This is a genomic window from Pantanalinema rosaneae CENA516 (genome assembly GCF_050753385.1).
Taxonomy (GTDB): domain Bacteria; phylum Cyanobacteriota; class Cyanobacteriia; order Leptolyngbyales; family Leptolyngbyaceae; genus Pantanalinema; species Pantanalinema rosaneae.
In genome coordinates, this window is sequence record NZ_JBLZFZ010000011.1 from 1 (window position 1) to 57671 (window position 57671).

The following is a 57671-nucleotide window of genomic DNA, read 5'->3' on the forward strand; positions in this document are numbered from 1 at the left end:
AGATGTGTATAAGAGACAGCTCCTGCCCCCCGATCGCTGACTGCCTCCGTCTCCCCTAACGCCACCCAATCTGCGAGCACATCATCACTACTGAGGAATGTCGTGGGACTGGGAGGTAAGCCGCTGCGTCCGGTAATCGTAAACTGGCTGGTATTGGCTTGAGTGCCCGGAGTACACCGTTGGGCAATCAGATTACTGACATCTTGCAGACCTCCAGGTAAGGAAATCACCGATCGCGAGGGATCAAAATCCAAAGCGTTGACCGTGACGACACCATTCAAACCAAACCGAGAACTGGCATCAATATCGTTTGTACTGGGTTTTTCAGGGCGTTGGGCAATATCGTTCAACTGAAAGGCGCTGATCAGAATACTGCCTCCTCGACCGGAATAGGCATTGGCAATAATATTATTGTCATTGGTAGGTTTTCCGGCAATTAGTAAGGTTCTGCCACCGTTAATCCGCAAGTTGCCGCTATTAATGAAGATGTTGCCACCATCGCCACCGGCTGGGGCTAATCCTGCCTGGGTAGAGATTAGTCCACCGCGACTGAGAATGATCGCTCCAGGCGTTCTCAAGGAAATATTGCCACCCTGCCCCGATCGAGTAATGGCTGCGATATATCCCCCATTCGTCACCCAAACCGCGTTAGCTCGGGTAGGGGTAGAAATGATGATGTCTCCAGCAGAACCATCTCCAATGTTGGAGACGCTGACTCTCGCCCCATCCCGCACAATCAACTTCGGCGAACTGAGCAAAATCGCTCCGGCAGCCTGCGAGGTTCCCTGCCCAGCCGCACTAAAAATGCCAGCATTTCCAGATACTTCCACCCGATCCTTGACCAGGGCAAGAATGAGTCCGGCATCTCCCTGCCCAAAGGTTCCCGTGTTGATTTCGGAATTGTCAACCAGCAGCGAATTAGCAGCAATTACTACGCCCCCCGCGTTGCCGACCCCCGTTGAGCCAACCTGACTATACATGGCGCTACCATTCTTCAGCGATATGGTACCTTTAGCATCCACAATCACGGCTCCGGCATTGCCAGTGCCAAAAGTGCTGGCAGTCAGAAGGGCACGATCGTCCAGGGAGAGTGATCCGGTAGCAATGAAGACGGAGCCAGTAATCGGTTGGCTACTGTTGCCCAGCAAGACATCAAATACGCCACCTGCAAACTCATTGCTGCCCGTACCAGTGACCGTTGCACCTTCGTTGATTCTGCTAAACATGGCTGTGCCGTTGCCTGTGAGGGACACTGAGCCACCATTGGTTTGGACAAAGATTACCCCAGGAGTGCCATTTCCCCCCGGTTGTCCAGTTTCGGCATTGGGGCCATTCACTGATGTCTGGAGCTGGGCACCGTTACTCATGCTCAGCGATGGAGTGACGATCGCAATATTGCCGCCTTTGCCAGAACCACCGGCTTCCACAATGCTGAACAACGCGGTTTGAAATAAACCGGGTGGCACCGGACTGCCAACACCACGTAAGGTCACGGATTCGGTGGCGACCAGGCGAATATTGCCCGCATCTCCGGTTCCTAGCGTTGCCGCTTGCAGTTGGGAGCCGCGATCGATGGTAATCTCGCCTGCCTGAAGCACCACATCTCCACCGCCATCGGTGGAATTAGTACGAACAATCGCGCCATTGGTAATGTCAATGTCTCCCCGCGTCAGGGTATCAGGAAACTTGAGGCTAAATCCGGTGCTGTTCAGGTCTAATCCGATGGTGCCCTCGCCTGCCACGGCACCAATTTCCACCCGTCCACCTCGGGCTTGCAGCAGTCCACCATTGACTGTGACATCACCGCCGAGTAGCAGTAAACGTTGATCGCGATACACCAATAATTCGCTACCTTGGGACACGATCGGGCGGGGAGTACGTTGGGAGTACAGAAATCCACTGGGATCGCCAACTAAGGTGAGTAAACTTTCGGGGCCTTTGGGATTGCTGGCACTAAAGGTATTGCCATTGCCCCAGATCAGAGCATCCGCCGTAGTGGCAACGAAGGTTCCCCGCCCAGTAGAGCCACCAATATCGAGGGAGGCATTTGGCCCAAACAGAATCCCACTGGGATTCATCAGAAACAAATTGACGTTGGTACTTTGGGTGAGTAGCAGCCCATCGATACTAGAGGCGGTTCCGCCAGTCACCCGCGCCAGAATATTGCGAATACTGCTATCGCTGAAGAATCGAGCCGTTTCACCCGCCGAGAGATTAAATCGTCCGAAGCTATGGAACAGGTTGCCGCCAACGACTCGTCCATCCTCTTGTCGAATCGGATAGTCGGGGCCAATCAGAGTACGGGCAGGACTGAGAGTGCCATCGATCGTAATGTTTTGAGCAACGGCGATCGCACTGGGTAAGGTAACGCTGCCACTGATTACTAAACCAGCGATCAACAGCGATCGCCAGTGTCCCCAAAATTTTCTCTGCATAGCTCTTATTGCGTCATCTGTGTAGAGGCATTCCCAGCTATCTCACAAAACTATTAAGGTGACAAGTCTTGCCTCCTAACGGGTCATGAATTAGCTAGTTAGTCAGCTATCCGATCGCCATCCAGAATTTATGCAGTTTTACCCTACTCAATAGATACAATTTTCTGAAAACGAACACAATGCTGCGATCAGGGATGGCAAGTCCCTCCTCAACGTTTCACCCTACTCAATAGATACGATTTTCTGAAAAACTACTTGTATTTCTGGATTCGATGCTACCCTGTTTTTCTGCTAGTAACTTGTTCAAAGCGTTGAAAAGTAAAGAGGTAAGGGTTTGTCCAAAAGCAGTAGACCACCAAAACAGCAACCAGATCCTCTGGCAAAGTGGCTGGCTTTAGATTGGAACCGACCCGAGCGATCGTACAACCCGGATGTCCGCGATTTCCTGGCGGGATTGCTAGATTACCCCAAAGATCGCGTGGTGACTGAGGATATTGGCGGTGGCGGCTATCCAGACATCAAGTTGCTGACTCCTGAGAAAACAGCTTGGGTTGTGGGAGATCTGAAAAAAGATGATGCAGAACTTAATACCGAGGGGGGACGACTTAGGCTGTGGAACCAAAAACGTAAGTATGTTGAAGGTCTAACCCGATATGTTTTGTTTTTGACAGCCCGTTATCTCTGGATTGTTTTACCTACAGGGGTTGCTGTTGCAGGATTTGAAGAGCCATGTCACTTATCTGGAATAACTTTTGAAGCGTTAAAAGAAAAGCTTAAATTCATTTCCTATGAACAAGCAACCCATGGTAATCAATGGGCAACCTTTATTGCTGGGCAGTTACCTTATGTTTATTTAAAGTTGAATGTACCCGAGACGTTAGATCGGTTGCGGCAAGATTTGCAAACGAGCTTTACTGAACTTGGTGCAGCCGCAGAACAGGCGATCGTCTCACTCATCCAACAGTATGAAGAATTTAAACAACAGGAACAGGAAATTCAACGCAACCTAGTTGATACAGGCGATACTCAGCGACGGGCATTGGTGCGGCTCCGGTTTAAGTTTGACTTCCATCGACATTTGTTTGAGGATCTTCTTCCACGATTTGAAGATCAGTATGGGCGAGATGTTAATGCAAAGGGTAAACAGGTTGAAGAACGGATTCGAGAGTCGTTTGTTGCTGATTCGGTTGCAGTGTTGGTTGCCCGTGTGTTGTTTTTGCGATTGGTAGAAGATTTAGGACTAACGAAAAAACGGCGATTATCGAATGGTGGTCCACAAGACTGGGCAGCGTTTGTTGATCAGCTAACAGGAGATGCTAAGGCGTTAGTGCAACTGGTAGCAGAAGATGTCGGACGGTTATATCATGAACCCTTTGAGCGAAATTTATTTGACTGGATTTATGAAACGAATGGTGCATTAGATGAAGCGTTACAGCGTCTAATTCTTCGATTCAATGCTTATGACTTTTCTGGATTGTCGGAAGAAATTTTGGGAGATATTTATCAAACTTTCCTACCTCCTGCTAAACGGAAACGGTTAGGAGAATTTTATACACCACCGTCGATCGTGGACTGGTTGTTGGAACAAACCGTATTTCAACAGGGTGAAGGCACATTGCTTGATCCCTCCTGTGGAAGTGGTTCATTTTTAGTGCGATACATCCATCGGTGCCTGGAAGATGCAAAGACAAGAGGGCTTGATTCAGATGCCGTTTTACAAGAATTACAAGCCAGCGTTTGGGGATTTGATCTCAACCCATTTGCGGCATTCATTAGCCACTTTCAGTTGATGTGGGCGTTGGTACGCTTCAAGCCTTCAACAAATCCAGTAGATGTTCCTAAAATTCATATCTACAACATCAATAGTTTGTTGCGAGAATCTGATTTGGTTCCACTATTGGGAGAAGGTTTTCTAGCTCCCGGTTCTACAGAGCGCGATAGTCAACAATGGAAATACATTGTGGGCAATCCCCCCTACATCCGGGCAGAGCGGGTGAAATACAATGAAGAGATGCGCGGATTGTGGCAGCAGGTTTGGGGACAGAATGCGGATACGGGCTTGGTGTTTCTCTATCGGGCATTGACTGAATTTCTGGAGTCCGGTGGCTTTTTAGGCATGGTGGTGAGTGGTGGCTATGCTAATTCAGAAGCGGCAGCAAAAGTCTGGAAATTACTGTATCCCGGACGAGAAGCGGCATTACGTAAAGTTGTTTGGCTAGAGTTTACTGATAAACCAGTCTGGGATGTCGCCCGAGTACCACTAATTTTAGTGATTGAGCGAGCTTCAGCCCAAGAGAATGATGAAATTGAACTGTATGTACCCTCTAGATGGACGAGTGATGAACCACCTGTAAGGATTAATTACAAAGACTTTTTTGATGCCAAAGTTAGCCCCAGAGTGACAGATATTGATCCCAGCAATCCACGGGAAAGCTTGTGGGGAGACTATTTATTACCCCTGTTGCATCCTGAAGATGTCCCAATTCTCAAAAAGCTGTATCCCAATGGTAATGGTGGCAATGTTGTTGAGTTAAAGGAAGCCGTTGCCAGGCAACTGAGCCGGAATAATCGTCCCTTCTGGTGGACGTATGGCATTCAACGGGGTGGTGCAGAGGTTACACCAGAACCGACCGGAGCCAACCCAATTCAAGTCATCGCTGGACGCAGCTTAGCAATGGGATGGCATGGTGAACCTGCGGGTTGGGTAGATTTAGAAGCGGTTAAAGATAGATCTTACGGAAAATTAAGTTTATGGGCTGATCAAGTACATAACACTTTTATTGCTGTAGCTAAATTCACCCGATCTCTGACTGCTGCTGTTGTTAGATCTAGAACTACAGAAAACAGTCTTGCAAGCTTAGATACTGTAATTGTTGCGTTACCTAAAAGTGGAGGACATCAACCAGAAGCTATAGCTGCTTACCTCAATAGCAAATTGGCTAGATTCTATTGGGCAGTTCGATTGAGAAGTGGAGTAATTCAAGGGCTTTATGCAACAAATTATCCCCGTGTTTTAGAGGCTTTACCTTGGGTCAGAACTCTAGATTCAACGATCGAGCAACAGTTAGTTGAGGGGTATAACGAACTAGCTCGACTCGCCGCGATCGCCAAAAATAACCCCGATGAATGGCTCTTGTCTGAAGTTGAAACGCGCATTGCAACGAGTCGATATAAGTTGAGCGACAGAAACTTAGGACTCAACTTTGCTAACTGGAGTACCGAAGATGTTTATGTGGAAGAACTCATATTAGACGGTAACTGTATTCGAGCCGGGTTATTTTCGCTAGAACTCCTAGATGCTGATGTTACTGAGCTAGTCTATAAACTATTGACTCTGAATGCTGATGACGAAACAACTATTTCTAGAGCGATTATCCAGAAATTGCTGGTTCCTCAAGATTATGCTGCTTTAATGCAAGATTATCGGCAACGCTCGGCTGGTTTTCAACAGGTTGAGTCTGACTTCTTTGCAGCCCTGGCACGAATTGATACCACAGTTTATGCAATGTTTGGACTGACGGATGCAGAAACAGCGCATATTGAAACTCGTCTTGCCAGTTTTCCACTGAACAAACTTCAGCCTCGTTATCCCTGGCAAACGGTAAAGCCTCGACCGATCAAAGCTTACACCAGCGATCGTTTCGCCTGATGTATCTGGAAACAGCCTATTTTTACTCTTTGCAAAGATTTACCAATTAGCTGAAGCATCGGCATAATTTGCGCCTGACTAGCGGATAGATACTTAGCAGGCTGAGTTAGGAGGATCTGAAGCCCCCGATCGTTCCTGACTGCCCCAGCCTGCGCTCTCCTCTTAATTGCCCCAACAAAACAGGGTGGAAATCTCCACCCCAGACTGCATCACTTGAGGTATGTAGCCAGGATTAAACGCGAGCTAAGGTTTCCTTGAGCACTTCGAGGACACGATCGGTCTTAGAATCCCAATCAAAGTAGTTCATTTTGACCCGTTGTTGAGCGCCTTTACCGAGTTGATAGCGCAAGTGTGGTGACTGAGCCAGCCGGATCATTGCCTCTGCCAGCCCCTGAACAAAGCCAGATGGTGAGGATGGATCGACTAAAATGCCACAGCGATCGTTCAGATATTCTGCGGGTCCTGCCCAATTGGCGGCGATGATGGGTAACCCGATCGCCATTGACTCCAACAGCGCTAAACCACCACATTCCCTTAAGGAAGGCATCACGTAAACATCACTGTTGGTAATTAATGCCATACAGTCCGCTAACGGCAACCGACCATGTAAATTGACTCGGTTTTGTAAACCCAACTCCATCACTCGGGCAGCAATTTCCTCCCGCAATTCGCCATCGCCAATAATTTCTAATACCGCGTTGGTTTGCTCTGCCACGGTTTTAAACGCTTCTACGAGAAACTGTGCGCCTTTCCAATCTACCAGGCGACCACAGAAGACAAACCGGACAGGCTGGTCTGGGTTGGGTGGGAAGTAATGCTTTGGTTCCCACCGTGATAGATCGACCCCACTCTCGACGACTTCATACACCTTACCTTGATACCCCTGGGGCAAAACTCTGGCGGTGCGCTGATTGCCAACCAGGAGGGCATCGGCTCGTAACTTACCAGGAACTAACCGATGACCGATCCAGGAGGCACAGCGTCCCAGGAAAATTGACAGGCGAGTAAATCGGGAGTCCATGTAACGAAACGCGGGTGGAAGATTTAGCCCCCCACACATGGGCCCAATCACCACAGGTACACCCATGTCATACATGAAGCTCAGACCCTTAGGAGAGATGGGGGATGGCTCAAAAATAATATCGATTTGATGCTTTTTAATGATATCTAAAGCAAGTTTGCGACCATGAAACTGAGTAATGATATGTAACAACCGCCCAAAAATCAGGTCTTCAATTCGGTAAGGAAATCGCTTGCTGAATCGCCATACAGCCGCTTGGAATGAACTATCTTCCACAAAGTGGATGCGTTCAAACAGTTCGGCTGAAAAAAATTCACGCAGTTCGGCGCGGTTGCGGGCATGGCAGATCATCCAAACATCCACGCCCCGTTCCTGTAATAGTTTGAAGTAATAGTAAGGAACACTCGTTTCTCCACTCATCCGGAGAGAAACGTTTTCGCTCACCAACAGGACACGCAGTTGCTTGCCCAATTCAGCAGGTTGTTGTAACTGTTTGTCTGTGATTTGACCGATCATGTTCTCTTTCCTAATTAATGTGAACGCACACAAATTTAAGTCGGTTATGAGACCGACATTGATATTCTGACAATGTGCCTTTGAATGAAAAGTTGCTATTGTTTGTTGTTATAGCAGTATGGTCGTAGACCAAGACAATAAGAGGATGTTTAAAAGCTTTAATAACATTTGAATCGAAGCTGAAAAGATATCCTCTAACTAGGGTCTTTACCTCTGCAATTCATTATTAGGCTGATGTGTATCCATGACTAGGGGCAGGGAGAGAAGTTTACTAAAAGTTTATTTGAACTCAGGAAATTTACAGTTTCCTTGAGGACATCGGCTTAGCATCTGAGTTAGCCATTCATGAGCCCAGACAGGATGCTCATTGCGCCGGTTGGTCAATGACATTAACCTCGATCGAGAGGGAATTAACTGGAAATTCACAGTTTTAGCGATCCAATCAACTGGGGGCTTTTGGGGGCTTTGATTCCCATACAGCACAATTAAGCCCTCATCCTACCGCTACGGTCTGAGCCATCTGAGGATGAGGGCAAGTTAGTTGTACATCACACCAATGGGCAATTAGTTCATGAATGGGGCTGTGGCAATGGCACTCAGTCCCGCCGACTGCAAAAGTTCCTCCCAAGCAGAGGCCAGGGTCTGATTGTGCGGTTGAGAGCGGCGTAGCTCGGCTAAACTGGCGACGGCTTCAAACCAGATGCCAGACCGGGCATAAAGTTCGACCCGATCGATGGCATTAGCGGTTTGCAGTTGGGTCACTAAAGCACTGTCGGGTTGGATCCGCCGAACGGCTCCGGTGGCGAGGGGATCCTGTGGCTTCACGCCATCGGGCTGACAGGCGATCGACACAGTCCACTTATAATCTTTGCCGACCTGTAAAGCGGCTTGATGGGCCGGTAGGCTAATCCGAACTACCCCTGGAGTGGCGCTTAAGTCCATCGTCGTTTGATACACCTCTTCCCCATCCTGATCTTCCAGTTTGAATTCTAGAATGCGGGCGGAAGTGGACGGCACATAGATTAAAAAGGTGGGATGGGCTTCGATCGTCAGTCCCAGGCGAGTAGTAGGCAGCAATGGTAGCAGAGTGCGTGCCCTAGGTAGCGATGGATTCGCTGTAGCGTTGACGATTGAACTGTCCTGGGGACAGATGCCTGAGTTCCGTCTCCCTCCCCCGATCGTGACCTTAGGAGCAGGCTGACCTTTAGGAGGCTCCAACGTAAATTTGCCTTTGCGGGGGGCGGATTGAGTTGGTTTAGCCGCTTGGGTTTGGGCATTGGCAATTGAAGATACCCCAACGAGCCACATGGATTGCAGCAGCAGTGTTACTGAAAATAGGGCTATATACCTGGAATGTTGTGTGAGCGCCATAATTGACAGTCTCCTCCGAAGGTCGGTCAGCAGGTTAGCAGGTAGCTATGGACAATGAAGCTGTGAGGAGGCCTGATGCATTGTTCAGACAACCTGGTGGAGTAGATGCCGGTACCGATCCTATTGTGTAGGGTCTAGCTCAATAGGGCTACGGAAATCCATGTAACTATCTTGCCAAGATCGGAAAGGTAGTCTTTGATCGGCTCTATTCTCTCTGGAGAGGCGGAGGATTACGTCACCCAGATGCGTGATTTTACTGTCAAGAATCTCTTGCATTTGTCTACAACATCTCTGGAGAGGCGGAGGATTACGTCACCCAGATGCGTGATTTTACTGTCAAGAATCTCTTGCATTTGTCTACAACAATACTATTAGCCCTGCCCAAAATCCTGATCAGCACTCGGTTTTTGACAATCAGACCTAGTTGTGTTGATTGACATAGTGATATTGGACTTACAACCAGTTGCCAACTAATACAAAGGGTGCCCAGTAGTAGGGATGTTTAAAGCTCGACTCATGCAGTAATTTCAGTTGAGCCTGCCGCAGTGCTTCAGACTTAGTCATATTCGGTTTAGCGAGTTCCTGATAGAACTGCACCATAAAGGATGATGTGGATTCATCGTCTACCGGCCAGAGGGTTGCCAGTGTACTCCGAGCCCCCGATCGCACAGCGACCCCAGCTAATCCCAAAGCGGCTCGCCGATCGCCATCGGCGGTCTGACAGGCACTTAATACCAATAGTTCGATCGGGGTACGAGTTTCTTGATCACGGGCTTGTAAGAGTTCGCCCAGTTGCTTCACATCCAGACGGCTATCCCAAACCAGCACAAAAGTTTCACTGGCATTGGAGCTAAATTGACCGTGGGTTGCCAGGTGGACGACTGGGAAGGGGGCGGAACTAATCTGCTGTTGTAATTGCTCAGAGGTGAAATTTTGATTAAACAATACCTGGGCTGGCACTTCGGATTTGATTTGATCAATCTCCTGTTCTACCCCCGGCAATGGCACAAATCCCTGTCGTCCTTCACTTAAGCCACCGACCAGGAGTTTAAGTTGCTGGCGTTGCAACGGGCGGGGATCAAGCAACTGGAGTCCTGGGGTAATAGCAATGGCATACTTCTCGACTAAAAATTGGTTGCCGTCATGCAAGGCTGCCATCGGCAGGTTTTTTAAGGCACCATCCAGCACAAAGGCTAACGTTTTGATCTGACTGGCGGCTAAGTCTGCTTCCAGGGGGCGAATCATTAAGTCATAAACCTGCTGTGCCATGTCCATGCGTTCTTGCCTGCCGGCTGTGCGCCGCAGCGATCGCCGCATATCTAACAAAATGGTTTCCAGTTGAGCTTGGGGCATGGCGGTGGCATAGTGATGCAGCGGTTGGTTGGGTAACGACAACACGACTTCCAGCCGATCGGCAAGAATGATCGGATACACGATCGCGGCGGTGGGATCAATCCGATCAATGTCTGCGGCTCGTCCAGTCAGGCAGGCTTCCCGAAAGAAGTTATCTAGCTCGGCAATTTGCAAGGATTCAATCACGGCGCGAGCTTTTTTCAAGTTCTCCTGGCTGGCGGGTTGACCATTGACAGGTTCCAGCAATAGCCCGACGAACTGGCGATAAACAGGCTCTACACTTTCCCGAAAGGAGAACTGCACATCCAGATTGTTAGACACCAAATCATTCCGGATATCTCGTAAGGTTTGGATTGCCCGGTCATAGGCGGCGATCGCCCGTTCCCGATCGCCCTGCGCCTTGAGGAGTCGTCCTAACTGCCACTGCCATCGGTAAGTAATATCGTCGGCATGGGTAGACTCTGCCAAAACCAAGGCTCGTTCGGTGAGGCGTTGGGCTTCAGCCCATTGTTGATTCTGTTCATAGGCGTTGCCTAAATACCCGGTGGCATAAGCTTCCATGCGTAAATCTGCTAAGGTTTTGGCTTGCTGCGCTGCCGTGGCTAATAGTTGAGCCGTCATCGTCGGTTGACCGATTCTTTGTCCGCGATCGTCTAGGCGCATCAAGAGTTGTGCCAAATTAATCTGTGCCTGAACGGTAATCCGGTTGACTGGGAGTGTGGCAAGCTGCGATTGGATGGTTGGGATTAATGTGGTGGCGGTTGTCCATGCCTCTGTGTCGATCAGTAACCGCAGTTGGTTTAGTTGTGCCTGAACTTTGGGACTGGGGCTGTTGGCTGCCGCGATCGCCTGTTGATAATAACTTAGAGCTTGGTCAAAGCGTTGTGCCGCTCGCATAGTATTGCCCAAACTCAGTAAGATGGCTCCGACCTCTGAATTAGCGAACTTTTCCGCGATCGCCAACCCCTGGCGCAGGATGCGTTCGGACTGTTGTGGATCTCCCATCAAACGTAGGGCATCGCCAAAATTCAGCAGACCAGAGGCTTTTAAGGGCGAATCGGGTTGATCTTGGAGGGTTTGATTCACCTGCGCTAACGTATTGCGAGCCCGAGGATATAGTCCCAAGGCCCGGAGTGCTTGACTCTGGTTGATTAGGCTGCGTACCACCCCTGCCTGATCTCCCGCCTGCTGATAAACCTTAGTTGCTTGTTGCCAGGTGTCCAGTGCCGCCTGTGCCCGTCCCTGGGAAAGGTGTAAGCTACCCTGGATATTCAATGCCTGGGCAAATAAGCTGGGCTGATTGTGTTTCTGCTCACTGGCTCGGGCTTCCTGAGTGTTTAGCAGGGTGAGACTTTGGGCGATCGCTGGCTCAGCCTCTGCCCACTGTCCCAATTGCTGATAGGTGAGGGCAAGATTGCTCAGAACGACGGCTTGATTCAGGCGATCGCCCTGTCCGGCAAATAGTGCTGCCGCTTGCTGCCAGAGGGAGACAGCCGCAGCATATTGTCCTGATCGATAGTATTCCTGTGCGCTCTGTACCAGTTGAGCCGGATCGGTCGTAGAGACAGATTGGGGCGGTTGAGTTCCAGGGGTGATCGTGGGATTCGAGGGTTGGGCTGCCGGTGATTGTCCCCAGCCCGATAGGATGGTGAGTAGCGCTATACCAACACTTAACCCGAAACGAACCAGCCATTTGTGACCTGGACATCGCAGACGCTCCGCCCCTATTGACCACCACTGTTGCAGCAGGGTCTGAAGTCGTCGCAGGAGGGATGTCCGGTTTGTCATCATCTGATTCCGCACTTTCACTGGCTTTAGAGTGCCCACTCGGGCAATGAGTAATTACTATCTATACTCCTTTCCTATAAAAGATTAGACTTCAGGAAGCCTCGACGATCGTCCATCTGCCCTTAACTTCATCAATTCCTAATTTTTGACGTTCAGGTTTCCCCGTAAAAACACAGTTGGCGTTTTCATCCTAAGTCACGATCGTTAAAGATAGTCGTCTACCTACCCCTGCCATCTCGGTAAGTGATCTAGCCACCCTGGTAAAATTTCTTCTAAATAGAAATATTTCCTTCAGTTGAGGTGATCTGTTAAGACCGAAGCGGGATCTGAAGCATTTTAATTATTCCTCTCCAATAGAGAATCACTGTGAAACCAATTGCATTTCAGTTTTTGGCACTTAGTGGAATTGCCCTGACCAGCCTAGTCACTGTCAGTCCAGCTTGGGCACAAATTGTTCCGGATGCCACCTTACCCAGTAATTCCCGTGTGGTTCCGGGCTGTACTCAATGTGTGATTGAGGGTGGTACTTTGCGGGGTGATAACCTATTTCACAGTTTTCGGGAGTTTTCTGTGCCCACCGGCGGAGAGGCATGGTTTAACAACAGCTTGTCAATCCAAAATATTCTCACCCGCGTCACTGGAAACTCCATTTCCACCATTGATGGGTTGATTCGTGCCAATGGGACTGCCAATCTGTTTTTGCTGAATCCGAATGGCATCTTGTTTGGAGCGAATGCGCGGTTGAATGTGGGTGGTTCTTTTGTGGCAACCACTGCCAGCCAGTTTCAGTTTCCTGATGGCAGCGAATTTAGTGCGACGAATCCCCAGGCTCCGCCATTGTTGACTATGAATGTTCCACTAGGCTTGCAATATGGCCCCAGTCGCACCGGAGCCACGATCGCCAATGCAGGCATACTCACCGCTGGACAAGATTTAGCGTTGATTGCCGATCGCCTGGAGTTACAGGGACAACTGGTAGCAGGTCGGAATTTAACGCTGCAAGCTCAGGATACGGTACAGATTCGAGATAGTGTCCCCCAGCCTTTTATGGCGCAGGCTAATGGGACGTTGACGATTCAAGGCGATCGCAGTGTGGATATTTTGGCGTTGAATCATCCCAGCAGTGGGTTAATTGCCGGAGGAGATCTGGTGCTGCGATCGCTAGATACTATCCGAGGTGATGCCCATTACTGGACGGGAGGCAACTTTCGGATCGAGCAACTGAATGGACAGGTAGGAAACTTATTGAGTCCAGTTGATCCGATCATTTTTGCGGCAGGAGATGTCAATTTAGGAGACTACACAGGAGCCTCGCTGCACATTTTAGCGGGAGGCAATGTCACCCTGGGAACCGTGACGATTACGGGATCTGACACGATCGGCAATACAATTAATCCTGCAAATTTTCCCGATTTGGCAACCGTAACGCTAACGGATGGCAGTGTTGTGACGATCGATGGCAGCACGACTCCCACCCTGGATGTGCGGGCTGGAATTGATTGGGCACAACTGGGTGGTTTCCCGTTTCCCGAACCCATCGTCATTGGCACAGTTAATCCCTTACCTACGGGTAGCCCTGCTACAGGCGCTAATATTAGCGTTAACACAATTTTTAACACCTCAGGCTTTGAAGATAATATTGGGCAGGTACTATTAACCAATCAGTATTTGCCTAATCCGGCGCTAACAGGTTCGATTCAGACAAATGCGATTCTGACCTACGGTAATGTCGCGATTGACTCAAAGCAAAATGTAAATACCTTTGGCAATATTGATACCTCGATTGATGATGATGTTCTAACCAATCGCATAGCCGGTGAAGTCAGAATTCTAGCGGAACAAAACATTCTCACAACGAATATTTTCTCTGATGTAGTTGGTGCTACTGCAACATCTGATCCGGGAACAGGTGGAAATATCATCCTGACTAGCCAGAATGGAGCCATTGATACCACGGCTGGCACTCTCACATCTGAATCTGTTAATGGTGTAGCTGGTTATGTACAACTGAGTGCGGCAGAGGACATTACTGTTAGTAATATTCGATCATCCAGTAACAATGGAACAGGTGGAAGTATCATCCTGACTAGCCAAAATGGAGCCATTGATACCACGGCTGGCACTCTCACGTCTGAATCTGTTAGTGGTGTAGCTGGTTATGTACAACTGAGTGCGGCAGAGGACATTACTGTTAGTAATATTCAATCCTCTAGTAATAGTGATTTTGGTTACAGTGTGATTGAGTTAACATCTCAATTCGGTTCTGTTACTGTTCAAAATGCCAACCTATCTACGATTAACACGGGAACTGGATTAGCAGGAGATATTTTCATTGATGCTGAACAAACCATCGATATCAATAACAGCACTCTCTTAAGTGATGGATTGTTTGGACGGATTTTGATCGGTCGTTATAGTAACGTCGATCGCCTTACCATCAGTAACAATAGTGTTTTGAATGCTATCAGTGATACGGCTGGAACGCCCAGTGTTATCCAGGCTCATGCGAACGTGATTGAGGTATCGGGTTCCACCTTGAGTACAAGAGCGACCCAACAAGCTAATGCGGGGACGATCGACTTGGCAGCAACCAATCAGCTTGCAGTATCAAACAGTGCAATCATCAATACAGTCGAAAATGGTACGTCAGAAGTTGCTGCGGCTGTGAATTTACGGGGGCAAACTGTCGATTTGATTGGCAGTTCGATCGATGCCAGTACCACTGGAACAGGGAATGCGGGTGATGTCACAGTAACGGCTAATGCTGGTTCAGCTACAGTGACGAACAGTTTTATTCGGAGTACCGTTGAATTTGGCGCGAGTGGTAGTGGTGGAAATATCACCGTTTCTGGAAATTCAGTTACTTCAGAAAACTCCTTGGTTGATGCTAGTACATTTGGTTCTGGAGCAGGTGGTAGTGTTGCGATTACGGCTGCGCCAACCGGAACAGTGAATCTAACTGAAACTCGTGTACTCAGTAACGTTGAATTTGGGGCAAGTGGTGATGGTGGAGATATTGCTGTCTCTGGTGGTACAGTCAATTCAACGAATTCGACGTTGGATGCCAGTACAAGTGCTTCTGGAGCCGGAGGCAATATTACGGTTACAGCACTACAGGGGACTGTCACGTTAACGGATAGCTTGATTCGCACTCCGGTTTACCGTGAGGCTACCAACTCGGGCGGTGACATCACGATCGCAGGCGATACGATTACGATGAATAATGGCACGTTGATTGATGCCAGTACTGATAGCCTCGATCCGGATCAACTGGGTACGGGTGGCAACATCACGATCGGTACACCCAATAGTGAAATCAATTTACAAGCCACGACCATTACAACCGCCAGTCAAGGAACGAGTGATGGTGGTAATTTGACGATGGCGGGACGATCGTTGACCGCGAGTAATAGCTTGCTCGATTTGGCTACAAATGGTGATGGTCAAGGGGGCAACGCTCAAGTGACAATTTCGGGTAGAACCAGCTTCGATCGTGCCAGTATCAGTACCACGGCTGGGGTCAGAGCCACTCAGTCAGGGGGGGATATCACCCTCCAAACTGGAACATTATCGTTGACTGATGGCAGTCGGTTAGCCGCCCAAACCCAGGGACGAGCTGATGCAGGCAACATTTGGGTGAATGTAACTGGCAGTGATACTGGTACAACCGCCGCGTTTGAACTGTCTGGATCGGGTACAGGCTTGTTCACATCTACCAATAGTGCGAATGGGGGTCAGGGTGGCGATATTACGGTGCAAGTTCCGAATGGCACTTTGCGAGCTGCCGATCGGGCGGTGTTCGATGCCAGTACCCGCAGTTTTAATGATGGGGGAGATATTACTGTTACGGCTAAAGTCTTAGAAATGACCGGGGGGGCTCAATTTCTCACAACCTCACGGGGAACAGGATCAGCCGGAGACATCACTGTTACTGCCGATCGGGTTGATATAGCCGGTTCAACCACGCCACCGCCTCGGCTATTTCAGGGCGTTTCGACTTATAGCCTCGGTAGTTTACTCAGTGCCAATACAACTACTACTGTGAGTCGAACGGCTAGCCAAATCATCAGTGGAGCAACTATTTTTAATAGTAATCTGATTGATCAAACGGCGGATTATTACGAATTTGCGATCGCAGCGGCTGGCTCTGAGGGCATTTTCGATATTGATAACGCCTCATTTGATACCCAGATATTTCTATTCGATCGTGACACGGGTGCTCTCCTCGCCTCCAATGATGATTCGTTCATTTCTCAAGGCGCAGATGAAGACTCGCTGAACTCCTTCTTGCAGTTTACCTTTGATAATCCGGGTAGCTATGTTTTAGGAGTGAGTAAATACTTCTCCACCGTTTCTAATAATTCACTGATTACGGGTACACTACCTAGCTTAGGAGATACCTATAGCCTGGGAATTACCCTACAAAATCCAGCAACTGTACCTCCTTTAGAACAAGCTACGGCTCGGGTCAGAAGTGGATTATCAGCCGCCTCGACGACAGGCGATGCTGGAGCCATTACGGTTAATACCAACCAAATGCAATTGCAAGATGGGGCTGAACTCTCTGGTTCTACCCTGGCAGGGACAGGCAGTTCGATTACCTTACAGGGTATCGGAGGATCGGGAACAGCGTTAAATTCATTGCAGATTAACAATAGTCTAATTTCGGCTTCGACCAGAACTGGTACAGCCGGGAGTGTAATTATTAATGCGGCAGGAGGTTCCGTGGGATTGTCAGGCACGTTACCCGACGATCCAATACGGGGCGGATTATCGGTGGCTGCGGGTGGTGCAGGGGGGATTTCGGGGGATATTCAGGTCACGGCTAGAAGCCTCACGATCGCGGATGGCGCATCCATTTCAGCCGAGAATGTTTCAGCCCAACCAACGGGTAGTCAGTCTCAAGGCAACATCAATCTCAATGGGCTAGAACGGCTACGGCTGACCAACAGTAGCATTATTGCCGCCAGTGTGAGCGGGCAAGCCGGTAACTTAAGCGTGAATCAAGGTGAGACAGCCGCTAGATTCATTGTGTTGGATCATAGTTTGCTGTCATTAGGGACTCGTGATGGTGGCGTTGCCGGAAATATCTCGTTGAATACAGCAGAATTACGGCTGCGGAATAACTCCCGCATTTTGGCATCGGCAGGTGGCAATGGACAGGCAGGAAGTTTGCTTGTTCAGGCGAATAATGGCGCTTCAGACTCGATCCGGTTGACAGAAGGGAGTTCACTGGAATTAAGTTCGGCAGCAGGAAGTGCTGGACGGATTGATCTGAATACTCGGGATGTGCGGCTAGAGGGAGGATCAACGATCGCGGCTACCACAAATTCTGGCACTGGCGGTGGCATTAACCTTCGCAACTTAGATCGCCTCCTGGTTGATCAAAGCTTAATTTCTGCTTCTACCCAAACCGGAACGGCGGGTAATTTGTCCATTTCAGCCCCCAATGGCGAGGTGCGGTTAACCGGGAGAATGCCGGATGGCAAACCGGGCGGCTTATCAGTATCGGCAGTTGGGAGTGGTGGAATTGCGGGAGATTTGAGTGTGGATACTCGCACTTTAACAGTGCAACAGGGAGCGCATATTTCTGCCTCTGCAACCTCTGGACAAGCCGGGGATGTCACAGTCAATGCGGCTGAATCTGTACTGCTACGCGATCGCGGTAGTGGCTTGTTTGTATTAGCGACAGAAGCTGGGGGAATTGCCGGAAATTTACGAGTGAATACGGGGGATTTTAGAATTACCAATCGGGCAGAGGTGAGCGTTAGTAGCCCGATTGGGCAAGCAGGGAATTTGTTTATTCAAGCCAACAACCTGACCCTCGATCGCGGCACGATTAGAGCAGAGACGGGAGCAAGTGCCCCGGATGGTTCCTCCACTGGTAATATTCAAATTTTGGGACTCAATTTTCTCACGCTAACTAATGAAAGTTTGATTTCAGCCACGGCGTTTAACTCGGCAACGGGCGGGAATATTCGGATTGATGCGAATTATATCCTGGCGCTCTATCCCACTGGACGCAAAGGTAGCGATATTATTGCCAACGCCGCCTTAGGTAATGGTGGACAGATTACGATTAATGCGATCGCGTTATTTGGCATTGCCTTTCGCCCGAAATTGACTCCCATGAATGACATTACAGCAAGCTCTCAAGCCGGAACATCGGGAACAGTGACGTTGAATACCTTAAATATTGATCCCAGTCGCGGATTAGTCTCATTGCCATTCAACTTAGCCGATCCCTCACAGCAGGTGACTCAAGGCTGTTCGCCCAGTGGTCGCAGCAGTGCCAAGCAAGGACGATTTGTGATTAGTGGTCGAGGGGGTTTACCGTCTAGCCCAGAGGATGCCTTCACCGGAGAACAAGCCCTGACGGATTTAGTGGCTCTTGTCCCCCCAAGCCGTAATTTAGCTGGCGATCGTAGCAAGACTCCAGCGCAACCAATGGAGCGATCGCAGCAAACTCCAACCGCAATTATTGAAGCTCAGGGCTGGATATACGGAACCGATGGCTCCCTGTATTTAGTGTCTCAAGCGACAAACGACAGCCTACAAGGTGGCTGGCAATCTCCAACGACCTGCCCCGACAGTGACTAGAAATTTGTCATTCAAGCACCTCAGTAGCCATGAGCAAACTCATGCAGGAGTTTAGAGAAATCTACGATTTTGTCATTCTGGATACACCACCATTGTTACTGGTTGCTGATGCTATCAGTCTAGCTAAGTGTACCGACGGAATCTTGCTAGTAATTCGACCGGGAACAATTGATAAAGCCAGTGCAACAGCAACCAAAGAACTACTAACTCAAACAGGACAATCGGTTCTAGGGTTAGTGGTAAACGGAGTCAAGACAACTGACGAGCTTGCTAGTTATTCTTACCACTCACGACAATATCAAAAAGCCGACCTGCAATATAGTCACTCTGTCGAAACCGTGAAGCATGATCGGGCTGATAGCCCACTGCGATTAGACAAAGTAAATCAGAGACTACCTTCGTGATTGCTATTCTTCCTCTTCCTGAATTTCTTCGCGGCGAGAGGGGAGGGCAGGGGAGACTGTACTGGGATGCTGAACGGATGTTTGCCCTACATGGGTAGTAGCAGACTGACTATGACTGGTTGAGGGAGACTGGAGCGCTTCAGCCACGGGATGATACAGCAGGGTAAATAAACACGAACAGCCGGCTAACAGCAATAGATCGAGTTCTTTACTTCTCAGTTTCGGCTGGCGACGTTGGGGGGTAGGGGGAAGTAAGATCGGTCTACGTTGGCGTGGCATGGATAAAATGTGCTCCGGAAACAATGGTTAAGATGCTAAGGGATTAAGCGGACTGGAGTCAGCGATCGCCCTCCAGTCATCTGAGATTGGAGCGATGCTGGCTGCCCAAGCAAACTCTCCTGACTTCAGCCTACTCAGTATACCCATGATGTTCAGGAAGAGTGCGTCATCTGATCACGGAAGGCTTGCTTCCAGACTAGACGATGTTGCCCAGGATTAGTTTCTTAACGGCGATCGCACCACATAAGAAAAGCTGATGATTCTGCTGAGTAATTCTGATCAATCCGCGACTTCGATGGCATTGACATTTCGTAACAAAAAGTTTTACATTTATTTACAATAAAACTAACCGTTCAAACCCACATTTCTACTGGCGGTTTGTTTGATCAACAGACTGAAGTAGTCCACCTGTTAATAACTCATTTGGATTCTCCTTAGTGTTTACCCGGCAGTGCGTCGGGTTTTTTATTGGTTGAAGATAGGGGAATTAATTTTCGACTAATCGAGCTTTCAGCCAGTCACAATCTGCTGGATGTAATGGAGTAATTCTGGCATCGGCGTAGCGTGGGTGAGGATCTGGGTCGCTAGCTGTTGAATAACGGCTGGTAGCTCGATCGCCATCCTGGGAGGATCCTGGGGATTGGAGTAGCGATGATCCAGCACTAATACAGGCGGTTTTATCGCCAGGTCATGCAGAGCCAGCAACTGTTCTATGACACTCCCAGGTAGTTCAGGCGTGGTACAGCCAATCAGGAGTAGATCAATACTCTGGGACTGGACTTGATACAACACTTCTTGCCAGGAACGGGCGATCGATCCACTAAAACCAGCCGTTTGGAGATACTGCATCAGGGCTTGTAGCCACTCGGCCTCCTGGGGCAAACTGCCAAGGGTTAGCGTGGGTGGCGTGGGCGAAGTTGTGGCTTCGGGGGATAGGGGTAAGGTTGCCAGGTCGATCGCCAGCACCGTCGGTCGCCAAACATACCCTGCGGCTACCTGTACAACCCGTAGTACAGCCGACACCTCCGGATCACCGTCCGCAAAGGGCTTTGTATCAGGCGCTGCCAGACAGGGAAATACTAATAGACCAGGGATCTGGTTAGCGGCTTGGGTGGTGGCGGGATCCAGCAGAACCAATGGCAAGGCTGCCAGAAATGTGTGATGACTGAATTGTTGGAAATAAACATCTGGATTGGGAACCGCTCGATCTAACAAAATCACATCCGGTTTCCAGACCCGTGCCAGCAGTTCCGCCTGCTCCAGATCATCTGCTTCTAAGACCCGGTAATGATGGGAGTGTAGCAATTGATTCAGATCCAGAGTCGAGCCATGCCAGGGGGAAGGATGGGTGTTGTATAGGAGAGGAGGACTGAGGCGCAGAATGGTCAGTCTACTGGAAGTGGGACGCGATTTAGGTGCACTCGATGGCGCTACGAATTGCTGTAGCACCGTTTGGAGTGCCTTAGGCGCGATCGGCATACTGAGAAAGCCGTTGGCATGGCTATGACGCGCTTCCTCTTGATCAACAGTCGTTGCCGTCACCACTACCGGAATTTGCCGTGTTTCTAGATTAGATTTGAGCAGGGTTAGGACATCCCAACCGGATAACAGGGGCAGGAGCGGATTTAAAAAGATAATACAGGGTTGTAGCCGCCGGGCTTTTTCCAGGGCTTCTGTCCCCGATCGGGCAATCACCACCCGATAGCCTAAACCCGTCAATTGCTCAGATAATGCCTCGATCGACGGCGGAGCCGCTTCTACCACCAATACCAGTCGATCGCTAGAAGCCGCTGCCCGTGAGGCGGAGGGAGACAATGAGGCGGCAGACGATCGCTGAGACGAGCCGACTGAAGCCCGAGTATGAAGAGGCACACGTCCCGTAGGAGATCGGAAGGTCTGGTCAAAATCACTTAAGTCATCCGGGTCGGATAGCCTGGAGGGGCGGGTAGGCTGGGCGGGGGCAGGGGGTAACAACACTGTAAACTGGCTGCCCTGGCTTTCTTTGGATAGGAAGGTGACATCCCCACCATGGAGCCGCGCCAATCGTTGAGTCAGCACTAACCCCAGTCCAGTTCCCTCAAAGCGACGGGTCAGCGGATTTTCCAGTTGTTGGAACTTTTGGAAGATCAAATGCTGTTTGTCGGCTGGGATGCCGATCCCGGTATCCCAAACGGTGAAGGCAATCCACCCTCCCCAGCGACCCACTTTTAGCCCGATCGGATTATCGGGTTCCGTAAACTTGAGAGCGTTAGACAGCAGGTGGACAAGAATCTGCCGTAACCGCAGTTCATCTGCCACGATCGTCTCTAGACCGGGTTCAATTTCCAGGGAAAATTGGGCGATCGGGCAATCATCGGCCGCCGCCAGATCCTGCTTACTTTCAACCAGCCATAGCTGTTTTGCCTGATCAAACGCCCGACTACAGACCGATGGAATATTTACGGGTTCAAACACCAGATCCAACTGGCCGGTTTCTATCCGAGTCAGATCGAGAATGTCATTCACCACCGTCATCAAGTGTCGTCCACTCTGATAAATCAGTTGAGCATAGTGAATTTGGCGTTGATTCAATTGCCCTAGTGTTTGGTCCTTCAGCAAGCTGGATAATCCCAGTACGGCGGTGAGCGGTGTTTTGAGCTCATGGCTAATACAGGCTAAAAATTCGTCCTTGAGCCGGTTCAGTTGCACCAGATCAGCATTTTTAGCCGTAAGTTCTCTGGCGAGCTGCTGCTGTTCTGTGACATCCTGCGCCAGGATCAACCACAGCATTTCCTCGGGAGGCTCAACGCTCGCTACCGATGCTTCCCCCACTTCAGCAGGCTGAGTTGAGGTCAGGGTTGCCAGTCGGAATGGACAGGAGGCTTGCTCCGCCGCTTCGGCATCATCCAGTTCCGTCAAACGCATTGACCAATGGCTACTATCGATCAGGGACTTGGGTAACACTGCCCCTAACGGAATTTTAATAAACTGCCAAATGCGTTCCTGCCCATTTTTTAAGGCACAGACACAAATGCAGGTATTCGGTTTAGTACCGGAATAGCAGAGAGGAGCGTGCGCTAAACGCGGATCGGCAGCCGTAGTGCCAAAGGGTTGAGGAAATTCCGGATCTGGGACTCCCGTTGGGGTAGGGGCTTCCATCTCCGAGGTTTCTAAGACATTCGCCGCATCCCGTCCAACACACTCTGGCTCTAATAATTCGCCGACCTGTTCCTGCCAGACCAGATTTTGGACGACGACCTGCCCCTGATTAGTCTGTAACATCAGGGGTAAGGGTAATCGATCGAACAATTCTAGTAGCGCGGTTGAGGCGGTTGCCTCGCTGGTGTGGGTGAAGGGATCAGTCGTTGCTAATGGTGGGTGGGTTGCCTGAAGATGATGGATAATTTGTTGTTGCAACTGAATCTGCTGTTCCAGTTCTTTTTTTTGGGTCAGCAACTGCTGCATTAAAAAGATGATCGGTTGCTGCTGGGGCTGATAGCTGCCCTGCCCTAAGTGACCTGTCTGTCCTCCCAAGGGGGTGAACCCAGACGCGATCGCCGCCGGAGGGTGAGCCGTTAGGAGATTGGCTGTGAGTACCCGCAGCAGTTGAGTTTGATTCAGTAAACCTAAATAATGTCCCTGGCGATCGACGAAGGCATAGTGTCCGTCACCGGAGATTTGTAGCTGTCCTAATAGTTGCTCCAGGGTTAAATCGGCTGACAGCACCAGCACCGATTCCACGATCGTGGGCTCTAGCTGTAATAGGGGGGTGGCTAAAATTGGTTCGCTGGAGGGTACTCTCAGAACAGACTGCCCTAACCCCACCGTCAGGACATACGACATTAGGGTCGGTAAGCGGACAACGCCGATCGGGTGATACTGGGGATTAATTACAACTAACCGATCAATATCGATCCGGCTAAATTCTGCCAGAACCGTTGCCAGGGTCGCTGTAGTCGAGCAAGTAGGAAGCAGTTCAATCAATTCCGGGAGACAGGCAGTGTGCTGAGACATGAAAAACCTGCCTTGAGACGGCACAACGACGCGGCGATGAGTCAGTCTGCACTGGTCGTCCCCAATCAGAATGCCGCAGGATCCCTGACAGATTGACCATTAGTTCCACATCACGCTACCAAAGAGGAGAACGACACTTGGTAGCTTAGAGGTTCAGCGCCGTAGGGTGAGAATTTACTCCCACGATCGCTACCTTTCATTATGGCGTTCTGGAGGAGCAGATCACGTTGCACTTATAATTAATTAAGTGTTTAATTTTAACAAAATATTAAGTTTCCCAGATATTTGCTACCTGATTCGTCAAAACCCAGTTCCTATATCCTGGATTGAGCCTGGTTCACGCCCCCCTCTCTGAGTCTGATTTATCCTATTTATCCGCTAAAACCTTGCGTCCCCAACTCTTTATTGGCACTTTTCTGACCCATGATTCCCTGACTCAGACCATCCTGAAGGCACTGAGTCCCGATCGCTATAAGGTGATTTATGCTCAGAGCCAAGCTCAATTCTGGCAACTGATCGAGCAAGAGAAGCAGCATTTAGACTGTTTGCTGCTCCAGATCCAGGCGGATCTCCCCCAGATCATTAACTGGCTGTATGGGCAGGCTAGCCTGTTACCGGCGGTACTCATTGATCCGATCTCGCCCCCCGACAGGATCACCGCCTCTCCGGTCTCGGGCGATCTTCCCCCCGACAGTTCCGGCTCAACCGCTTCCGACCTATCGTTTACTTACCACACGGCAGAAGTTCACGTAACGGTTGACCAGTTGCCGGAAATAGATTGCTATATTGATCAGGCAATCCGTCAGTTTTTGGCACTTTCCCCTAACTGGCGTTCAACTAGCCCCGTGATCCCTACTCTGATCCGTGACCAACCAGCGTTGGATGTTTTAATCCGCGAACAGAATCGGCTCACCGAAAAACTTAAGGAGCGATTAGGATACCTGGGCGTGTATTACAAACGGAATCCCCAAAACTTTTTCCGCCACCTACCTTCTGACCAGAAACAGGAATTGCTGAACAAGCTGAAGCTAGAGTACCGGGAGATTGTGCTGCGGTATTTTGCCAATGATGGTACGCTGAACCAGCGGATTGATGACTTTGTAAATACAGTATTTTTTACAGACATCCCGGTAGCTCAAGTCGTTGAAACCCACATGGAGCTAATGGATGAATTTTCTAAACAGCTAAAATTGGAAGGGCGGAGTGAAGAAATTTTGCTGGATTACCGCCTGACATTGATTGATACAATTGCTCACCTATGCGAAATGTATCGGCGCTCAATTCCTCGAGAATCTTGAAAAGCTGAACCGAATCCATGAGTCCTCTAAAAAAAACTTACGTTCTGAAGCTCTACGTCGCTGGCAATACGCCAAACTCAATTCGTGCCCTGAAAACACTCAATAATATTTTAGAAGAAGAGTTTCAGGGGGTCTACGCCTTAAAAGTCATAGATGTGTTGAAAAATCCTCAATTGGCTGAGGAAGACAAAATTCTGGCAACTCCTACCTTGTCAAAAATTCTGCCACCCCCTGTGCGTAAAATTATTGGGGATCTATCCGATCGCGAAAAAGTGTTGATCGGGTTGGATCTACTGTATGAAGAACTGCGCGAGGAAGAAGCCAGTATCGAGTAAGGTAAACGCGTTATATACACTACGTTTTATGCTAAATGTAACGGATGGCTGATCTAGGCAGGAATGGCGGCTTAAATTACACCTTTTATGAATCAACTTAATCAAGCGACACAGAGCGATCAACCTAACACGATCGGGGTACAAAAAATCCGTACCATGATTGAGGGGTTTGATGACATCAGTCATGGTGGATTGCCTGTGGGGCGAACTACCCTGGTCAGTGGCACATCCGGCACTGGTAAAACTCTGCTGGCGGTGCAATTTCTATATAACGGCATTACCTGCTTTGACGAAGCTGGCGTATTTGTCACCTTTGAAGAGTCACCCACCGACATTATTAAAAATGCCTTTAGTTTTGGTTGGGATCTGCAAAAACTGGTAGATGAAGGCAAGCTATTTATTTTAGATGCTTCTCCCGATCCCGAGGGTCAGGATGTCGTCGGCAACTTTGATCTATCGGCTTTGATCGAACGGATTCAATACGCGATTCGGAAATACAAAGCCAAACGGGTATCGATCGATTCTGTCACCGCTGTATTTCAACAATATGATGCCGCTTCTGTGGTGCGCCGGGAAATCTTTCGCTTAGTAGCACGGTTAAAACAAGTCGGTGCGACTACGATTATGACCACCGAGCGGATCGATGAATATGGGCCCGTGGCTCGCTTTGGTGTCGAGGAATTTGTCTCAGACAATGTGGTGATCGTCCGGAATGTGCTGGAAGGGGAGCGTCGTCGCCGCACTGTCGAAATTCTCAAGTTGCGGGGCACCACTCACATGAAAGGTGAGTATCCCTTTACGATTACCAATCATGGGATCAATATCTTCCCGCTCGGAGCTATGCGCCTGACGCAACGATCGTCCAATGCTCGGGTGTCTTCGGGGGTCGAGGCTCTGGACGAGATGTGTGGCGGCGGCTTTTTCAAAGACTCGATTATTCTGGCAACGGGCGCAACAGGTACAGGTAAAACTCTATTAGTCAGCAAGTTTCTAGAAAATGCCTGTGTGCGCGGCGAACGAGCCATGTTATTTGCCTATGAAGAATCCCGTGCCCAGTTATCTCGGAATGCTTCCTCCTGGGGCATTGACTTTGAAGATTTAGAACAGCAAGGCTTACTGCGAATTCTTTGTACCTATCCAGAATCGATGGGGTTAGAGGATCATTTACAAATCATTAAATCCGAGATCGCCGAATTTAAACCGTCGCGGATTGCGATCGATTCCCTCTCTGCCCTGGCGCGGGGGGTGAGTAACAATGCCTTCCGGCAATTTGTCATTGGTGTAACCGGGTTTGCCAAGCAAGAGGAGATTACGGGCTTCTTTACCAACACCACCGATCAATTTATGGGATCGCACTCGATTACCGACTCCCATATTTCCACCATCACCGACACCATTTTACTGCTGCAATATGTCGAGATTCGGGGTGAGATGTCTCGGGCAATCAACGTGTTTAAAATGCGTGGTTCCTGGCACGATAAAGCAATTCGGGAGTACACGATCAGCGAACATGGGCCGGAGATTAAGGATTCGTTCCGTAACTTTGAGCGGATCATTAGCGGTTCACCCACCCGAATTTCGGTAGACGAAAAGAGTGAACTCTCTCGCATTGTTAAAGGGGTGCAGCGCGATCACGAATAACGATCGGTATGCAATTTTGCTACGGCAAGTAGAATATCCGGAAGCATAGTAGATCTCTGGCATGGTAGAAGGATGGACGATCGATGCCAAACCACTCGTTGAGCTAGTCGTTTTCACCTGGCTATTCTTGCTGGTTAACACATTGTTACTTGGTCAGGTGTTATCCCAGATGGGGATCAATTCCCGCCTGTTTCCGGGACTATGGTATGAAGCTGGCATCCTCCCAACTCAGCGCCCCTCGCGATCGCCTGCCCAATTTCTACCCACCTGGATTGTGTTTAATACCCTGTTGCTGCTGCGTGGCACTCAGGATTGGCTGATTGTGACATTGATAGCTGTGTTCGCGGCGGGAGTGAGTGACTATCTGTTCACCCGATCGCCCCAGCCCAATTATCACAGCATTTTATATAGCTACCTGGGGTTTCTATTGGTACGCGGCTATTTAGAATCCAGTCTCCTGTCTGCCTTGCTCTCGATCGCGCTCGGGTGTCTGTATAACCGCCTCCTTTGGGATATGACTCCTTTAGACAACGCAATTACCTGGAAACATCACCTGTTCGGCTTCACTGCCGGAGTCGCCGCTGCCCATTGGTTAGAAGCACTGACCAGCATATTGCCAGCCAGCGCTTTGTGGTAAGTAAATTTGTTGCTTTGAGGGAAAAACAAAATCATCACAACTTCGCGATCGCGGCAACCGAGATATACGAAAATCGGTTAGTTCATGCTTGGGATCAATTCACTATGCGCCGATCTATTCATCGTGTAATTGCCATCGTGACGGTTAGCTGGTCGATCGGGGGGTTGAGTAGCCAACCAGGGTTAACAGCGAGCGATCGGGGCAAGCAAGGAGTGGTGGTATCGGCGCACCCCCTAGCGAGCCAAGCTGGACTGAAAATGTTACAGCAGGGGGGGAATGCAATCGATGCGGCTGTGGCAACGACTTTAGCGATTTCTGTAGTAGAACCCTTTTCAGCTGGAATTGGGGGCGGTGGGTTTCTATTGCTGCGATCGGGGCAAACGGGTGAAATTAAAGCGTTGGACTTTCGGGAACGGGCACCCCTGGCAGCTACGCCAACCATGTATCGGGATCAAGCGGGTCAGGTGCAGACTGATCGCAGCAAAAAGGGGCATCTGGCGGTCGCCACCCCCGGGACGATCGCGGGACTCGCAGAAGTTCATCGGCAGCATGGACGCTTGCCGTGGAACACAGTGGTTGCTCCAGCGATTCAGCTAGCCGAGGAGGGGTTTCCCGTCAGTTCACGGTTGTTAGCCGCGATCAACCAATCTACGTTGCTGGCTGATCCCAATGCCCGCCAGATTTTTACCCGTAATGGGACTACTCCCTTACAGGTGGGAGATGTGCTGGTACAGCGAGATTTAGCCACGACGTTGCAAGCGATCGCCCGTGATCCCCAGGTGTTTTATACCGGAGCCATTGCTCAAGCGATCGTTGAGGATATGCAAACTAGAGGCGGTTTGATCTCCCTCGCTGATTTGCAACAGTACCGTCCTATCTGGCGAGAACCGCTCTGTGGCACCTTCCGGACGGCGCGGGTTTGCTCTATGCCATTGCCCTCCTCTGGTGGTGTGTTGCTCTTAGGAATGCTGAATTTGATTGGGGAGACTGATTTAAAGGCAATGGGACGGCAGCATCCGCAAGTGTTGCATTTCTTAATTGAAGCGATGAAAATTGCCTACGCCGATCGCGCGGCATACCTGGGGGATCCGGATTTCGTGCCGGTTCCGGTTGCTGCCCTAATTAGTCCAGACTATGCCCGAATTCGGCGGCAGGAAATTGATCCCCAACGTGCTCGTCCCTCAACTAGTGTCAAACCTGCTGATCCCCAATTACTACAACGGCTGTCAAACCAACCTATCCCTCGGCAACCCGCGATTCGATCGCAGACCAAAGAATCGGCAGATACCTCGCATTTAAATGTGGTCGATCGCGATGGTAATGCCATCAGTTTGACCTTCACAATTAATCTGGGATTTGGTGCAGAAGTGTTGGTTCCCGGAACGGGGATCATTCTAAATAACGAAATGGATGATTTTGCGATCGCGCCTAATGTGCCCAATGCCTTTGGTTTGGTGGGGGGTGCGGCGAATGCGATCGCGCCTGGTAAAACACCGTTGTCTAGTATGACTCCGACGATCGTTACAGAAAACGGTGAATTGCGCCTGGTGACTGGATCTCCGGGCGGCAGCACAATTATCACAACCGTTTTACAAATTGTGCTAAATGTATTGGTTTATGACTTGACTGTGAAAGAGGCGGTAGCGGCTCCCCGATTACATCACCAATGGTTGCCAGATCAAGTAGGAATGGAAACAGGCTTTGAGCCAGCGACCCTGGCAAATTTACGACAGCGAGGCCACAACATTGTGGAAGGTAGAGGTTGGGGGAATGCGAATGCGATCGTGCGCACACCGAAGGGTTGGTTGGAAGGAGCGGCTGATCCCCGAGGTGAAGGAGCGGTTGCGGGATACTAAGCTGCGGATTACAGGAAGGCAACTACTAAGGAAACGGCTAGACCAATCACTAGCATTTGCATCGTGATGATCTGAATCAGAAATTTAATCGGTTGCCAGTCAGTATTCATTAATCCACCACTTTCAAAAGTCCACTGCGTAAGCGATCGAAGATCAGATTGATTAAGTTGCGATCGGCGGTATTCAGGCTACTTAACGATAACAGCAGATGCTGATCAATGCGTGTAATTTGGCGGGAGCTAAGAATCCGGTCAACAATCTCTTGAATGGCATCAGTGGGTAGTGCAGTTGAAGAGTTCATAAGAGTGGGGCTAACTCGGTACTCTTCAATTATGGAGCTAGTCTTCCCAGAACTAGGTGATGATTCAGCATACCTTAATGTGATGTTGAGAGAGAAATCAAGTGATATCGATCACGGCTAAACTAGAGTTCACTAGAATAACCGTGTTCAGCAATTCGCACAAGGCTTAATCAGAACTACCACTGCATCGGCGATCGCTCCGCAAACTTCAAGAGAACTTTATGGAGTGCCAAATCCACCTAGGGAGGTTTGGTTAAAGCTACCAGCACTTTGACTGGCTCGAACCGCCGACTGGGAGAACATTTGAAAAGCCTGACGAATTTCTTTCTGCCCGTTACCCGGCGTTAAAACCCATTCATCTCGAATGCCCATCTCCCGAAATACCTGGCGGAAATCAGTATCGCCATCATCAATTCCCATTGCCGCAATAATGTGATTTTCAGTGCGTAACATATCTTGCACGATCGCCTTTACCGTTTTTGCGGTAGCCCGTTGGGAATGACCATCCGCACCATCAGTAATCATCAACGTCACAGTTCGTACTGGCACACCATGATCAGAAAACTCCTGTGCCTTAGCTAAGACAGTGCCTAACAACACCACCGTTTGATCATACAAAGGGGTTCCTTGATTGGGATAGTAGTTTTGCTCCGTCATCCGGACTGCTTGCGACACCGAACAGTAGGGATACAACACAAATCCATTCAAATAGCGATTATGAACCAAGATGCTATCTTGCTGATGAGAACTCATGAGCGCATCAATTACCGTGTTATGTCCCGATCGCACGATCGCGGCATTGCCAGCATAATCGATCGAGCCAGAATCATCTGGCATCAGCGTCACTAATACCACTTCACTTGCCATGACATCGTCAACGTGAACACCCAGTCCTGCCTGAATTTGCGCTCCAATGTCATGGACATTCAACGCCTGGAGTGACGCATTAGATAGTGTGCCTTCCGCCTGAGCCGATTGAAATAGTTGATTGAGATCCGGTGCTTGAGACATAATTCAACTCCTGGTCAGAAAAAATCGATAGGTGAACTCTGGAGAGCGATCGTTTTGATGCTCTCTAGGCTAGGGTTAATTGCAGTCAGAAAATTAGGCTGTGAACCCTGAACAGAAATCTGTAGCAACCTGAAATCAAGGTGAACAGAAGCACCCATAAGCGCTACTTACTATCCTCGTTAGCGGATTACTAAATAAACGAGGATTGTCTTTGGATTCAAGCGATCGAGGAACTGTTTACAGGTTCAATCAGGTAGCAAACCAGCGTTAAAAACCATATTCGCGGTTAGTTCCAAATTAGGGAAAACAGTTGAAATTAGAGATTGATCTTCCCGATATTGGTTGAGATGATATTCTCCATTCACTAACGTACAAATTGTGAGTGTAGGTTGTTTTGGAGAACCAATATTCCGTTCCGCACCTAATGCTTTATAGTCAATAATCCAATATTCTGGAATGCCTAGAGCTTCGTAGTCAGAGAGTTTGAGTCCATAATCATCTCGCCAATTGGTACTCACCACCTCAACCACCAATTGTGCAGATGTGCCTTGAGTAATCGTAGAAGCAGTTTCCCATAAGGGATCAGTGTTCAGGTAAGTCAAATCGAGAACGACAACATCTGGAATATAGCCCGCACCTGGGCGATTAGGCTTCACAACACAGGTTTTCGGAATCCGATAGGGCAAATTAGCTTGTAGAGCAACATCTGTTAATTGATAGCTGAGAAATCCAGAAATCAATTCATGTTTGCCGATCGGTCGCACTTCGATTACCTCTCCTTCCACCAGTTCGTAACAGCCACCATTCTCGGGATACTGTTCTAAAAATTCCTCGAAGGTCAGAGGTTTGGTTTGTGCCTGAACCATAGGGGAACCCTCCATGTCTATAACTAGGATAACAAGTGATCATGTTCAGGGTTTGGACTACAAAGTGATACCTGACCAATCAGCGATCGCAGTTGTAGACTTAACCAAATACATTCCAGCATCGGCAAATCGCTGAAATGCCGCATCTGCCTGATCGGTAAAATCGACAATGCCAGGGACAACGACGGGTGAAGTGCAGTCTTCTAATAAGTAAACTTTCTGTGCCAGTTTAGGGTCTTGGGCCTGGATTTCAGTTAACAAATCTGCGATCGTCCAGGCGACACAATGACTCTTGGCTTGTCCGGCAATAATCACCGCATCAAACTCCAATAGCTTTTGAATAAACCGAGCATTCTTTTGCGCGATCGGGCGACCTGTGGCATCATCCAGCACTTCGGGCCGCAAAACAGAATAATTCTCGGTTAAGGGATTACCACCTTTAATCTCGAAATTCGTTTGACTGTGCCGAGCAAGATTATGCACAAAGCACGCCTCTTCAACAGCCGGTACCAAGGCATGACCAATGCCCCCTAACATCGAGTGATACGGCCAGATCGTGAGTGGATATTTACCCTCATCACTCAATCGCTTGACATAGTGTAAAGCAAAGGATTGCAGTCCTGGATAGTTGCCCTTAGCGAGGGAATAGGCGATCGCTGGACTCACTTTCCAAACTCCCGACTGCACCTGATCTAATGTAATCATCGTCATAGGAGCCGGATTTTCACCCGTATCATTCACCCAGAACATTGGATGAAAAATTTGCATGGCTGTATGCGTATCCATTGTCGGGGCGATTTCAGTAATCACGCCTAAGTTGCGATAAATGAATTCGCATAACCGTTGATTATCCTCGACCGCACCCATTCCCGATCGACCCCCCACAAATAACTCAAAATCAGGAATACAGAACGTGTTTTGAGCATCAATAATCATCAAACAGATCCGAGTTTTATCCTTAGCTGCCGCTTGTAAGTGGTGCTGTTTTGCCCAATCTCTAGCTTGAATTGCTCGCTCCTGATAGGGCACTCGCCATACTTCGCCAACCCGACGCGGATCAAAAAAGCTGGGAATGGGTAACTGGGTTGTCGTTTGAGTCACCATAGTCTTCTCCTCTGAAAATCAGTAGTTTCGATTAACTTAACTTCAACGATCGGAGTTCCCGACAGTTGATCACATACAACCCTCCTGAACTGGGTAATAGCCGAGAATGACCATCGACAAAGGGTTCTGTATCTGGAAAGAGTTTTGTCTGAATTAACTGTTGCCGTTGTACTTCAATTCGGATAATGCCTTCATCCGTTGGGGCTAATAGGAAATGGTTCACCGCACAATAGCGGGATTCATCCGTAGTCAAATGATTTCCCAACGTGGCTAACCAGTGATTGTCTCCAGCCTTGACTTGAGCCGTTGCGATCGTAGTTCCATTGCGATGAATTACAGTACAGTGATAGTGAAGTTGCCCCTGGAATTGGGTCTTGCAGAATAACCAGGCATAGTCCTGACTCAAGGTGCAATTAGTGTGAATCAGTTGTCCCTGCCAATGGGGTAGTTGGACGCGATCGTAGATCCCTGACTTTTCCACGTCAAACACAAACGCAACACTCAGCTCACCCGCTTGATAAAAGCCAAAGCCAAAGCCAGATCCGACCCAGAATCGAGTTTGTTCAGGTAACACTTCACCGATATAAACTGACCCTAAGTTACCATCTCGTTGTAGTTGTCCATTCGCAATCCAATAACAATGGTTAGGAGTTGTATCGAATAGCGCGATCGCATCTAGACTTTCAACCGCAAACCGTTCTGGAACTTGATCAGGACAAAAGCGAATTACCTGCCCTTGATACCCTAGCAACGTTGTTTTACCCTGAATCTGCCAGCGCAAATAGGGATTTAAATCACCTTGTAGAATGACAGAACCATCTTCACGTTTGAACTGACCACGATCGTGGTAAATCCATTTAAGTTGACCCCGTTCTACCGTCGCAAATACAATCACTCCCTCAGTCACAAAAATCTGAGTGGCGGTAACAGTTCCTTGCAAGATTGAGGCTGGTTTGACCATCTTAGTTACGATGGGAATACAGATCGGACAACTTGATCGCGCATGTTCTAAGCCACACTGTTTACATGTTGTCCATTGCAGGCGATCGAGCAGCGATCGAGGAAACTCACCTCTGGCATCTCGCTCAAATATTTGCTGAAAGTGATGTAACAATTCATCCGACAATGCCTGATAAGGAATCGCTGGTTTGGGATAGCGCACCTCTGGATGAAACACCGTAATTCGATGCAGCGATCGAGCCGTATGGGGGACGTGTTGGCTAGGAGATTTCGGCTTATACACCCCACCATAGGGATCAACAAACAATAGACACTGCATCAGCATGACGGCAAAGGCATACCAATCCGAATCCTGATTATGGGGATGTTGCAGCATTGCTTGGGATGCTTGGGGCTGGCAAATCAGCGGATCGACAAAGCGAGCCGTAAACATCTGGCAGGGGAAGATGCTAAACTGCCAGGAATCCACATCAATTAAATGCGCCTCTGCACCATTGACTAACACATTTAAATCATTAAAGTCACCAATAATAATTCCAGCGAAATGGAGCTTAGAGACAGTTGTATGTAAATCCTGAAAAATCTGAACTACGGTTTGAGCTTTAATTCCCGTTTGCCGAAAACTCCGTTCGCCATACTTCAATAGCACCTCTGCCCCCTTTAACAGAGACATCGTATAGCCGAGAATCGTTTGTCCAGTTTTATCTGTGGCTAATGCCTGCGGAGCTACAACCCGATCGGGTAACGGTTTGGGAAACTGGGGTAGTTTTTGTTGATGCAGTGCTAAACGATCGCGGGCCGCTTGTTGTTCCTGCGGTAGTCCCTGATAATCAGGGTGGTTAGGGGATTTGAATAACTTTAATGCCTGACCATGACCAATATCAAACACATCGGCTTCCCCTCCCTTACCGATCGCCCGTTTGGGATCGGCCCGGACTTTCTTTCCATTGACATAAACATCCATAATTTGAATGCCCCTTAATTTGAGCCATATTGCGCCATAAATAACTCTGTAACCTGGCGTAAAGGTTGATCCAGGCGATTCAGCACTGCCTGACTAATCTGCTCTGGAACACCGCCATAAAAGGCTTGAGCAATACCACCCGTAACACACGCGATCGTGTCACTATCTCCTCCGATCGAAATCGCATTCCGAATCGCATCTTCAAAGTCTGTGGATTCAAGAAAGGCGATGATTGCCTGTGGAACTGAGCCTTGACAAGAAACATCAAAGCGATAGGTGGGACGAATCTCATCTAAAGTCTGATTCAAGTCATAATCAAACGTTGATTCAATGTAAGTTTTGATAGCTTGTTTACTCTGCCCAGTCCGAGCTAGAAAGATTGCAGTAGCGGTAGCCTGTGCCCCCTTAATGCCCTCTGGGTGATTATGTGTCACCTCAGCGCTTTGTTTAGCCACTTGCAAGACAGTTTCTAAATCATCAAAGGCATACCCGATCGGGCTAACCCGCATTGCCGAACCATTGCCCCAACTGTTATAGGGCTTAGGACGATCGAGCATTGCCCAAATCATAAATCCCTTACCAAATCCAGCCCGAGGATAGCGATGGTAATACTCTTTGTACTGCTGCGCGTAATCGTTTTGATGTAACAGAGCATCAGCCGTAGCTACCGTTAACACCGTATCATCAGTAAATCGACTTCGAGCGGCAAAAAGTTGAAAGTCTTTGGCTTTATAATTTTTACCTTCAAACACAGAACCAATTACATCACCCGCGATCGCACCTAACATACTTTATACCTCCAGTTTTCTACGAATCACAATTAGCGTTGTATCGTCTGGTAATAGTCCTCCAACTCGATATAGTTGTTGTTGCTGCCAATCTGTTTGAATCACTTCACGATTAATCAAGGATAAACGCCGACGCAGTTGATCAGGGTTCTGAAAATAGCGATCGTGTTGCCAAAATTGTTCAATCTTCCCGACGGGTTCTAATTTCCCTGGTAATGGCTGATCCGCAACAGTTATCAAGTCCTTAACCCCATCTGTGCCGATTACCAGCGATCGCACCCTATCCGTCGGCAAACAACCGTGAACTTGAAACGGCAATTGTTCCGGTGGTATCGGACTGGGTTCAAGTAGCCCATAGGCTAGATAGGGTGGAGCATTGCTGGGAAAGGTAGGAATTGATACTTCCTCACCATTCAGGAGTAAGACTCCATCTCCAATCGTGAACAAAGTCGTAACTGTAGGTGTGATTACAGCGCCCACAATTGTAAATAGTAAGTGGTCATAAACCCCTTGAAGTGAGTCACCATCCAGCATAAAAACTAGCTGACTTAATTGCTGTAATACCCCCTGCTGGACAACTGACCAGAATCCTGGTTGCTCAACTTTCCCTATCTGAAGGGTTTGCGCGATCGCATTTGTTACAAGTCGAACTCCCAACGTTGCCCCGACTTCACTATATGTTCCACTACTACATCCATCACATACCACCGCGATCGTGATATCACCCAATGTCTGCCAGTGCCACGCATCCTGATTATTCTTACCCACTCGCAAATGTTCTCGACCGATTACCGAACCAGCCGCGACTTCCCATTGGCTGCTCATCACTTAGTGTCATCTGTACACAATAAATCTATCTTAGTGTCGGATTTACACAGTGTCAAGAACGCGGTATGAATAAATGGATTCCCTTCCACACCTTCCTTGTCTTCCCCATCCTCCTATGCCCTCCTCCTACCCCTACCCCCGTCCCGCGCTCACCGTAGACTGTGTGATCTTTGGTTTAGATCAACAAACCATCCTAAAAGTCATGCTGATCCAGCGCCAACATCCCCCCTTCCAGGGAGAATGGGCATTACCCGGTGGTTTTGTCCGAGTGGGAGAATCGATCGATGCGGCAGCCCTGCGCGAACTGCAAGAAGAAACGGGCATTAAAGATGTGTTTCTAGAACAGCTTTATACCTTTGGAGCCATCGATCGCGATCCCCGTGAACAAACCGTAACCGTTGCCTATTACGCCTTAGTCAATTTAAGCGAACATCCAATTCACGCGGCGACTGATGCCACTGATGCCGCCTGGTTTCCCATGAATGAATTGCCGAAATTGGCGTTTGATCATGATCAAATTCTCCAAACCGCGATCGCTCGACTCAAAGGAAAGGTGCGCTACGAGCCGGTCGGCTTTGAGTTACTGCCGAAAAAATTTACCCTCAGCCAACTCCAAAAACTCTATGAAACTATCCTGGGGCAGGAGTTGGACAAACGCAATTTTCGCAAAAAAATTCTCAAAATGGATCTGTTAATTGAATTAGATGAACTGCAAACTGGAGTTGCCCATCGCGCGGCTCGCTACTATGAATTTGATCAACACAAGTACGCACAACTCAAGCGATCGGGATTTAACTTTGAACTCTAATCTTCATGTCTGGATAACCTCCGCCTGCCCAAAAGTACCCTTTTCCCAAAAATTGTCCGCTCGATTACCACTTAGCTGTTAGAATGACCTACGTACCATTACACCGCTAGCAAAAATTGACTCTACGAATCAGCTTTTGCACAGGGTTAAACTTCTGGTACAATAAACATACGGGCGATTAGCACAGTGGTAGCGCACTTCCTTCACACGGAAGGGGTCACTGGTTCGAATCCAGTATCGCCCATATTAAACGAAAAACCCAAAACCCAAGCCATACAAGCTCTAGAGCATTGATTTGGCTTGGGTTTTAGCGTCTAAGACCAGGCAATCCTCAGTAGTACAAATGATTAAAATTGGACTTTTTGAGGCCCAGTTAGCTAAATTTTGACTATCATTTGACTATCAATCTTAGTACAGATGCTCTGGGAGATAGTCATGTTTACCGAGTCTGGCAGAGTTCGGAAAGGGTCCGTAGGGATTGAGTCGTTTCGGGGACGGCTACGACTGCGATTGCCTCGTCAATTATTTAATGGGAAACAAAAGTACATTTATACTGGGTTGGCTGACACAAGTGTTAACCGGAAAGCTGTTGAAGCCAAGGTCAAGCTTATTGAGTCAGATATAGCGTTTGAGCGGTTTGACTATACTCTTGCCAAATATGGCAAACCACAGTCTCCCCAGTTCACATTGGTGGAAACGATCAAGCCACAAGCAGTTACGGTCATGTATCTGTGGGAGCGATTCGCTGCTGATAAGCAATCGAACCTTAAGCCAAAGACTTGTGAAAAGTACGACAATCTCTCTCGGTTGTTCAAAAAAATTGGTGAGCTACCTATTGACGAACCTCTGGTGGTAAAGCAAAAGCTGGAGCAAGTTACCACCACTTCTCGGACTAAAGACGGCTTAATGTATCTCTCTGCGGCCTGCAAATGGGGTATGAAGCATAAGATTATTTCCGAGAATCCCTTCGATGGAATGGCTCAAGAACTTCCTAAACATCGCTACCAGGTGAACCCAAACCCAAATGCCTTTTCTGAGGAGGAGCGCGATCGCGTCGTCGAGATATTCAATATGGATGGGAGGAAAGGTATGAACTACCGCCACTATGGCCCATTTGTGGAATTTCTATTTTGTGTTGGATGCAGACCGAGCGAAGCTATTGGTCTTCAGTGGAAACATGTCTCCGCTGATTGTGGCTTCGTAAATTTTGAGAGTTCGCTGGTTCAAATAGGTAATCGTCGGGTTCGTTCCCAAGGAAGCAAGAATAACCGCACCCGTCGGCTTGCAGTTTCTGAGAGAGTTAAAAAGCTGCTGGAAACTATTAGACCTGAGGATGTAGATCCTGAGAGCCTAGTTTTTCCATCAAGGGATGGAGACGCAATTAATTACCGGAATTTTTCTAGACGAGCATGGTCTCGACTTGTTGACCCGATCAAACCAGATACCACTCCCTACTCTTGCCGTGACACGTTTATCACACTTCAGCTCATAAAAGGAGTGCCCAGTAGCGTAATTGCTAAGTGGTGTGACACCTCGACACAAATGATTGACACGAATTACGCAGATAAGCTCAAGCTGACTCAGTTGAGACCTAAAGATTAGGTAACATTGGTAGGACGAGGCAGACGACATTCAACAGAATAATTAATTGCATCAGATAGAGAAAAGGTTACGCGATGTGTGAATATACTTGTATAAAGCTACCCGACATGAGTCGGGTAGCTTTTCTCTTATCCCAATGCTCAACAGAGAAATAGCTGGCTTAAAGATTTGAGAAAAACAGAGCTTCTATTGTGTACCTACTTGAAAATAATAGTCAGGGTTTCATCTGATGTAAAAAGAGAATTATGTGTTGTAGCAAATGCCTGTACATGAAGCATCTATCCCACTTCCTCAATGACTCTCAAGTACTTTCTCTAAAGCAGTTAGGAGACTTTCTAATTGCGTTCGTCGCTTAGTACAGTTCCACACATCCTCAGTCTTTTTCACCTTACTAAGGACTTTTGTTAGTTTTCTTTGCAAAGAATTGTCCTGATGATGGACTTCTAGCTTTACTCCTTTTATCCGCGCCTTAATATCTTCGACTGATAGCTGATTTTGAATAGCTTCATTGAGAAGTATATCCTGTTTCTTTTGATCCTTAAGCCGCTTAATTTCATTGGCATGGCGAACATCAATTCTGCCCGATCTGACGGCATTAAGAAGGGTTTCTGGAGCACTTAGCAGGGGCAATTCAAATCGCATAAAGTGACTGAAGCGAATTCCAAGAATTTCAAATACTCGGTCAACAATCAGCCGAGCTTCATTACCCGACTCGTGTCGGGTAACTTTCCCCTTGTTCTCATTCTCGATTCGATACAAACCGGACTTGGCTTCAGCAACGGAGCATCCTAATTTGAATGCTAATTCTTGCAAGACTGCATCGACCCTATCCACTATATTCAGATCTTGCCTCTGTACGTTTTCGAGTAATGCTAATTCCCAAGCTTGCTCATCAGTCAGGTTCCGAATAACAACTGGTACTTTTTCAAGGTTAGCTAGCTTTGCGGCTCTATACCGCCGTTCCCCAGCTACAAGGCTATATCGCCCATTAGCGATCAGTCTAACAATCAACGGTTCCAGGATGCCATGTTCTTGAATCGAGACTGCTAATTTCTCTAGCGCTGCCTCATCAAAATATCGTCTAGGCTGTTTTTCTGGTAAGGCGATCGCTGACCAAGGAATCTGCCGTGCCAACTCTTGTTCACCAGCAGTTCCCTCCTGATTGTTAGTTTGAACAACTGAGAGAGACTTTTCTGGCTGGGATTTCAGTCCTTTTAGCCCCTCGAATGCACTCTTTTTACGTTGTACTCCTGCCACCCCATCTCCTGCTTAATCTCTTGTCCTAGTGCTTGATAGCTTAACCATGCTTTCTGAGCGATCGCTCCACCAAAATCTTGTACCAATGCTCCATGATCAGGTGCTTCCTCAAACACGGCTAGCTGTTGAATTTCTGTTTCAAAGACCGGAATCTTCTCTTGGTATAAAAATTCTCGTGCTGTCATTCGCTTCGTATGTTTATCTGTTCGCTTAGGTGGACGCACCATTGTAAGCAACACCTTATACGGAGCTTGTAGCTGCTCTAATGTCCGCACAGTTTGTAATAAAGCGTGCAAGTCCAAAAAAGATGGCCTAGAGGGTAAAACGAGGAGATCGCAGTTTTCTGCCAAAACTTGAATATCTTCTGGCTCAGGATGTGCCTTCGTATCAACAATTACGTAGTCGTACTGTTGCTCTTGCAAGTGAGTTTGAACAACAGAGGAATCAATCGTCTTAAAGGGAAAAGACTCTCTGTTTGCCCAGATCAATGCTGAATCATTTGGATCTCCATCTACTAGCAGGGTGGAACCCAGAGTCTGGAAATAAGCTGCAAGATGTACTGCTGTTGTGGTTTTTCCAATTCCGCCCTTACGACCTGTAATTGTGATAACCACGACCTCTCCTCACATAAAGCCTGTTTCATTTCCTGTTTTATGGCTGCTTCTCCTTATGAATGCAAGGGATAATTCTGGAAGGATGTAATGCTCATCCGGGAACTTTCGAGCGCCATCTTTATGAGTCAGCATAGAGAGGTAGCCAATTTTAGGTGCAAGAAGGGCAAGGGGCAATCTGGTTAGCCTCCAAAAAGACAAGCTAACAAACATGAAATATCTTAATAAAAGGCTGAGAAGTAGTTATTTAATCATAGGGAACTTTCGAGTTCTTAAAACTTGAATCCGGGAACTTTCAAGGTCAATCTAAAGGTATTTTCGGGAACTTTTGAGCGAAATTACATAGGATTTCCGGGAACTTTTGAGTTCTAATCCGGGAACTTTTAAGGTCAAAATCGGGAACTTTTAAGGTTAAAAACGGGAACTTTCGAGTTCCAATTCGGGAACTTTCGAGGCCAAAAAATCAAATAACTCATTGATATCTGTATCGAAGTAGGCTAAAGACTCTTATGACTATTAAGACTATATAAGACTACGTAAGACTAGGATCGTTAGTTCTCTTTTATATTTTTAATCTATGTTTTAAGACCTAACTATGGCTCCAGCGAAACCACCTGTCTCCGTCGCAAAGAGCGTCCCCTTTGAAATCATTCGAGCAGAAACTACTCTCTCCAAATACCCAATTCACAATTTGGTTAAAGGCAAGCCAACAACGATCGATATCCGGACAGTGGATCGACAGGGAAGGAGTATTCGATGGGAGGTCTCTGCCAACCAAAAGTACGGTTTACCTGGTCAGCTTGCTTATAAACTCGATACTCTTGTTATTAACCGTCAAATAGAAGAATCTGGACAACCTATTCCAGAGATCATTTCACTCGGCAGTCTACGTCAAATCTGTCAAGCTCTAGGCTTGACAGACTCTGGTAAAAACAAGAAGAACATTACCCATGCACTCCAGCAGAATGCTTTGACTGGTATTACTGCTTGGTTGCGGTACAAAGGTAAGGACAAGGTTGAACACGAATTGAAAGCCACTTTTACTCGCTACAACGTTATCTTTACAGGTCAACAAATGCCTAATGGGCACAGTGCAGACGGTGTTTATCTCATCCTAAGCCAGACATATCGGGAAGTTCTTGCTCAATCTCCTACACGCCCCTTGGACTATGAGTACCTCAAAGCATTGACTCCGACTGCTCAACGGTTCTACGAGATCATCAGCTATCAGATCTTTGCAGCCTTGAAATACAACCATTCTCATGCTCGTCTACGATATTCAGACTACTGCCTTTACTCAGCTCAGACTCGGTATGAGGATTTGAGTGCCGCTAGAAAGCAGATGTACAAGGTGCATCAACCTCATCTGAAGTCTGGTTATCTTGCACAAGTTGAGTTTGAGGGAGGTTTTGACCAGGAGGGGAAACCAGATTGGATAATGTCTTATCAGCCAGGACCTAAAGCTAAAGCCGAGTATGAGATTTTTACCCGTAAACGGAAGTCCAGAAATGAATTCTACAGCCAGCCCGTTATCGATTCTTCTACGTTAGAGGCTGAGTTAAATGATGAGGAAGTTTCTGAGGAGGAGAACCTTTTCCAACAAAGCCTTGCCTGGGACTTGGTAAATGATGTGATCAAGAAAATGGGACGTATGCCTTAAATATCTGTTCTAAGCCGCTCTAAAGCTTACGGTGGCGATTTTCGACCTCATCCTGGCAGGGAACATAGAGCATCTTAACTCTCCCATAGGAAAGTTCTCTAAGCCTTTGGAGCAATTACCCTAAGCACAAGCAATCTGGATAGCTAGGAGATGTACACTCTCTACCGCATCTTCAGCTTGCTCTAAAATATGTTCCACAGTCATTTCAGAGTGACTATGAAACGTCAACTATTTTGGCCGCTCCGCGCTAATTATTTTGGCCGGTTTTGCTGTGAGGTCGCAGATCGCTCTTTGGCGGCCTGCTGACGAAAACTTTCGGCTTGGATTTCCAGGATGAGCGCATGGTGGACGAGGCGATCGACGGCAGCGACAGTCATGGTTGGATCCATAAAGATGTCGTCCCAGGCACTGAAGGGATGATTGGCTGTAATCATGAGGCTTTTGAGTTCATAGCGGTGGGCAATCAATTCAAACAGAACCGAGGTCTCGGTTTCTGACTTTTTGACGTAGCTAAGATCATCGAGGATGAGTAGGTCAAACTTATCCAGCTTTAGCAGCGCAGACTGAAGCTGGAGATTGGCCTTAGCTGCTTGCAGCAATTGCACCAGAGTGGTGGCAGAGAGGAATTTGACCGTTGCTCCTAACTCGATTAGGCAGCGTCCAACGGCGGCAGCGAGATGGGTTTTGCCGACGCCAGAAGGACCAAACAGCAGGAGGTTGTCGCCGCGTTTGAGCCAGCTTTTGTCCTGACTCAACTGCGTGACGGTGGGCTGATGGACACCCGGACACCGGCTGAAGTCAAAATTGGAAAAGGCTTTGGCAGGCGGCAGGTGGGCATCTTTGAGGGCGCGTTGGACTCGAGCTTGGTAGCGTTGCGTCGCTTCGACCTCACACAGTGCCAGTAGAAACTGGGCATGGGTCCACCCCTGTTGGAGGGCTTGACGCTCCAGTTCCTGCCACTGTTGTTTCATGTAGGGCAGTTTGAGGGATTTGAGCAGCAGGCTGAGGGTTTCCATCGCTGTCGTGGCCGTAGGTGGTATGGGCATAGAGCAACTGGTCGTAATGGGTGAGGTCATGCTGTTGGGTTTGTAGAGTGGGTGGGGACGGCACGTCTACCAAATGAAATTGCTGTTGTAGCCCCACTAGACTGAGGGCGTTGGCATTTAGTTGAGCCTCCAAATACTGAGCAACTGCGTGTTCCTTGTCCTGCTTGGCCGCAATATAGAGGGCCTCGCACATCAGGCGAGCCGCCGTATAGGAGTCAAATTGGTGCTCAATCTGCCGCCATAATTGGCGGTAATGGTCGTTGGGCAAGAGGTCCTGTTGCCAGACCCAATAGAGGAATGCCCCCGGTTTGAGGCGCAAGCTGTCGATAACATGGCGGTAATTGACGCAATGCAATCGTTGTCGAGGATTGTCAGCCGGGGCGTAAAGCCGAGGCAGTTCAACGACCTGCTGACGACCGAAGAACCCCACAATCCGGTCATGGTGCAGATGCAGCGTCAGAGTACAGCCCACTAAGCGGGAGGGAACCGAGTAACTCATCCGTCGCACCCGGATGGTACTGTAGGTACTCACCTTCACGCTCAGCACTTCGTAGTCCGGATAACGATAGGTGGGTAGGGGCTGAAGATAGGGCACTTCCTCTTCAAAACGGGTTTGGCATCCCTGGTTCAGTCGAATAATCACCTGTTCAATGAATTGCTGGTAAGCGGCAACCGATGGAAAGTCAAAGGACTCCCGCAATAGTAGGGCTTGATGCAGGCGATTTTTGAAGTGCCCGTGAGGACTCTCTATCGACCCATTCTCATGGGCTATGCCACGATTGTTCCGACTCGGACGCAGGTTGTAATGATGGCATAAGCGGTCGTACATCTGCGTCATGTCTATATCGGTACGCAAACCTAGATTCCGGTAAGCCGCACTCAGGCTATCGGTACGGTGCTCTTTGGGGCAGCCTCCACAGGCTTTCAAGGCATTTTGCAAACCCTCCGAGAGCGCTACAAAACTCTCCCCGCCCTGCACCACCTGGACATACTGCCAACCGCTGTACGCTAGACGGTAGTGGTAGAGCAAATGCTCAAACGGCTTACCCGCAATCGTAATTTGTTCCTGCTTGAAGTGGGTGAAGTCGGATAAGCCCATCTCTCCGGGTGGGTGTTCGATAGCAAACATCACAACCTTGGGTGGACCTGCCGTGACTCGCCAGTTTTGCACCCGCCTTTGTAAGGTGCGCATAACGGACTTGCTGTAACGTCCGGGGTACGTGTCTTGCAGATACTCGAATAGTGTTATCGCTTGCAGTTTGGGTTGGTGTTCCAGCATCGGTACCAATTCACTTTCCCAAACTTCAGCCAACGGGTCACGGCGGGTGCGCCAGTCATGCGGACGCCCTCGTTGCGATTGCAACTCGCCCTGTTCTATCCGTCTACCACTGCGTACAGACACGCCAGCTTTTGCTGCCGCAGTTGTCTGCGTGCAGCCGTTCTCTTTGGCGCTCATGTATAGTTGAACCTGTTGATAATTAATTCGTTTTCCAGACACTGGGCAGTCATTTAATTGGCGTTAATTGACGTTGCCTAGTGTCTTTTTTTGATCCAGTAAAACTGTGTCAGAAGGCACACTTCGCTCACCTGAACGGCTGTCTGGAACCGGCCAAGTTAATTGTCGCGATGCGGCCAGGTTAATTGTCGCTCAACAGTGACTTTACTCTGGACTGTTTTTGCAAAAAGATGAATTATTACAGTTGTCTGACTAGAGATCGATAATCGCGTGCCCGTGGAACATTAGAAAACTTTTTCCCATTGGGGGATTGTGTGGAGGATCATGAGTTTCTGAAACGACAAGTTCTCAATCTTCGTCTTGCAGGAGTTACCACCCCAGAGATCTGTAGAAACCTCAGTTTAGATCTTGATACTGTTCTTGCGTGGCTCATTAACGAACAACTTGTTCACACAGTAACTTTTTCAGATCCCAAAGAACCTGTAAGGAGTAGCCACAAAAAATATAATTGGGTTCATCTGAGTACGATCATGTCACGACTGAGTGAGCCAGCATCCCGTTATGGTTACTCTGGAGATCTGTGGACACCGTGCCGTTTGATCTCTCAGTTCAATTTGCCACGAGGTACTGTTTACCGATGGATTGAGAAGACAGACCTCACATTTACCAATCGGCTCCGTTCTCAGTTTTTGAATAAGGGGCAGTATCAGCGGTGGATCACTACTATCCTTCCTAAGATCGCTGCGTTGGTGGAGCGTCGTAAAGCATTGCTGTATTTGCTTGATGAATTGAGACCAGAGGATTGCCCGAATGCCCACATAATTTGGGAATCAGCCCAAGATTGCGAAGAGTCAGAGGCAGGAGACCCTGTTTTTATTTACGGTATTAGCTCTACAGGACGTATTACTGGGCAACTGCATTGGTGTCGTAAGCGAGTAGCCTCTGGACAGGTACTCCAAGTCTTACAGGGATTTCTCAGTATCCACCCTCAACGGGAGATTGTCATTTTAGCTCGAATGAAAAGTACGTATCGAACTCGGTCTATCCAGAATTTTTTGGAACAGCAGCCAAACTTACGGCTTATTACCTTTTAACCAGAGTGGCGTTGTGGTTGCCGCGAAGTAAATGGCGTTTGGCTTCTAGCGGGTTAAAGGTAATGGGTTGTAGTCCGGCTACCTTACGGCGTTGATTCATGTAGTAAAGTAAATGCTGTTTCTGTCGAACAACGCCAGGAAAGTTGTAGTAGGGGAGGGAGGCGATCGCCTCTTCAACGACTGATTGAGGTTGAAATATTAAATCCTCCATGTGCCGCTCAATCCTTCTCCAAACCCTGCTCGTGACTTGTACTGAAACTGTAGATCCCTTGAAACCAATTGAGTAACCCTGGAAATGCAGGGGAGCATCTTTCATGTCATAACTATGCAATCGGGCAAATGCTTCATGAGTGCCCTCAGTAGCAAGTAATACAAAGGAGTATCTAAATCGTAGGTACTGTATCCGTGCCCTACCTTTCCGTTTCATCCGCATTCGAGCCGTTCGGCAAGAGGTGACTTGGTAGGCAGCTCGAATTTTTTGGTCGATCGCGGCTGGGTCTTTGTCCAGAGGTATGTCTCTTAACACATACCGGGTATACCCAAATCTGGCGTAGTCGATCGCAATCCGACGTAAGAAGTCACCCAGTGATTGGGCTTCCCACTGTGCCATAACCCTCCATACAGAAATAGGGACTGGTTGATAGGCTCAACCAGTCGAAAGCCATAACAGCAAGCCACCCAGACGCAGACAGCCGTCTGCGAGCATACGGGCAGCGGTAGCAGTCTAGTTGCCGCCGACCACTTTCCAATAAGCTGCAACTTTAGTTGTCGTTTCAGTCAGTTATAAACCTTGAGGAAACGATGTCTTATTGGTGTCAGCAAGAACGCTGCGATCGATAAACGCTGTCTTTTGGATTGTTAGTGAACTGTCTTTTGAGTTTGTTTCGTCATCCGAACTCCGTTTTGTAGAGTACCTGTGACGGCTGTGGTGGTTTACGAATGCCCCCTGTTTCAGGGACACTCGTAAACCCACGACAAAACGTCAGACTACGTGATCAATGTGAGTTCCGTCAGTGCTTTCGTTGTTGGTTGTCTATATCGGTTACCAGCCGATACCCAAATGCCCATTGGACTGCCCAGCCCGCTGTACACGGCTTCAAAAAAGCCCTTCTACTTGCACCACGCTCCCAGACTCCCGCGTTTGACACCTGATCTGTACTTGACCAGGCACCGGCTTACCACTTCCGGCAGCGAGAGTCCTTCCCCGATTAGTCATAACAGTTGGCAGAGAAAGTCTTGTCACTAGTTGATTACTATCAACAGAACATACATACCGAGGGGTATCCCCTTTTCATTTCAGATTTCAGGAAGCAGAAAGCAGAAGCTCTTCCTTACTGATATGCAGTCTCTTCGTCGTTGGGCACAACTCTTTCTCTCCTCACCAGCAAGCGGTTTCCCGCCTTTCATCGTTGAGCTTTTCATGTTGACCTTATTGAGACCATACCCGGAGATGTCATACTCCGGTCGCCACAGTCACCCGTGTACGAACTCCCGACGCTGGCAGAGGTTACACGCCATAGAACTTCCGTAGGCTATGTCCCCTCTGATGGATTTTCACCATTTCTGTTGTGACGGCCTTCTTTCTGAAATTAGAAAAAAGGTCTGTCTCGGTCGCCCTCTTTCAGCAATGAGCGTTCACTTTATGGAATAGAAGCACGGGATTACTCTTTAACGGTCATCTCTCTTCGAGATGTCTTGTATAAAGGATTACTCCGTACAGCCTTCCTCGTGCTGGGCGAGCGATTCTCATCGCACCCAGCGCTACGGATAACAGCACAATGCTTTCGGGGTAAATCGAAAGCAGCCCCTTAGCCAGAATGGTAAGCTCTGGTTTACCGGGGTGTGCCGTCACACGATCAGGTAGCTGTTCCGTTCGCCATGTTGGGCGATTCAGGAACACAGCCATTAAGGTTGGAAGATAGCGAAAAGAAATAGTAAATTAAAGCAAATTCCCAGCAATCAACCACTCAAACCCTGTAATAATTGACATTTAAACTTGTTTTTATAGTTTTCATGACTAACCTTGATTATTTTCATTATCTGTAAACGAACATTCAACCTGGATCTTAAGATTGCTTTTTGCTGTGCCTTTTGTCACATAAGGAATACCTGTTTCACCGCCGATTTCGATACCAAACTCCAAAGTTACTTTGTCTACATTAGCCATCGCTACTTTTTTGAACGCAGCCAAACTATAGTTTGTGTAAGCAAAAATGGTGCTTTGTAGATCCTGAATGTGCTTTTGAAAATCCTCTCTAAGACCCTTTTCATTGGCGGCTTCCTCTTCTTCATCAACCTCTGGAGTTGATAAGATTGTGACTTCACCCGTGGCTTCTACCTCTTCAGTAATTTCAATGTAAACAACCGTATCTTTGTCAATAAATAGGGGAGCCAGTTTGGTTTTCATAGAGGTTAGGCTAATACGTCGAGGTTTGAGGGTGAATATAGCTAGCCCAAAGTATAATACACTCAGGTATTCCTGAGGCGGCGTAAGTATGGGGCGAAGTGCATTAGCTGTAGGCATTAGTACTTACAGCTATCAGGGTCTAAAAAATTTAGAAGCCCCCGCTAGAGATGCTGAAGCGATCGCCCAGCAGCTAGAATCCAGCTTTTCCCCTTTCCGGGTTGAACGGTTGCCAGGGATTAAAGACAAGGCAAATGATGGGCTAAAAACAGGCAAGACCAGCCAGGTCACACTTCGGCAACTGCAAGAAGCTTTAGTTCGATATTTCAATCCCAGGGGTGAAACTTATAGTGATACAGTCTTATTCTATTTCTCTGGGCATGGTCTTTATGATGACCTCACGGGCAAGAGCTATTTAGCAACGAGTGATACAAATCCAGACGATAATAAATGGGGCTATGCTCTGACCGACTTCTCTGCCTTACTACGAAACAGTCCAGTAAAACGCCAAATTATCTGGTTAGACTGCTGCCACAGTGGAGGACTAATCGCTGTTAAGGATGCCAATCCAGGTGAGCAATCAGGATATAGTCGCTGTTTTGTAGCTGCGTCTCAAGAAATTGAATCAGCCTATGAGCTAACGAGTGGTTCCTACGGTGTTCTGACGGATGGTCTGTTGCAAGGGCTAAATCCTGAGAGGGTTCCAGGGCAATGGATTGATACGCTGTCCCTATGCGCTTTCTTAAATCAGTACCTTAGAAACATACGGAAGACCTATCCGCAACGCTCTCTATTCCTCAATGTGGGAGAACCGATCGATCTGACCTGCATCACAGCAGGCAGCACCTCGTTGGAAGGGTTAAATGAGTTGCAGGTGGATGTTTGTCCCTACCGTGCATTGAACGCTTTTGACTTCACGCCAGAAGATGTTGAGGTATTTTTTGGGCGCACAGCACTGACAGATGAGCTTTTAGCTCAAATTTATGAGCACAACTTTTTAGCCGTGTTAGGGCCATCTGGAAGCGGCAAATCCTCCGTAGTCAGAGCAGGTTTACTCAGTGAACTTCAGCAGGGCAAAAGACGTTCTGGCACCGAAACTTGGCACATTCTACCGATTATCCGACCAGGGGAAAGCCCGTTGAGGAACTTAGCAGGGGTATTTATCCCAGAAATACTACGAACTAAGAAGAAAGGAGAAGCTCTGTTGAGTGGTTCTCTATATGACCTCAAAACACGAGGCGCAGAGGCATTGGTAGACCTGATAAACGAGGACTATGAAGAGCCTGTCGTTTTAGTGGTAGACCAGTTTGAAGAGATTTTTACTCTCTGTCGGGGTAGCCAGGAGAAAGAGCAGGAACGAAAAGATTTTCTGGATTGCCTATTTGGAGCAGTCGATACTCTGTCAGGTCAATTACGCTTAGTTATTACCTTGCGAGCTGATTTTTTGGGCAAATGTCTAGAACAGTCTTACGGCAATTTAGCCGGACGAATTAAGGATTGTCGGGTAGATATCACCCCACTGGCAGATTCTGAGCTAGATGAGGTGATTAATAAACCTGCTGCGACAGTGGGCTTACAGATCGCTCCATATTTACAAGAGCGTCTCAAGGAGCATATTAAAGAAGCTCCTGGAAGTCTACCTTTACTGGAATATGCGCTAACGGAGCTATGGCGAGATTGGCATACTCGCTACACATCAAGCGATGCTGATGTTGGCAATCAACTCACATTCGAGGGTTATGACCGAATTGGCGGAGTAGCAGGCGCACTAGAGAGACAGGCGAATGCTGTCTATGAATCCTTTGCAGAGTCAACGGTTAAGCAAGGATTGGTTCAGCGCATTTTTCTGGAATTGGTGCAGCCTGGTGAAGAGACAGAAGATACTCGACGGCAGGTGTTGAAGCGGGAGCTAAGCAGTGAAGTACACCCCGAAGCAATGTTAGATGAGGTGTTAGGGAAACTGGTAGAAGCTCGTCTAGTTGTTACTGATGAAGTTCCTACGGAAAATGACCCGAATGCGGTTGTTATCGAGTTGGCTCATGAAGCTACAATTCGCCATTGGCAACAGCTACGATATTGGCTTAACAAGCATCGTCAAGACTTACCTATCATTCGGCAACTTCGATCTGATGCCAGCACCTGGCAAATCAATGACCAAAAACCCAAATATCTGCTAGTTGGTGCTCGTCTTGATGTTGCTTTAGAGTGCGTAAAAAAATATCAGCAATTAGGATATTTAAACGAGGTTGTCCAAACCTTTGTCAAAGTTAGCTGGAAAACTTGGATAGCAGAGGAAACAGAGAAAGAACAGCAAGTTTTGGAGTCACTTTGTCTTCTAGCTGAGGTGCAATGGAAGCAGTATCAGCAGTTAGAATCATTACTTAGCATCACACAAGCAGGAAAACGCTTACAGCAGATCTTGCGAGCTAGACCAGAAGTTAAGCCTCAAAACAGCCAAAAAGTAATTTCTAAGCTCCAACAAACGCTCTACACACGAATTCAGGAAAAAAATCGTTTAGAAGTAAGTAGCGATCCTGTAAAGGCTCTAGCCTACAGTCCTGATGGTAAAACCCTTTGTGTTATTCAGGGCAATACACTGCTGTTATGGCACACAATGAATGATAGTCATAGCTCCGGTTTAGAGGTTAATAGTAAAGGTTCTGCTGATTTAACCCTCAGCCCCAATGGTAAAATTCTTGCTTTTAGCAGTGGGAATGAAACTAAGCTTTGGAACACAATGGATGGTAGCCTCATCGCCCAAATGGATCGCACGAGTGGCAGCATGAATTCTAGCCTAAAAGGCGATGGCAAAGGCAATCCTCTAATGGCTTTCAGTTTCGATAGTAAAACCTTTGCTTCCTGGAATGGTGATAAGGTCAATTTTTGGAACCAAATCAACGGTTATCTTGTGATGAAACTGGAAGATCATAGCAAGAGTATCAACGCTTTAGATTTGAGTCCTGATGGTAACATCCTTGCTTCTGCTGGTGAGGACAAAACGGTCAAACTTTGGGATGCTACAAATGGTAGCATTATCGTTAATCTAGAAGGTCACGATCGGGGTGTAAACGGGGTAGTCTTCAGTTCTATTGGTAAAATCCTCGCCTCTGTAAGTCGGAATATAATAAAACTTTGGAACATAGATGGTAGTCTTATTGCCAACCTGGAAGGTCATAGTGAGGAAGTGAGGGGGTTAATCTTCAGTCCTGATGGCAAAGTTCTCGCTTCCGCAAGTCGGGATGTAGTCAAACTTTGGAATGTAGATGGTAGTCTTATTGCCAACCTGGAAGGTCATAGCAGGGGTTTGAAAAGAGTGGTCTTCAGCTTCGACGGCAAAACCATCGCTTCAACCAGCGAAGAGCCTACGATAAAGCTTTGGAATACAACAGATGGTAGTCTCATCGCCAATTTAAACCATGATGGTAAAGTCAATTCCATGGTCTACAGTCCTGATGGTAAGACTATTGCGACTTCTAGTGATGACGCAACAGTTAGGATTTGGAGTGTAACAGATGGAACTCTAATCTCTAGTTTAAGGGGGCATATTGAAAGTGCCACTGATGTTGTCTTTAGCCCTGATGGTAGAACCCTTGCTTCTGCCAGTAATGATAGAACCGTCAGACTTTGGAGTATTGCAGATGATAATTCAGTCCACTCTAGCTTAGAAGGACATAGTGAAAGTGTGAGTAGTATTGCCTTTAGCTCTGATGGCAAGACTCTTGCTTCTGCTAGTTGGGACAAGACTATCAAGTTTTGGAAGCTGATAGACAACAGCATTATTTACAATTTGGAAGATAGGGATTATGTCGAGGTTGTGGTATACAGTCCTGACGGTAGGATTGTTGCTTCTGCTGGCTGTGATGACATAGTTAAGCTATGGAATTCTGTAGATGGTAGCCTTATCTTTAACTTAGAAGGCCATACCACAAGAGTTATTGATGTCATCTTTAGTACTGACTGTAATGTTCTTGCTTCCGCCAGTGAGGATAAAACAATAAAACTTTGGAACGTCACAAATGGTAGCTTGATTTCTAGCTTAGAATGCCGTTATGCCCCCAGTGCCTTGAGCTTCAGCCCCAACAGCAAAATCCTTGCTTTTGCTAGTCAGCTTGGAACTGTTCAACTCTGGAATATCGAAGAAAATTGTACTCTTTTAACCAATTTAGAAGGGCATAAAGGTTGGGTCAGTGCTTTCGCATTCAGTCCTGATGGGAAAATCTGTGCATCTGCAAGTAAAAATACTGTTAAAATTTGGAATGCATTGGATAACAGTCTCACATTCAATTTGGAAGAACATATTGGAAGTGTCAATGCTATTGTATTTAGCCCCGATGGGAAAATTCTGGCTTCTGCAAGTAGTGACAAGATTCAACTATGGAACGTGGCAAACGGCACCTTGATCTCTAGGTTGGAAGGGCACATTGATCCAGTCAAAACCTTAGCTTACAGCCCCGACGGGAAAATTCTGGCTTCTACGGCTGGTGATACCATAATGATATGGAATGGTAGAGATGGCGCTCCTATCCATACTCTGAAAGGGCATACCAGCTATATCAATTCTTTAGCGTTCAGCCCCGATGGAACAATTCTGGCTTCCGCGAGTAATGATAAAACTATCAAGCTTTGGAGGTTGGACTTTGATTTAGGTCTTGATGCCCTTATGACTCAAGCTTGTAATTGGCTTCACGATTATCTCAGCCATAGCCCCAATGTTAGTGCGAGTGATAAAAAACTTTTGGAGGGATGTTCAGAAAGCAAGTTCAAGCAGTCCTGAAATCGCCAGATCAGTTTTCAATACGTACTTCGCAAATTGAAAAGATTATTTTGCCCTTCTACCAACTGAAGCCTTATAGCTTTAGGCACTTCAAAGATAGATAAGACTTCTCTTTAACCATCGCTAGGGATGGGACAGACTGACAGTTGGAAGAAAAGCAGGGACACACCCGCAAGGAAAAAAGACAGCTCACGGGTATGTCCCGTAAACCATAAATAACAACCACAGGAAACGTATCAGCAACCTAAAAAGCACACAAGAGAATCACATAATGACTCCACAAAAAAATGAGCTTTCAACCTATTGGTGAAAAGCTCATCGTTAAATTTATTAATAAAACGGAACTAACAACCCCATTCAGGGGCTGATGTTCTGTTAATGATGAAATCAACAAGGCTGAATCACATAGGCATCCTCAAACCAAATTGCTCGAAAGCGATCGCCTGCAATCTGCCCAAGTGACGCATGGATCTGAACCTGTCTTTGGGTTACCCAGTCCTGAAGCTGTTGGTCATCGCCCATCATGAGTTTTGTAGCAACTTCAGCGAGAGCTACGGTTGGACTGGTTACCACTATCCAGAATTGCTTTTCTCCATCATAGGGTTGCAAGGATTCACGAGGCACTATATCTATTTGCCCCTCAAAGTAAGTTGTATTAATTTTGTTCATAATTGATCTCTCATAAAAGCCAGAGCACCCAACGAGGTACTCTGGGTTGTTTGTTAAGAGTGTTCAGTTCATCTCAGTGCCGTTTCGGTCATATGAGGCAAACGGGAAAAGGCTAAGGGAGGTCGTTAACCTAAACCCTTAACCTTCTAAAATGAGCTAGCGCAAGAGCGTCAGCACTTTTTCGATCACCTCTGTTCCCATTCTTTCGTTAGACGGAATAAACACCCTGCGTCGCCATGAGATGATCTCTGTGAAACACCCTGCTGCTTTGAGCTGATCGCAGAATGCATCAGAGACCGTTCCTGTTAACTCCAGGCGAAGTTCACTCATCACCGTTGATGACCGCAGTGACAGCCCTCCAGGAAGAGGAAAGCTTTGCCGTTGGGACATCACAACGTGGAAGATTTCAGAAGCAGAGAGATCGACTTGATGTAGCCCTAACGAAGCTGCAATGTGCTGCATCTTCTCTGGCTCAATCACTCGTCCAAGGAGTTGTTCTCCTGTATCTGTTTGGAGACGAAATACCCGTAGGTTCTCCGAATCCAAGGAATTCCAGATCGGCAGGAGCAATCCGCAGATGAGGAAGAACCGCTTTGTTGAGAAAGTAGGGGCTTCTGCCACCTCCTTTTCCCAGAAATGTTGCCATTCTTCCTGAGGAACCGATTGCCACGAGCTATGGGTTAGCTCTGCTTGGGTGATCTTGCTTCTTCCAGTTGGTCGCACCAATGCCATCCGTGGGACGACTGCTCCAGCTTCATCAACAGTTGATGAGGTAGGAATAGCCACCGCTGCACGGACTGACCGAGTGTTGAAAACCAACCGCCCTTGATGCTCCATGAAGAGCTGCAATGCTGCTGACGCAGACAGAACCTCTGTTGTCTGAGTTTCTTCAACCTCGACACAGATGGTCTCTGCACCGGATGCGTGGGTATAGACCACGTTACGGTTTAAGACCTCGAACTTCTCAGCTCTGAGGGTTTCTACCCCAAGCTCAAATGTTCCAGATGCGATCGCGGCCTCAATCCTGGTTTCAAGCAACAGCTCAAACACCTCGAACAAGTCATTCTGAAGCTGAATGGGTAGTGCCAGTAGCCGATTGAGAAACTGCTGAATGTTTGTGCATATTCTCATCACTTCGGCAGGGTCAACTCAGTGACTTCGGCACTGGATTCTCACCCAACTTCGGCAGGGTTAATTTCGTCTGCTTCGGCCGGTCAATTTGTTGTAGATCAGATCGCATGTGAGATCACCTTTGCTCCAAACGATAACATGATCCCTCTCTGGCTGAATTAGGCGATGGCATATTCAGCCGTATCGGGTTGAACCGAACTGGTTAACTTTCGCATCGACTCTCCTTTGAGAGACAGTCTCAGCGCATCGTGAACAATGCGGTCGAGCATAGCATCAGCCAGGGTGGGGTCTTGGATTTGTTGATGCCACTGAGAAACGGGGAGTTGGGTCGCAAACAAACAAGCCGCTTTGCGATAGCGTTCGTCCAACAGATCGAGTAGATCGCGTGCCTGTTCCTGGGAGAGAGGATCGCGCAACCAGTCATCGAGGATGAGCAGGTTGAAGGTGGCTAATTGTCGTTTCCACTTAGGCAATGATCCATCTGCTTTGGCAAGTTTTAATTCCAACAAGAGGTCTGCGGTTCTGAAGTAGCGCACACTGTGTCCCTGCTGACAGAAGGCGTCTGCCAACACCGAAGCCAGGAAGGTTTTGCCCACACCTGTGGGTCCGACAAGGATCAATTGAAGGTGTTGGTGTAACCATTGTCCCTGTGCCAACTCCAGAAACTTCACCTTGCTCAAGCCACGAGCGACGTTAAAGTCAATGTCATTCAAACTGGCAGTGGTCGTCAGTTGAGCTTGCTTGATGCGGCGTTGCAACCGTTGCTGGGCACGTCGCCAGTGCTCACGTTCCACCAACAGTGCTAGTCGTTCATCGAAACTGAGATCGTGATAAGTGCTGCTGGTCTGTTGCTCACTCCAGGCTTCGAGCATCCCGACCAGGCGCAAGGCTTTGAGTTGTTCAATCGTAGACGGATTCATCATGAGAATTGATCCAATGAGAAATAGTTAGGAATAGTACTGAGCACCCCGGACGTTTGCATGTTCAACAACCGGAACGACTGGATTGTCATCCGCCAAGGGTTCTTTGTCCAACTGGGTTTGCAGCATGGAGCGGATGCGACGCAAACTGACAATGCCAAACACATTCGCCCGATGACAAGCCGCTTCCAGCCGCGCCGTGCCATACTGCGTTGCTAGAGACTGCAAACCTCGCACGGTACGAAACGCCTGCTCTTCATGGTCTTTGCGTTCAAACATTGCCTCCACCTGGCTTGTCGTGTGGCGTCCGACCTGTTGCGCCCAGGCTAAAAAGCGTTCTTTCGACTGGCGTTTGTAGGCCCAATGTTCAGGCGGCATATGGTCGGGTAGCGTCGTGTGGCGATGGGGCAGGCGGCAGCGTTCGTGGGCAGCAATCCGCTTGCCATCGTGAAAGATTTCGACCATTTGCTCAGACACCTTGACTCGCACTTCGTGCTGCACAAACCAATAGGGGACGGAGTAATAGTGCTTTTCGACCTCAATGTGATAGTCCAGGTTGACCTTCGCTGTCTTCCAGTGGGCAAACGTGAAGGGTTGAACCGGTAAAGGAGAGAGGGCAGGTTGGTCTACTTGCTCAAACAATACCCGTCGCGACACCCCATAACCGGGCATCGTCCGCTCATTTAACGCCTTCAGCCTCTGGGCAATAGCAGCATTAAGGTCGCTCAGTGTGCTGAATTGCTCGTGCCGCAACGGTGCCAGCACTTGTCGTTCTACCTCCTGCACTGCCTTTTCGACCTTGGCTTTGTCACGCGGTTTGTACGGTCGAGCCGGAATAATGGCGACCCCATAGTGCTCGGCGAACTCCTGGTAACTCGGATTAATGCCCGGTTCATACCGACAAGGGTCGGTGACCCCGGACTTGAGGTTATCCGGCACAATGCACTGCGGCACACCACCGAAAAACGCTAGTGCCCGCTGGTGCGACCCAATCCAGTGCGGTAATTCCTGCGTAGGTGTAGCTTCGGCGTAGGTGTAGTTGCTCGCTCCCAAACAGGCGACAAAGATTTGGGCTGCCATCACTTGTCCGGTTTCCTTGTCCTGCATGGGCACCGTCAGCCCGCAGTAGTCCACAAATAGCTTGTCACCTCCCTTGTACACCTGCCGCATCGACAACTGGTGCCGCACCCGCCACTGGTTGTACCAGCGGCAAAAAGTGGCGTAGCTACAGTTCCATTGTCCTTTGTCCAGTCCCTCCTGCCACAGCAGAGCTAGCGTCACGCCTTTATGCTGTAATTGGGCATCTACCGCACTAAAGTCAATCGGTTCCGCCCGCTGTTCGGGGTTCTGTCTTCCTTTGCCCAGCGCCGCTTGCGCCTCACTGTCACTCAACTGGGTCAACTCGGTATAACTCAGGTTCTTGGCAGTGGCGCGACGAATGTAATCTTGCACGGTTGAGCGTGCCACCGCACAGCTTTGGGCGATCTGGCACTGGCTATAGCCCAGATCGTGAAGTCGCAAGATCTCTCGAAATTTTGCCACAGGCAGTAATCCTCCTTGTTGCTTCCGTTTCATATCCCCGCTACCTCCGCTTGTCGTTGACAGCGAGTGTAAAGGGGGTGCCGAAGTTTGTGAGAATTACCTGCCGAAGTTCGTTGGGAATGGGGTGCCGAGGTTTGTGAGAATCACCCGCCGAAGTTCAGTGAGAATCACCTGCCGAACTTTGTGCGATTTTGCAGTTTGGCAGATTCTCCCTCAATTGGCCTTCATCAGTCTTCAGGGCTAGCCCGGTTGAGGCTTCAAAGTGAGCCAATGAACAGCACTTCACCTGCCCCGAATAAAGGAGCGTAAAGAGGTGATGGAGGGCTGCTGCTGCATAGATCGATTCCAAGTTATCCTTCGGATCAAAGAGTCCTTGACCTCCGGTTTGTCGTTGACCTCGTGTGAGTGCCCCTAGTGCATCAAGCCGTCGAGCAATGGTTGAGATAAACCGCCGCTCTCCGCGCACATCCGTAACAACAGGTCGAAAGATGGGAGCGATCGCCTGGTTCGTCCGGTGACTCCGGCCTAACCCTTGAATCGCGTTATCTGCTCTCCAACCTGCTTCCAGCAAGTAATGCACCCGTCGCCTTGTATTGCGGCAGTTCAGATCTGCATGATACGAACGTCCTGTGCCACCCGCATCGCTGAAGATGAGCACCTGTTTTTCGTCACCCATGAAAGCGAGGGCTTCATCCAAGT

The 57671-nt window shown here is 48.3% G+C and carries 36 protein-coding genes and 1 tRNA gene (1 of these 37 running past the window's edge); 13 read left to right on the top strand and 24 right to left on the bottom strand.

Annotated features, from left to right (window positions below; all coding sequences use genetic code 11):
* Window positions 1–2435: two-partner secretion domain-containing protein (locus ACN4EK_RS08340; RefSeq protein WP_431657385.1), on the bottom strand; the 2435-nt coding region annotated here is incomplete at its 3' end.
* 334 nt (window positions 2436–2769) lie between these two features.
* On the opposite strand from ACN4EK_RS08340, the gene ACN4EK_RS08345 reads away from it, so the two are divergent.
* Window positions 2770–6084: an HsdM family class I SAM-dependent methyltransferase gene (locus ACN4EK_RS08345; protein ID WP_431657386.1), complete on the top strand. Its 3315-nt coding sequence runs from the start codon at window positions 2770–2772 to the stop codon at window positions 6082–6084.
* 232 nt (window positions 6085–6316) lie between these two features.
* Here ACN4EK_RS08345 and ACN4EK_RS08350 read toward each other — a convergent pair whose 3' ends face one another.
* From ACN4EK_RS08350 to ACN4EK_RS08360, 3 genes are all read right to left on the bottom strand, one after another.
* The gene (locus ACN4EK_RS08350; RefSeq protein ID WP_431657387.1) at window positions 6317–7621 is read right to left on the bottom strand and encodes a glycosyltransferase family 4 protein; all 1305 of its coding nucleotides are present in this window, start codon (window positions 7619–7621) and stop codon (window positions 6317–6319) included.
* 564 nt (window positions 7622–8185) lie between these two features.
* A complete protein-coding gene (locus tag ACN4EK_RS08355; protein ID WP_431657388.1) occupies window positions 8186–8992 on the bottom strand; it encodes a DUF928 domain-containing protein in 807 nt (268 codons plus the stop codon).
* 453 nt (window positions 8993–9445) lie between these two features.
* Complete coding sequence (locus tag ACN4EK_RS08360) at window positions 9446–12133, bottom strand: CHAT domain-containing protein (RefSeq protein WP_431657389.1); 2688 nt, start codon at window positions 12131–12133, stop codon at window positions 9446–9448.
* 366 nt (window positions 12134–12499) lie between these two features.
* Between ACN4EK_RS08360 and ACN4EK_RS08365 the strand changes: the two genes are divergently transcribed.
* Together ACN4EK_RS08365 and ACN4EK_RS08370 are read left to right on the top strand one after the other, a co-directional pair.
* A complete protein-coding gene (locus tag ACN4EK_RS08365) occupies window positions 12500–18733 on the top strand; it encodes a two-partner secretion domain-containing protein (protein WP_431657390.1) in 6234 nt (2077 codons plus the stop codon).
* Between the two features lie 29 nt (window positions 18734–18762).
* Window positions 18763–19137 carry a tyrosine-protein kinase family protein gene (locus tag ACN4EK_RS08370; RefSeq protein ID WP_431657391.1) on the top strand — a complete coding sequence of 125 codons (375 nt, stop codon included), beginning with the start codon at window positions 18763–18765 and terminating at the stop codon, window positions 19135–19137.
* 3 nt (window positions 19138–19140) lie between these two features.
* On the opposite strand, the gene ACN4EK_RS08375 is transcribed toward ACN4EK_RS08370, so the two are convergent.
* Window positions 19141–19416 carry a hypothetical protein gene (locus tag ACN4EK_RS08375; protein WP_431657392.1) on the bottom strand — a complete coding sequence of 92 codons (276 nt, stop codon included), beginning with the start codon at window positions 19414–19416 and terminating at the stop codon, window positions 19141–19143.
* A gap of 510 nt (window positions 19417–19926) precedes the next feature.
* On the bottom strand, window positions 19927–23409 hold the full coding sequence (locus ACN4EK_RS08380; protein WP_431657393.1) for an ATP-binding protein: 3483 nt from the start codon (window positions 23407–23409) through the stop codon (window positions 19927–19929).
* Window positions 23410–23735: 326 nt separating this feature from the next.
* Here ACN4EK_RS08380 and ACN4EK_RS08385 point away from each other — a divergent pair, with 326 nt between their 5' ends.
* From ACN4EK_RS08385 to ggt, 5 genes are all read left to right on the top strand, one after another.
* Window positions 23736–24707: a circadian clock protein KaiA gene (locus ACN4EK_RS08385; protein ID WP_431657394.1), complete on the top strand. Its 972-nt coding sequence runs from the start codon at window positions 23736–23738 to the stop codon at window positions 24705–24707.
* 17 nt (window positions 24708–24724) lie between these two features.
* Window positions 24725–25042: a circadian clock protein KaiB gene (kaiB, locus tag ACN4EK_RS08390; RefSeq protein WP_431657395.1), complete on the top strand. Its 318-nt coding sequence runs from the start codon at window positions 24725–24727 to the stop codon at window positions 25040–25042.
* A gap of 87 nt (window positions 25043–25129) precedes the next feature.
* Complete coding sequence (kaiC, locus tag ACN4EK_RS08395; RefSeq protein WP_431657396.1) at window positions 25130–26683, top strand: circadian clock protein KaiC; 1554 nt, start codon at window positions 25130–25132, stop codon at window positions 26681–26683.
* A 61-nt stretch (window positions 26684–26744) separates the two neighbouring features.
* Window positions 26745–27320 carry a hypothetical protein gene (locus tag ACN4EK_RS08400; RefSeq protein WP_431657397.1) on the top strand — a complete coding sequence of 192 codons (576 nt, stop codon included), beginning with the start codon at window positions 26745–26747 and terminating at the stop codon, window positions 27318–27320.
* Between the two features lie 104 nt (window positions 27321–27424).
* Window positions 27425–29176, top strand: coding sequence for a gamma-glutamyltransferase (gene ggt / locus ACN4EK_RS08405; RefSeq protein WP_431657398.1), 1752 nt, complete (start codon window positions 27425–27427; stop codon window positions 29174–29176).
* A gap of 109 nt (window positions 29177–29285) precedes the next feature.
* Here the strand turns inward: ggt and ACN4EK_RS08410 are convergent, their stop codons facing one another.
* From ACN4EK_RS08410 to ACN4EK_RS08440, 7 genes are all read right to left on the bottom strand, one after another.
* Window positions 29286–29477: a hypothetical protein gene (locus ACN4EK_RS08410; RefSeq protein ID WP_431657399.1), complete on the bottom strand. Its 192-nt coding sequence runs from the start codon at window positions 29475–29477 to the stop codon at window positions 29286–29288.
* Window positions 29478–29696: 219 nt separating this feature from the next.
* The gene (locus ACN4EK_RS08415; protein WP_431657400.1) at window positions 29697–30488 is read right to left on the bottom strand and encodes a hypothetical protein; all 792 of its coding nucleotides are present in this window, start codon (window positions 30486–30488) and stop codon (window positions 29697–29699) included.
* Window positions 30489–30733: 245 nt separating this feature from the next.
* Window positions 30734–31354 carry a Uma2 family endonuclease gene (locus ACN4EK_RS08420; protein ID WP_431657401.1) on the bottom strand — a complete coding sequence of 207 codons (621 nt, stop codon included), beginning with the start codon at window positions 31352–31354 and terminating at the stop codon, window positions 30734–30736.
* 57 nt (window positions 31355–31411) lie between these two features.
* Entirely contained in the window at window positions 31412–32458 is a 1047-nt protein-coding gene (locus tag ACN4EK_RS08425) for a cysteine hydrolase family protein (RefSeq protein ID WP_431657402.1), read from the bottom strand.
* Window positions 32459–32489: 31 nt separating this feature from the next.
* Window positions 32490–34382 carry a hypothetical protein gene (locus ACN4EK_RS08430; RefSeq protein ID WP_431657403.1) on the bottom strand — a complete coding sequence of 631 codons (1893 nt, stop codon included), beginning with the start codon at window positions 34380–34382 and terminating at the stop codon, window positions 32490–32492.
* Between the two features lie 14 nt (window positions 34383–34396).
* Window positions 34397–35170: an ADP-ribosylglycohydrolase family protein gene (locus ACN4EK_RS08435; RefSeq protein WP_431657404.1), complete on the bottom strand. Its 774-nt coding sequence runs from the start codon at window positions 35168–35170 to the stop codon at window positions 34397–34399.
* A gap of 3 nt (window positions 35171–35173) precedes the next feature.
* A complete protein-coding gene (locus tag ACN4EK_RS08440; protein ID WP_431657405.1) occupies window positions 35174–35995 on the bottom strand; it encodes a protein phosphatase 2C domain-containing protein in 822 nt (273 codons plus the stop codon).
* Between the two features lie 118 nt (window positions 35996–36113).
* Between ACN4EK_RS08440 and ACN4EK_RS08445 the strand changes: the two genes are divergently transcribed.
* The 3 genes from ACN4EK_RS08445 (at window position 36114) to ACN4EK_RS08455 (ending at window position 38408) form a co-directional block, all read left to right on the top strand.
* On the top strand, window positions 36114–36806 hold the full coding sequence (locus ACN4EK_RS08445; protein WP_431657406.1) for an NUDIX hydrolase: 693 nt from the start codon (window positions 36114–36116) through the stop codon (window positions 36804–36806).
* Between the two features lie 172 nt (window positions 36807–36978).
* A tRNA-Val gene (locus ACN4EK_RS08450) sits at window positions 36979–37050 on the top strand.
* Between the two features lie 191 nt (window positions 37051–37241).
* Entirely contained in the window at window positions 37242–38408 is a 1167-nt protein-coding gene (locus ACN4EK_RS08455; protein ID WP_431657407.1) for a tyrosine-type recombinase/integrase, read from the top strand.
* Window positions 38409–38699: 291 nt separating this feature from the next.
* Here the strand turns inward: ACN4EK_RS08455 and ACN4EK_RS08460 are convergent, their stop codons facing one another.
* Both ACN4EK_RS08460 and ACN4EK_RS08465 read right to left on the bottom strand, forming a co-directional pair.
* Window positions 38700–39665 (bottom strand): ParB/RepB/Spo0J family partition protein, encoded by a 966-nt coding sequence (locus ACN4EK_RS08460; RefSeq protein WP_431657408.1) that lies wholly within the window; start codon window positions 39663–39665, stop codon window positions 38700–38702.
* A complete protein-coding gene (locus ACN4EK_RS08465; RefSeq protein WP_431657409.1) occupies window positions 39623–40279 on the bottom strand; it encodes a ParA family protein in 657 nt (218 codons plus the stop codon). Before ACN4EK_RS08465 ends, ACN4EK_RS08460 begins: the two co-directional genes overlap by 43 nt.
* Before the next feature lie 592 nt (window positions 40280–40871).
* On the opposite strand from ACN4EK_RS08465, the gene ACN4EK_RS08470 reads away from it, so the two are divergent.
* Window positions 40872–41936 (top strand): hypothetical protein, encoded by a 1065-nt coding sequence (locus tag ACN4EK_RS08470; RefSeq protein WP_431657410.1) that lies wholly within the window; start codon window positions 40872–40874, stop codon window positions 41934–41936.
* Window positions 41937–42187: 251 nt separating this feature from the next.
* On the opposite strand, the gene istB (ACN4EK_RS08475) is transcribed toward ACN4EK_RS08470, so the two are convergent.
* The 4 genes from istB (ACN4EK_RS08475) to ACN4EK_RS08490 all read right to left on the bottom strand — a co-directional run bounded on the left by istB (ACN4EK_RS08475) (window position 42188) and on the right by ACN4EK_RS08490 (window position 47939).
* Complete coding sequence (gene istB / locus ACN4EK_RS08475) at window positions 42188–42907, bottom strand: IS21-like element helper ATPase IstB (RefSeq protein ID WP_431655901.1); 720 nt, start codon at window positions 42905–42907, stop codon at window positions 42188–42190.
* On the bottom strand, window positions 42825–44438 hold the full coding sequence (gene istA, locus ACN4EK_RS08480) for an IS21 family transposase (RefSeq protein ID WP_431655899.1): 1614 nt from the start codon (window positions 44436–44438) through the stop codon (window positions 42825–42827). Before istA (ACN4EK_RS08480) ends, istB (ACN4EK_RS08475) begins: the two co-directional genes overlap by 83 nt.
* 1083 nt (window positions 44439–45521) lie before the next feature.
* On the bottom strand, window positions 45522–46142 hold the full coding sequence (locus ACN4EK_RS08485; protein WP_431657411.1) for a hypothetical protein: 621 nt from the start codon (window positions 46140–46142) through the stop codon (window positions 45522–45524).
* A gap of 1407 nt (window positions 46143–47549) precedes the next feature.
* Window positions 47550–47939 carry a CU044_2847 family protein gene (locus ACN4EK_RS08490; protein ID WP_431657412.1) on the bottom strand — a complete coding sequence of 130 codons (390 nt, stop codon included), beginning with the start codon at window positions 47937–47939 and terminating at the stop codon, window positions 47550–47552.
* An 88-nt stretch (window positions 47940–48027) separates the two neighbouring features.
* Here ACN4EK_RS08490 and ACN4EK_RS08495 point away from each other — a divergent pair, with 88 nt between their 5' ends.
* Complete coding sequence (locus ACN4EK_RS08495; RefSeq protein WP_431657413.1) at window positions 48028–52710, top strand: nSTAND1 domain-containing NTPase; 4683 nt, start codon at window positions 48028–48030, stop codon at window positions 52708–52710.
* Between the two features lie 387 nt (window positions 52711–53097).
* On the opposite strand, the gene ACN4EK_RS08500 is transcribed toward ACN4EK_RS08495, so the two are convergent.
* The 5 genes from ACN4EK_RS08500 to ACN4EK_RS08520 form a co-directional block, all read right to left on the bottom strand.
* Entirely contained in the window at window positions 53098–53379 is a 282-nt protein-coding gene (locus ACN4EK_RS08500; protein ID WP_075600975.1) for a hypothetical protein, read from the bottom strand.
* 156 nt (window positions 53380–53535) lie between these two features.
* A complete protein-coding gene (locus tag ACN4EK_RS08505; RefSeq protein ID WP_431657414.1) occupies window positions 53536–54510 on the bottom strand; it encodes a strawberry notch C-terminal domain-containing protein in 975 nt (324 codons plus the stop codon).
* 158 nt (window positions 54511–54668) lie between these two features.
* Window positions 54669–55433: an IS21-like element helper ATPase IstB gene (gene istB / locus ACN4EK_RS08510; protein WP_431656493.1), complete on the bottom strand. Its 765-nt coding sequence runs from the start codon at window positions 55431–55433 to the stop codon at window positions 54669–54671.
* Window positions 55434–55457: 24 nt separating this feature from the next.
* On the bottom strand, window positions 55458–57005 hold the full coding sequence (gene istA, locus ACN4EK_RS08515) for an IS21 family transposase (RefSeq protein WP_431656492.1): 1548 nt from the start codon (window positions 57003–57005) through the stop codon (window positions 55458–55460).
* Between the two features lie 124 nt (window positions 57006–57129).
* On the bottom strand, window positions 57130–57671 hold the 3' portion of the coding sequence (locus ACN4EK_RS08520) for a strawberry notch-like NTP hydrolase domain-containing protein (protein WP_431657415.1). 2947 nt of this gene lie beyond the right edge of the window; the window shows 542 of its 3489 coding nt (coding positions 2948–3489); its start codon lies beyond the right edge, outside the window; its stop codon occupies window positions 57130–57132.

What these genes read in the sequence shown, in the direction of transcription:
- ACN4EK_RS08360 (WP_431657389.1), bottom strand. Translation starts at nt 12,133, where the DNA reads ATGACAAACCGGACATCCCTCCTGCGACGACTTCAGACCCTGCTGCAA.
- ACN4EK_RS08420 (WP_431657401.1), bottom strand. Translation starts at nt 31,354, where the DNA reads ATGGTTCAGGCACAAACCAAACCTCTGACCTTCGAGGAATTTTTAGAA.
- ACN4EK_RS08470 (WP_431657410.1), top strand. Translation starts at nt 40,872, where the DNA reads ATGGCTCCAGCGAAACCACCTGTCTCCGTCGCAAAGAGCGTCCCCTTT.
- ACN4EK_RS08445 (WP_431657406.1), top strand. Translation starts at nt 36,114, where the DNA reads ATGCCCTCCTCCTACCCCTACCCCCGTCCCGCGCTCACCGTAGACTGT.
- ACN4EK_RS08410 (WP_431657399.1), bottom strand. Translation starts at nt 29,477, where the DNA reads ATGAACTCTTCAACTGCACTACCCACTGATGCCATTCAAGAGATTGTT.
- ACN4EK_RS08500 (WP_075600975.1), bottom strand. Translation starts at nt 53,379, where the DNA reads ATGAACAAAATTAATACAACTTACTTTGAGGGGCAAATAGATATAGTG.
- ACN4EK_RS08355 (WP_431657388.1), bottom strand. Translation starts at nt 8,992, where the DNA reads ATGGCGCTCACACAACATTCCAGGTATATAGCCCTATTTTCAGTAACA.
- ACN4EK_RS08440 (WP_431657405.1), bottom strand. Translation starts at nt 35,995, where the DNA reads ATGAGCAGCCAATGGGAAGTCGCGGCTGGTTCGGTAATCGGTCGAGAA.
- ACN4EK_RS08490 (WP_431657412.1), bottom strand. Translation starts at nt 47,939, where the DNA reads ATGAAAACCAAACTGGCTCCCCTATTTATTGACAAAGATACGGTTGTT.
- ggt (WP_431657398.1), top strand. Translation starts at nt 27,425, where the DNA reads ATGCGCCGATCTATTCATCGTGTAATTGCCATCGTGACGGTTAGCTGG.
- ACN4EK_RS08350 (WP_431657387.1), bottom strand. Translation starts at nt 7,621, where the DNA reads ATGATCGGTCAAATCACAGACAAACAGTTACAACAACCTGCTGAATTG.
- istA (WP_431655899.1), bottom strand. Translation starts at nt 44,438, where the DNA reads ATGAGCGCCAAAGAGAACGGCTGCACGCAGACAACTGCGGCAGCAAAA.
- istA (WP_431656492.1), bottom strand. Translation starts at nt 57,005, where the DNA reads ATGAAACGGAAGCAACAAGGAGGATTACTGCCTGTGGCAAAATTTCGA.
- kaiB (WP_431657395.1), top strand. Translation starts at nt 24,725, where the DNA reads ATGAGTCCTCTAAAAAAAACTTACGTTCTGAAGCTCTACGTCGCTGGC.
- istB (WP_431655901.1), bottom strand. Translation starts at nt 42,907, where the DNA reads ATGAAACAACAGTGGCAGGAACTGGAGCGTCAAGCCCTCCAACAGGGG.
- ACN4EK_RS08485 (WP_431657411.1), bottom strand. Translation starts at nt 46,142, where the DNA reads ATGGCACAGTGGGAAGCCCAATCACTGGGTGACTTCTTACGTCGGATT.
- ACN4EK_RS08380 (WP_431657393.1), bottom strand. Translation starts at nt 23,409, where the DNA reads ATGTCTCAGCACACTGCCTGTCTCCCGGAATTGATTGAACTGCTTCCT.
- istB (WP_431656493.1), bottom strand. Translation starts at nt 55,433, where the DNA reads ATGATGAATCCGTCTACGATTGAACAACTCAAAGCCTTGCGCCTGGTC.
- ACN4EK_RS08400 (WP_431657397.1), top strand. Translation starts at nt 26,745, where the DNA reads ATGGTAGAAGGATGGACGATCGATGCCAAACCACTCGTTGAGCTAGTC.
- ACN4EK_RS08430 (WP_431657403.1), bottom strand. Translation starts at nt 34,382, where the DNA reads ATGGATGTTTATGTCAATGGAAAGAAAGTCCGGGCCGATCCCAAACGG.
- ACN4EK_RS08370 (WP_431657391.1), top strand. Translation starts at nt 18,763, where the DNA reads ATGAGCAAACTCATGCAGGAGTTTAGAGAAATCTACGATTTTGTCATT.
- ACN4EK_RS08495 (WP_431657413.1), top strand. Translation starts at nt 48,028, where the DNA reads ATGGGGCGAAGTGCATTAGCTGTAGGCATTAGTACTTACAGCTATCAG.
- ACN4EK_RS08455 (WP_431657407.1), top strand. Translation starts at nt 37,242, where the DNA reads ATGTTTACCGAGTCTGGCAGAGTTCGGAAAGGGTCCGTAGGGATTGAG.
- kaiC (WP_431657396.1), top strand. Translation starts at nt 25,130, where the DNA reads ATGAATCAACTTAATCAAGCGACACAGAGCGATCAACCTAACACGATC.
- ACN4EK_RS08505 (WP_431657414.1), bottom strand. Translation starts at nt 54,510, where the DNA reads ATGAGAATATGCACAAACATTCAGCAGTTTCTCAATCGGCTACTGGCA.
- ACN4EK_RS08425 (WP_431657402.1), bottom strand. Translation starts at nt 32,458, where the DNA reads ATGGTGACTCAAACGACAACCCAGTTACCCATTCCCAGCTTTTTTGAT.
- ACN4EK_RS08375 (WP_431657392.1), bottom strand. Translation starts at nt 19,416, where the DNA reads ATGCCACGCCAACGTAGACCGATCTTACTTCCCCCTACCCCCCAACGT.
- ACN4EK_RS08415 (WP_431657400.1), bottom strand. Translation starts at nt 30,488, where the DNA reads ATGTCTCAAGCACCGGATCTCAATCAACTATTTCAATCGGCTCAGGCG.
- ACN4EK_RS08435 (WP_431657404.1), bottom strand. Translation starts at nt 35,170, where the DNA reads ATGTTAGGTGCGATCGCGGGTGATGTAATTGGTTCTGTGTTTGAAGGT.